The organism is Streptomyces sp. NPDC018833, from assembly GCF_044390825.1.
In the GTDB taxonomy this organism is placed as follows: domain Bacteria; phylum Actinomycetota; class Actinomycetes; order Streptomycetales; family Streptomycetaceae; genus Streptomyces.
Map to the genome: position 1 here is coordinate 224,755 of NZ_JBIRZM010000001.1, position 56,723 is coordinate 281,477.

Here is a 56,723-nt window from a genome sequence, read left to right on the forward strand (position 1 = left end):
TCTCCTCGTACATCACGGCCTCGAACTTGTACGAGTTGATGCCGGCGCCGCCGTACTCCTCGTCGACGCGGATGCCGAAGACGCCGAGCTCGGCGAGCTTGTAGTAGAAGTCGCGGGGCGCCTGGCCCGCCGCGAACCACTCGTCGTAGACGGGGACGACCTCGGCCTCGATGAAGGCGCGGATGGTGTCCCGGAACGCCTCGTGGTCCTCGTTGAATACGGTCCGGCGCACGGACGCCTCCTCGTGACTGGGTACGACAATGTCTAAGCGCTTGCTCAGAGCCACAAGTTACCCGGCGGTTGTTGAAACTGTCCAGAGTGATGCTGCGCACGCAGAGAGCCCGCCGTCGCGCCCCCGTCCGCCGAAGCGGCGCTCCGTCCCTTGTTGCTGCGCTCACCGCCCAGGTGGGACAGGACCGACGGGCTGCGGCACGCCGACTACTGGGCCGGTGTGCCGCCAGGAGACCGGCCCCGACACCGAGATGGCCCCCGTGCGCTTCAGGCTCCCGCCGGGTGACCGGGACCGTCTTCGCGGCTCGCTCAGGCCGACGGCTCGTCGCCGTCGTAGGCCGCCAGTGCCGCCTGGCGAAAATCGAGCAGTTCGACCAGGTCCTGTGGGGTCAGGTGTTCCTGGGCCAGCTTCACCGTCGCCCGGCCCTCCGTCGCCGCTCACCCGTGGCGGGCCCGCTTGTTTGCTCTGCGGCGGCGCCCATGGCCGGTCAACGTCTCCAGAGGAGGCGCGGACCAGTGGGCGGCCCTGTCGCGGAGGGATATCGAGGAAGATCTCATGCACCGCTACAAGGGCCCAACGCAAGCCGATGTCCCCAGTGACCATTACCCTGGCCGCGGAGAGGGGGCAGCATGCTGCTGAGATTCCGCACAGCGAACGTTCGGTCACTGCGCGACGAGCAGGAGCTGACGTTCGTCGCGTCCGACGACGAGCCGAATGCGGCAGCGCGGCCGGTCGAGCTCGCCGGCAGCCGTTCGCTTGCGGTGCTGCCATTGATCGGCATCTTCGGCGCCAACGCCTCGGGCAAGTCGAACGTGCTGGCCGCCATGACCGACATGCGGTCCGCTGTCCTGAACTCGTACGCCCGCTGGGCGTCGTTCGACGGCACCGCCCGCACGCCCTTCGCGCTGGACGTCAAGGAAGGCGAGGAGCCCAGCTTCTTCGAGGCGGACCTCGTTCTCGACGATGTGCGATGGACGTACGGCTTCGAGCTGGGGACCGACCGCGTCGAGTCGGAGTGGCTTCACAGCTATCCGCGCGGCCATCGCCAGGTGTGGCTCGACCGTGAGGCCTCGCGCGACAAGGTCTACGACTGGCCGGGCAGTCGTGTGAAGGACCGAGCTCAGTTGGAGCGGAGGACGCGCCCCAACGCACTGCTGCTGTCCACGGCCGGTACGGACAACCACCCACAGCTGTCGCCTCTCTTCCACTGGTTCCGCCGCAATCTGTGGTTGATCAATCCGGAGGACGAGCGCACACAGCGAGAGGCGTTCACGACGAGGGAACTGTCGGGCAGCCGCGCGCGCCGCATCAACGAGCTGCTGCGGGTCGCCGATCTCGGCATCACGGGGGCGGAAGTTGTTCAGGAGGGCAAAGACCGCCCCACGGTCAGACTGACCCATCGTTCCGCCGCCGGAGAAGTCGCGTTCGACTGGCGGCACGAATCCTTCGGCACCCGCTCCTGGTTTGCCCTCCTCGGCCCGCTCCTTCTGGCCCTGGACGAGGGCGCCGTACTGCTCGTGGACGAGCTGGACTCCAGCCTCCACCCGCGTTTCGCCGCCGAGGTCGTCCGGCTCTTCCACGATCCGCAGGCCAATCCCAAGGGTGCGCAGCTCGTCTTCACCTCCCACGATCCGTCCGTGCTCACCACACCGAGCGGCGGCCGTCTGCTGGAGCCCGGCCAGGTGTGGCTGACGGAGAAGGACCAGGACGGCGCCACCGACCTTTACCCGCTGACCGCTGCGTCCCCGGGGGAGGACGAGGACCTGATGAAGTCCTACCTGGCCGGCGCTTTCGGTGCTGTTCCCTCCCTTCTGGAGGGACAGATCGCCCGTCGGCTGCTGGCAGCGAACGAACGGGAACGAGAGCACGAGGCGGAGCGGAGCGGCAGCTGATGGCGCGCACGAGGGGGAAGGACTCGCTGGGCCCTGCGAACAAGGGCAGCCGGCGACGCAAGGTCGTGCACGTCTTCACCGAGGGCAGGGTGACGGAACCCGAGTACATCAAGATCGTGAAGGAACGGGCCGGCGTGACGGGCATCGAGGTCCGCATCGCGAACGCGTCCGCTCCTGGTTCGCAACGCAAGCCGATCAAGCTGGTCGAGGCAGCGGTCCGGCTCATGCGCGAGGAGACCCGGGCAGCCAAGCGCGCCAAGTTGGCCGAGGCTTTCTGGCCCGCGGTGTGGTGTCTGTTCGACAGGGACGAGCACCAGCAGATCACGGACGCCTTCAAGCTGGCCGAGGAGGGCGGTGTCGAAGTCGCCTTCTCCCATCCCTGCTTCGAGGTGTGGCGCGTGCTCCACCACAAGGCGGTGACCGGTACCTTCGGCGGCAGCTGCGACATGGCCGCCGACCGGCTGCCGTTCGCGGGAAGCACCACGAACATCAAGACGGTGCTGCCGGAGCAGATCCCCGTGGGCAGTTTTGCCGAGGCGAAGAAGCGGGCGCTGAAGATGAACGCTGCTCACGAGGCACATGTGCCGAAGGTGCTGCGCGACCCGTACACGGACGTCTTCGAGTTCGTCGAGAAGGCGCTCGGGATCACCTCCTACTGACGGAAAACGACCGGTTCGAGGGAACGGTTATCACCTCGGCCCCGGTCGCCGTAGGGTTCCTACGTCATATCGGGTCGTAGGGAAGACGGATACGTGGCCAAGCTCACGCTCGCGCAGTTGGAGCGCCATCTCTTCGCCGCCGCGGACATCCTCCGCGGCACGATGGACGCCTCCGAGTACAAGGACTACATCTTCGGCCTGCTGTTCCTGAAGCGGGCGAACGACGAGTTCGAGGCGGCGCGGGAGCGGATCAAGGAGCAGGCGGCGAACGATCTCGGCCTGTCCGGGGAGCTGCTGGAGAGCTACCTGGAAGATGCTGCTCCGTACAGCGAGCGGGATGTGCTCTTCGTCCCGAAGAATGCCCGATGGAAGTGGATCTCCTCCGGCACCCACAACATCAACGAGGAGCGGCTGCGTCCCGCGCTCCAGGCCCTGGAAGGCCAGAACAGCAAGCTCAAGGGCCTCTTCGACCAGCTCGACTTCAACCGCATCGGCGGCTCGGGCGCGACGGCGGGTGCGGCGAAGCTCGCCGACAAGCGGCTGGAGCTGCTGATCGCCCACTTCGGGCGGGTGCGGCTGAGGACCGACGACTTCGAGTTCCCGGATCTGATCGGCGCCGCGTACGAGTACCTGATCAAGGAGTTCGCGGACTCGGCCGGCCGCAAGGGCGGCGAGTTCTACACCCCGCGTGCGGTGGTCCGCATGATGGTCGAACTCCTCGGCCCGAAGCAGGGCATGCGGATCTACGACCCGTGCGTCGGCTCGGGCGGCATGCTCATCCACGCCAAGGAGCATGTGGAGGAACACGGGGGCGACACCTCGGACATGTTCTTCGCCGGCCAGGACGCCAACAGCGGGTCCTGGATCATGTCCACGATGAACATGGTGCTGCACGGTGTCAGCACCCGGTTCGACCTGCGGACGGGTGACACGCTGTCGGAGCCGGCCCATGCGCCGAAGTCGGACGCGGACCGCTACGACGGGGTGCTGAGCAACCCGCCGTTCTCGATGGACTACGTGTTCGCCGACCTCGTGCACAAAGAGGGGCGTGCGCGCTACGGCGTGACCAGCGAACGCGGCAAGGCCGACCTGATGTTCCTCCAGCACATGCTGTGGATGACCAAGCGCGAGGGGCGCGGCGGCATGGTCATCACCGTCATGCCGCACGGTGTGCTGTTCCGAGGGGGAGGAGAACAGGAAATCCGCACGGCGCTCCTCGACGAGGACGCGATCGAGGCGGTCATCGGCCTCGCTCCGAACCTCTTCTACGGGACCGGCATCCCGGCCTGCATCCTGGTGCTCCGCCCGCCGGGCAAGAAGGACCCCGAGCGGGCGGGCAAGGTCCTGTTCATCAACGCGGACCGTGAGTACCACAAGGAGTCGGCACAGAACGTGCTGCTCCCCGAGCACGCCGAGAAGATCGTCACCACGTTCCGCGCGTACGCGGAAGTGCCCGGCTTCTCGCGCCTGGTCTCGCGAGACGAGCTGCGGGAGAACGACGACAATCTCAACATCCGCCGCTACGTGGACAACACCCCGCCGCCGGAACCGCAGGATGTGAAGGCGCACCTGGTGGGCGGGATGCCGCGCGCCGAGATCGAGGCGAAGCAGGATCTGCTGGACGCGTACGAGGTCCGACTGGAGGATCTTTTCGCCGAGCGGGAGCCGGTGGATCCGGCGTATGTGGACTTCTTCCCGGAGGGCGAGCGCCCGGATGCAGCACGGCTGGCCGAGCTCGCGCGGCCCCGCGAGGAGGCGCTGCGGGGCGCGTTCGCCAAATGGTGGGAGGAGGAGGCTCGCCACTTGGAGGCCGTGGCGGCAACCCCGGAGCGGCTTGCCGACATGACGGCCTCGGAGCGCAAGGCGGGGCTGATGGCCGTGCGCGCGTCACTGATCGAGTCGTTCGTGGAGCGGCTGGGCGGCATCGGCCTGCTCGACCGGTACGCGCTGGCGGGCGCGGTGGCCGGCTGGTGGTACGAGGCCAAGTACGACCTGCTGGCCTTGTCGGAGAACGGCTTTGCGGGAGTGCTGGACGGCTGGGTCGAGAACGTCGAGACGATGCTCGCGCCGGAGCAGGACCCGAAGACGCGGAAGCTGCGGAAGCGTACGTCGGCGGAGCGGCGTCAGGCCTACGACCACAAGGTGGTCGGGGCGATCGCCCCGGACTTCCTGGAGGAGTTGGCGGAGGCGGACGCGCGCAAGGCGGAGCTGGATGCGCGCTGGAAGGAGCTCAACGCGGAGCCGGAGTCGCCGGAGGACGGCGAGGGCGGGGACGGCGGCGACGCGCCCGCGCGGGAGGAAGCCGAGCTGAGCGTTGAGCAGCTGGCGGAGCTGGCGCACGTGAAGAAGGAGCGCACGAAGGCGGCGGCGCGGATCAAGAAGCTTGAGGCCGAGTTCTGGTTCCCGTGGCCCAGCGACCCGCCGAAGCTGGACGAGGAGCCGCCGCGCCTGAACGCGGCCCGGCGGAAGCTCGCGGAAGACCCGGAGGGGGAGCGTCGGGTGGTGCTTGAGCTGCTGCGGGACGATTTGGCCGGGAAGCTGGACGGACATGTGGTACGTCGGCGGCGGGAGTTGGTCGACGCGTATGGGGTCTGGGCGGACAAGTACGCGGTGTCGTTGAAGGAGATCCGCGCGGAGCGGGAGCGGGCGGCGGAGAAGCTGGACGGGTTTCTGGAGGAGATTGGCCATGGCGGCTGAGAGCTGGGAGCAGGTGCCTCTGGGGGCGGTCGTTACGGAAATCCGAAACGGTACTTCTCCAGTGGAAAGTCAAACGTGGACTGGCGTGCAGATGCTGGGGCTTGGCTGCCTCACGCTGAATGGGTTCCAGCCGCGCCAGCTCAAGCATGCCCCATCGGCTTCGCTCGGCCAGCACACGGCAGTACTGCGCGACGGGGATCTTCTTGTTAGCCGCGCCAACACTCGGGAACTGGTTGGGGTGGCAGGGATCTACCGGGATATCGGAACTCCCTGCATCTATCCCGACCTGATGATGCGGCTTCGGTCATCTGAGGAGTATGTGCCGGAGTTTCTTGAGATTGTGCTCCGTGCACCGAAAGCTAGAAGGCGAATTGCCGCATTGGCTCAAGGTACGTCCGACAGCATGGTCAAGATCTCTGGTGCAGCACTCAGACGCGTACCAGTTCCGGTTATTCCGATGCGTGAGCAGCAACGGATCGTCGAGTTGGTCGACGCAGTGTCGGCTCAGGAGCGTGCCATCGAAGATTCGATCACGAAACTTCGCCGCGTGCGACAGGGAGCACTGTTGGCCGCTATGGCCCCTCTGGGCGGCAATGAGTCACTCAAAGGATGGGCTCGGATGCCGCTCAAGGACATTGTGCCCACGGCTGAGTACGGCGTCTCTGAAGCACTTGACCGAGACTCCCGAGGCATTGCGGTCCTCCGCATGAACAACCTGGAGTCTGGTCGCCCGGAGCTCTCTGACTTGCGGTACAGCCCGGTGCCCCTCCCTGCAAGGCTCGAACTCAGCCACGGCGACGTGCTGTTCAACCGGACGAACAGCATTGATCACATCGGGAAGTCTGCAATGTGGCGCGGGGAGATCCCCAAGGCCTCGTTCGCTTCCTATTTGGTGCGCATCAACCCAGACGCGTCTCGACTGATCCCGGAGTATCTAGTCGAGTGGCTCATGCACCCGCTGGTCCGGCAGCGAGTGCGGTCCATCTCGACTGTCGCGGTTCAACAGGTCAACGTGAACCCCACTCGGCTCCGTGAGCTAGTAATCGATATGCCGATCGACCTTGGTGAACAGCGGCGTATCGTCGATTCGCTGTATGCGTGCGATGCGCAGATCTCCGGCGAGCAAGAGGAGTTGCGCAAGCTGCGTGCGCTGAAGACGGGGCTTGTGGACGATCTGCTGAGCGGGAAAGCCTGATCCTGCGAAACGCCGGGCGTCGATCGGTCAGGTGAGGAACTCGTTGCCCTTCGTAGCTGTGACGAACGTTGACCAGCAAGCGACTGGGAAGACCAACGCGGGACCGTGCGGGGTTTTGGAGTCGCGCACCGGGACGCCCGATGGGTAGTCGTCCAGGACCTCCACACAACTGCCCCCGTCACCGCTGCTGTACGACGACTTGCGCCAGCCGTTCAGTGCGGCTGCGTTCGGGATGGTGTGGTCAGTCATATTGCCCGTATTCCTTTGCCGTCGCTCTCAGTAGGGCGACCGATTCCTGGCGGGGGAGCGCGTCGCCCAAGGCGAGAGTGTAGGTGCGCTGCAACGTCTCAACCAGGGCAGGGGAGTCGTGCAACCTGCCCATGAGGACACCCTCGCCGTAGGCGACCGGGGGCTGGTCGTTGAACATCATCAGCGACAGCATCCCCTGGAGCAGCTGGTGGTAGCCGACTCCGAAGGGAAGGACGTGCACGCGAACGCGCTCGTTCTCCGCCAGGCGGACGATGTGGGTCAGTTGCTCCGCCATGATCTCGGGGCTTCCGACACGGCGGCGCAGCACCGCCTCGTCCAGGAGGACACAGACTAGCGGCGTAACTGGGTTGGAGAGGACCTTTCCTCGCTCCAGCCGTGTGACAAGGAGCCTGTCACATTCCTCTTCACTCCGGGGTGGGAACCCAGGCCGCAGAACCGCACGGGCGTACGCCTCGGTCTGCAGGATGCCTGGCACGAGGGACAGTGCGAACTCCAGGATCACCGTCGCCTGTTGTTCGAGCTGACGCGCCGCCTCGAAGTAGTCCGCGACCGCCACGTCCTCTTCCGGCAGGAAGCTGCTCAGTACGTTTCCCGTGTTCAGCGCCCTGTCCAGCCTCCGCGCGTCCTCCTTCGACGGGATGCGCCGGCCCGCCTCGATGTGGGCGATGTGCGAACGCGTCATGATCGCCGACTCGGCCAGCTCCTGTTGCGTGAGGCCGACTGCCTCACGTTGGGCCTTCAACCATTCCCCATACATGTTGCTCATCGTCAACTCCCTTGTGACAAACGCTCTGTCACACCGAACCCCCTGGTCAGGGTAGCCCGAGCGGTCTCACGCTGTGAGTGAATCGCTACAGAGCGAAGCACCGGCCCAACGGCTCGGTGGAGATGCATGCGCAAGACCCCCGCGACCGTGGCGACGGTCCGGGGGCGTGGCCCTCAACTGACACAGGAGTTGACGATGTGTTGCACCGTATCGCCCGCCTGCTCGATCCGCTGCTGCGGCTCCTCTGGCCGGCCCCGCCCGGACGCCACCGGGCGCATGGCACCCCGCCCGAGTGCGGCCGTAACGCCGCAACCGTCCCGCCATATCCCACCTGCGCCCCACGCCCGTACTACCGGGGCGAGGACAGTCCGCTCGTCCGCCCCTACCTCGTTGCCCACGAACAGCAACGCGCCGAGGCCCGCCGACAAAGGGCCCGCCGCCGTGCCCTGTGGCTCGCCGTGCACGGCATCGACATCGGCCCGCGCGTCATCCACGGAATGGAGGTGACGGCATGACCCGTCACATCAGCGAAGTCGTCCGCCTGCTCCCGTGGGGCGGCCCAGAAGGCAAACCCTGCTATCTCCTCGGAGACGGCAACGGCTATGTCTCCCGAGTCGCTGACAATGTCGAGAGCGTCCAGCTCGGCATGGCGACCGACCTCCTCGACCATGTCGACGACCTGCTGCGTGACCGCCAGGCCACGCCTGAACAACTTCGCTACGTCGTGGCCCGCATGGCCGAGTCGCTGCGCGATGTGCACCGCATCGCCCGGAGCCGAGGTGCGCGGCTGGCTCATGTCCCGGGAGGCGCTGAAGGACCCGCATAGTGCTCTGCCGCCTGAACTCGCCCCCGCCTGCCACCCATTGGCGCAGAATGGATCACCTGAGCGGGCGCGGCGGTGGCGACGGCAAGGCAGAGGGGCGCGGGGCATGGCGGCGATGCAGGTCGAGCGGGACGAGGTGGAGCGGCCGATCGTCGCGCAGCTCAAGGCGATGGGATGGGAGCACGTCCGCGGCAAGGAGATCGGCACGCTGGACGCCACGCTGCCCCTGCTCGCCGACAAAGCGGGCGCGGCCCTGCGCCGTATCAACAGGCGTGCGACAGACGGCAAGCCGTGGATGGACGACACAGACGTCAAACGGTCCCTCACCGAGCTGGCCTCCGTCTCCCTCGGGGAGGGTGTCGACAAGGCGAACTTCGCCGCCACCGACCTGCTTCTCAGCGGTCTGCTCCTCGCCGGCCCGTCGTCCGCGCACGGCGGGCCCTCGGCGACCGTGCAGTACATCGAGTGGCACGAAGAGCGGCTCGGCCTCAACGAGTTCACCGTCGTCGACCAGCTCCGCGTAAGGAACCGTTCCGGCGAGGAGTCGATCCTCGACATCGTCCTGTTCGTGAACGGCATCCCGCTCGTCGCCGTCGAGTGCAAGAGCCCCGACCTCGCCGACCCGATCCGCAGTGCCGTCCTCGATCTGCGGCACTACGCGGGCGCCCCGCTCGCGGACGACGAGCGTGACGGCTCCGACCTGCCGCAGCCCGCCGGTGTACCCGAACTGTTCCGCACCGTGCAGCTACTGGTGGCGGCCACCGCCGAGACGGCGTACCTCGGTACCGTCACTTCCACACCTGAGCACTTCCACCCATGGCGCAGCGTCGAACCGGAAGACAAGGCGACGCTCAGCGCCGAACTGCCCGACGGCATCGGCAAGCTCAACGAGCGGCACAAGCTCGTCGGCGTCGTGCTGCGGCCCGCCGCGCTGCTCACCGTCGTACGGCACTACATCATCCCCCTGCCGGTCGAGACGGACTCCGGCGGGACCCGAATGGTCAAGGCGGTCGCCCGGCACCAGCAGTACCGGGCCGCGGAGAAGGCCGTCCGCAAACTGCTCAACGGCAGGACGCGGGGCGGATCCGTCCCGGAGGACGAGCGCGGCGGAGTCATCTGGCATACGCAGGGCTCCGGCAAGAGCCTGACCATGACGTTCCTCGTACGCCGGATGCATCTGCACCACCGGCTCAGTGAGTTCACCGTGGTCGTGGTCACCGACCGCAGACAGCTGCAGGACCAGCTCTCCCGCACGCTCAAGCTGAGCGAGTCCGACGTCGAGACGGCCGAGACGGCGACCCAGATGGAAGGACTGCTCCGCGACGGCGGCCGACGCGTCGTCTTCGCGATGATCCAGAAGTACGGGGCGGGCGGTTTCACCTTCGCCGGGGAGACCGAAGGGGGCGGGGACGACCGGAACCTGGCCCAGGAGTACGAGGACGCCGAACGCGCCCGGCGTGAGCGCCGGGCCGCCAAGCTGCCGCCGGTGCCGAACTTCCCCGAGTGCAACACGTCGCCCGACATCCTCGTCCTCGTCGACGAGGCCCACCGCTCGCACACCAGCCTGCTGCACGCGGCCCTGCGCAAGGCGATCCCCAACGCGGCGAAGATCGGTTTCACCGGCACTCCGATCATGACCGGCCAGACCGAGGACACCCGCCGCATCTTCAGCGGTGGACCCGACCGGAGGTTCCTCGACACCTACCGGATGGCGGACGCCGAGCGCGACGGCGTCGTCGTGCGCATCCGCTACGAGGGGCGCACGGGCGAGGGGAAGATCTTCGAAAAGGACGGGCTGGACCAGGGCTTCGAGGACCTGATCCGGGACCGTACGCCGGAGGAACGCGCCGAACTGCTGCGGCGCTGGCCCACCGAACGGGACGTCGCCGAGTCCCGGCCGATGATCCGGGCCAAGGCCGAGGACATGCTGGAGCACTGGGTGACCTGGGTGCTGCCTGGTGGCGGTTTCAAGGCGCAGGTCGCTGCCCTCAGTCGCAAGGCGGCCGTCGAGTACCACCACGCGCTGCGCGCGGCTCGCGACAACCTCATGGCCGAACTGGCCGCCTTCCGGCCGGAGTCGGTCGCCGGTATCCCGGTCGAGGAACTGCCCAGGCGAACGCGGTACCTGTTCCAGGCGCATCAGTACCGCTCCCTGCTGCGCCGGATCGACTTCGTACCGGTCATCTCCCCGGACGCGGAGCGCAAGCGCCGCCGCTGGCTCCACTGGACGGATCCGGTGCGGCAGGCGGCCTACATCGAGCGCTTCCACAAGGTGTTCCCCGCTGTGCCGCCGGAGCCCGACTGGGTCCTGACCACCCCGTTCCACGTGCCCGCACCGGACATGCCGGGGCCGGACGGGATGGGAGACCATCCGTGGTCGCAGGAAGAGGCCGGGCAACAGGAGGTGAAGGCGGGCACCGTGCCCGACCCCGTGCACCCCGAGAGCCCCATAGCGTTCCTCATCGTCAAGTCCATGCTGCTCACCGGGTTCGATGCGCCCCGCGAACAGGTCCTCTACCTGGACCGGCCCATCCGGGACGCCGAGCTGCTCCAGGCCGTGGCCCGGGTGAACCGGCCCATGCCGGGCAAGGAGATCGGCTATGTCGTCGACTACTACGGCGTCTTCGAGCATCTGACCGGGGCCCTCGCCGACTACCAGCAGGCCGACGTCGACGACACGATGCGCAGCATGTCCGACGAGATCGACGGCCTTGAGCCGGCCGCGGAGTCCGTGCGCCGGTATCTCGCCGCACACGGCATCGACGACGCGGACCTCACGGACTTCGACGCCGTCCGCTCCGCCGCCCTGTCCTTCGACGACGAGGCGGTGCGTTTCGGCTACGACGAGGTGCTGCACAAGTTCCTCACCGCACTGGAGCGTGTGCTGCCGCACGAGCATGGTCTGAAGTACGTGGGCGAGGCGCGGCGCTGGGGCATCCTGCAGAAGCGCATCCGCACCCTCCACCGTGACGGTCCGGGCGGCAGGTTCACCATGCGCACCTACGGCCGTAAGGTCCGCGCGATGATCGCCGACCATCTGGAGGGGCCGGAGATCGACGAGGTCATCGCGCCCGTCTCGCTGTCGTCCCCGCTCTTCGACGAGAAGGTGTGCGCGATGCCCCCGCGTGAGGCGGCGGCCGAAATGGGGCACGCTCTCCGCTTCCACTTGGAGGAACGGGTCAAGCGCGAGGACCCGGAGAAGTACGACCGGCTCTCCGAGCGGCTGGAGGAGATCCTGCGCGAGATGCCCGGACGCTTCGAGGAGCAGATCGAGGAGTTCGGTCCGCTCTTCGAAGAGGCACGCCGCCAGGAAGAAGAGGACCCGAGGCTGGCCGGGCTCAGTTCGCTGGAGCAACGGGTGTACCGGCTGCTGGACAAGGAACTGGACGAGACACCAGGAGTCGCACGTGGCGACGGGGACATCCGGCCTCTCGTCGGCGCTGTCTGCGATGTCGCTGCCCAGACCATGGGCAAGGCGTCCTACCAGGGGCAGCACCAGGACCTCAGCGCCCTGGCTCTGGACATCCAGCAGCAGCTCATCAAGGGTGGTCTGAGGCCCGCCGCCACGGACTGGGCACCGCTGAAGGCGGTCGCGGAAAGGCTTGCCGCCTACGCCGCGCGGAACCAAGCGCAGTTTCTGGCCAGGTCCCGGGGAGAATAGGCCGGGTGACCGTCATCACCGCCGACCGCAATTCGCCGGCCCTCACCGAGGGGGACCGGCTCGCCGTGGACGGTTTGGCACTGAACGTCCGGGTCAGTCCTCGCCGCAAACGGTTCGCGCTGACCGTGGAGATGGACGCAGTGCTGACGCTGCATGCGCCGGAAGGCTGCCCCGCGGCCGACGCGGAGCGGTTCGTGCGCGCTCACAGGTCCTGGCTGATGACCAAGCTTGCTCTGCGAGAGCGGACCCGCCCGCTCAATCCTGCCAAGCGCCTTGTCGAGGGCGAGATCTTTCGGTACCTCGGGCGGACATACCGTCTCACCATCGATCCGGACCGCCCGGCAGACACCGAGGTCCGTCTGGTCGCCGGACGCCTCATAGTGAGCGAGGAGCAGGCAGCGGAGCCGGACCGCGGCAGGGCGGCTCTCGTCGACTGGTACTGCCGGGTGGGCAGCGCCTGGGCTGCGGGGCGACTTCAGCCGTGGGCGGCCAGAATGGCGGTCGCCGAGCCGGAACTGCATGTGAGCGACCTCGGCGGGCGCTGGGGCAGCTACCGGCCGGGTGAAGGGGAGCGCGGCGCAGGTCGGATGAGCCTCGGGTGGCCCCTCTTCCAGCTTCCGATGCACCTCGTGGACTATGTGGTCGCACACGAGCTGGCGCATGTGCGGGTGCCTGGGCACCGTGCGGACTTCTGGCGGCTGGTCGGCCAGGCGCTGCCTGAGTACGAGGAGCGGCGAGCCGAGCTGGACGAACTGGGGCGGCGGATGTGGATGGGCGAGATCGCGTAGCCCGAACTGGTACACCGCCCGGCAGTTCCGCTCAGGCCGACGGGGGATCGTCGCCGTCGTAGGCGGCGAGTGCCGCCTGGCGGAAATCGAGCAGTTCGACCAGGTCCTGGGGCGTCAGGTGTTCCTGGGCCAGCTTCACCGTCGCCCTGCCCTCCGTCGCCGCCCATGCGTGCCGGGCGCGCTTGTTGGCCCTGCGGCGGGTGTCGCTGCGGAGGAAGCCCGCGCCCGCCGCGAAACCGGCCGAGGCGAGGGCGAGCAGCGCCGCGGGGACGCGGGCGTCCGCCGTGGCCAGGCCCGCCGCTCCGGCCGTGCCGGCGAGGAGGGCCGCGGGGAAGCCGAGGGCGATGTCGGCCTTCGTCCAGAACTCCGCCCGGCGATGGGCGAGTTCCTTCTGGCGTGTCGCTTCGTCGCGCAGTCGCACGATCTCTTCGCGCAGGCGCCGTGCGGGCTCGTCCGGGTCCAGCAGCACGGTTCCGTCATCGGGAGTGGCCATGCAGGAATTCCAACACACCTGAGGGCGAAGGGAGTTGGGTTTGTTTCCACAGTCCTCCGGCAGGAGAGTCGTGGGCTTCCCACGGAACCCCTGTCGCCGAAGAGCCGTGGGCTCCCCGCGAAACCTGGACCTCCGGTACTCACCCGTGCCGCAGCGCGAACCACAGCTCCATCCGGACGTCCACGTCGTCCAGGTCCTCCTCCAGCAGCCTCGCGGCGCGTGCGATGCGCTGGCGCACCGTGTTGCGGTGGATGTCCATCGCCGCCGCCGTGCGGTCCCAGCTGCCGTGCAGCGACAGCCAGGTGCGCAGCGTCTCGACGAGCACGGGGGAGTCGGTCAGCGGCGCGAGGCGCAGGCGTGCCTCGCCGGGTGAGAGGGGGGCCGTCTCCCGGTGCCGGACCAGATCCCTGCGCGTCGCGACGGCGTGCCGTACGGCACGTGCGGCCTGGGTGTCGGCAGCGGGCAGGGCGGCCGGGTCGGACGGGGCGCTGATGCCGAGCGTCCAGCCGGGCTGCGCGGTGACCTCGCGGGCGGCGGGGAGAAGGATCCGTACGGAGCCGTCCGCGTCGGGGTCGACCAGCGCGCTGCCGAGTGCCGCGCCGAGCGCCGTGGCGGCGAAGGCGGTGCGGTCGCCGCCGCGTGCGTGGACCACGGTCCACGGGCCGGGGCCGAGGAGCGGGGCCGTGGCGGCGGGGCTCGCGCCGAGCAGCAGCCGTACGAGCGCGGCGCTGCGGCTGCCCGCGTCCGTGCCCTGCTGGGGAGCGGTGAGCAGGGAGAGCAGGACGACGGCGACTCCGGCGACGGTGTGGTCCCCGGCCTCCCTGGCCGGCGTGGCCAGGCCCAGGACCAGGCCCTCGCCTCCGCCGAGCGCGTATGCGGACAGGTGGCCGGCGTCCACGAGGTCCGTCGCGGAGGCCGGGGCCGGACGCGGGGAGGCGCCGGGGCTGACCACCCGTGCCAGGCGGGCCACCCCCGCCACCGCGTCCGGCCCCGGTTCGCGGCCCGCCGCGTACAGCCGGGTGCCGTCGGCGTCCAGCAGGACCGCCCACCCCTCCAGCCGCACCGCCAGTTGGTGCAGCACCGCGGGGACCGGGTCGGGGCGGGCGGCCGCCGCGGCCAGACCCTGCTGCGCCTGCGTCACCCGGCGCAGCTCGCGGTGGCGTGCCTCTGCCATCAGCCGCCACATGGCACGTGCGACGGCCGTGAACGTGGTGCGTGGCGGCACCTCCAGAAGGGGCAGTCCGCGCCGGTCGCACGCGTCGACCAGCTCGGCCGGAACCGTGTCGTACACGGGCGCGAGCCCGAATCCGAGCGCCGCGGCCCCCGCTTCGACGATCCGCGCCACGTACCGGTCGGCGTCCTTCAGCAGTACGCCCGCGCTCAGCAGCAGCTCGCCGCCCAGCAGATACGGATACGGGTCCGCCATCTCGGAGGTGTGGACCATGTGCACGGCCGTGCCCTCGGCCGCCGGCGGGCCCGCGACCTGCCGTAGCCCCAGATCCGCGTCGGCGAGCAGCGAGGCCAGGGGGATCGGCGGGGTGGGCGGGGCAGCTGCGGGCTCAGGCATGGACAATCCATCCACTCGGGGCGGAGAGGGTGGATAAAAAGTACACTTCTGCGACTCTTTCCGGCCACCTACCGTCGACTCTCACAAGCGCGCGTCAGGACCGTTCCGGGGGACGAGACGGAAGGAAAGCCGATGGCTGTCGACTACGCAGTGATCGTCGTCTATCTGGCCGGCATGCTCGGCATGGGCTGGTGGGGCATGCGCCGTGCCAAGTCCAAGAGCGAGTTCCTGGTCGCGGGCCGCCGCCTCGGCCCGTGGATGTACTCCGGGACCATGGCCGCCATCGTCCTCGGCGGCGCGTCCACCATCGGCGGCGTCGGCCTCGGCTACAAGTACGGACTCTCGGGCGCCTGGATGGTCTTCACCATCGGACTCGGACTGCTCGCCCTGTCCGTCCTCTTCTCCGCGCGCATCGCCCGGCTGAAGGTCTACACCGTCTCCGAGATGCTCGACCTGCGCTACGGCGGCACGGCGGGCGTCATCTCCGGCGTCGTGATGTGGGCGTACACGCTGATGCTCGCCGTCACCTCGACCATCGCGTACGCCACGATCTTCGACGTGCTCTTCGACATCAACCGCGCCGCCTCGATCGTCCTCGGCGGCGCGATCGTCGTCGCCTACTCGACCCTCGGCGGCATGTGGTCGATCACCCTCACCGACATGGTGCAGTTCGTCGTCAAGACGATCGGTGTGCTGCTGCTCCTGCTGCCCATCGCGGTCGTCAAGGCGGGCGGCTTCAGCGAGATGAAGGCCGCGCTGCCCACCGACTACTTCGCCCCGCTCGGCATCGGCGGCGAGACGATCTTCACCTACGTCCTGATCTACACCTTCGGCATGCTGATCGGGCAGGACATCTGGCAGCGGGTGTTCACCGCGCGCAGCGACAAGGTCGCCCGCTACGGCGGCACCGTGGCCGGCACGTACTGCCTGGTGTACGCCCTCGCCGGCGCCGTCATCGGTACGGCCGCCAAGGTCCTCTACCCCGATCTCGCCAACGCCGACGACGCCTTCGCCACCATCGTCAAGGACGAACTGCCCATGGGCGTGCGCGGCCTGGTGCTCGCGGCGGCCCTCGCCGCCGTCATGTCGACCTCGTCCGGCGCACTGATCGCCTGCGCCACCGTCGCCAACAACGACATCTGGTCGCGGCTGCGCGGCCTCGCGCACAGGGAACGCGCGCACGACGAGGTGAAGGGCAACCGCGCCTTCATCCTCCTCATGGGCATCGCCGTCATCTGCGTCGCCATCGCGCTCAACAACGTCGTCGAAGCGCTGACCGTGGCCTACAACCTGCTCGTCGGCGGCCTGCTCGTGCCCATCCTCGGCGGCCTGCTGTGGAAGCGCGGCACCGTGCAGGGCGCGCTCGCCTCCGTGGTCGTCGGCGGCCTCTCGGTCATCGGCCTGATGGCGGTGTACGGCATCCTCGCCAACCAGCCCGTCTACTACGGCCTGCTCTCCTCGCTCGCCGCCTACGTGATCATCAGCCTGCTGACCCGCCCGACGGACGCCGCGGTGCTCGCGAACTGGCGCGAGCGCCTCGCGGGCCGCGGCGGCGACGAGACGGAGGCGGGGACCCCGGCGGCCGAGCCCGCCACCGCGAACAGTTAAAGTCGTACAAACGCACCAAAAATATCTGTAAGCGCAACGAAGCGCGAGAAGGAAGGCATCCCTATGAGCAGCAACGAGCAGCCGCGCGGTCCGATCGACTCGTCCCGCATCCCGCGGTACGCCGGACCCGCCACGTTCGCCCGGCTGCCCCGGCTCGACGAGGTCGGCACCGCCGACGTCGCCGTCGTCGGCGTCCCCTTCGACTCCGGGGTCTCCTACCGACCCGGTGCGCGCTTCGGCGGCAACGCCATCCGTGAGGCGTCGAGGCTCCTGCGCCCCTACAACCCGGCGCAGGACGCCTCGCCCTTCGCGCTCGCCCAGGTCGCCGACGCCGGCGACATCGCGGCCAACCCGTTCAACATCCACGAGGCCGTCGAGACCGTCGAGGCCGCGGCGGACGACCTGCTCGGCACCGGCGCGCGGATGATGACGCTCGGCGGTGACCACACCATCGCCCTGCCGCTGCTGCGCGCCGTCGCCAAGAAGCACGGCCCGGTCGCCCTGCTCCACTTCGACGCGCACCTGGACACCTGGGACACGTACTTCGGCGCGGAGTACACGCACGGCACCCCGTTCCGCCGGGCCGTCGAGGAGGGCATCCTCGACACCGAGGCGCTGTCCCACGTCGGCACCCGCGGCCCCCTGTACGGCAAGCAGGACCTGACCGACGACGAGAAGATGGGCTTCGGCATCGTCACCTCCGCCGACATCTACCGCCGCGGTGCCGACGAGGTCGCCGACCAGCTGCGCCAGCGCATCGGCGACCGCCCGCTCTACATCTCCATCGACATCGACTGCCTCGACCCCGCGCACGCGCCCGGCACCGGCACCCCGGAGGCGGGCGGCATGACCTCCCGCGAGCTCCTGGAGATCCTGCGCGGCCTCGCCTCCTGCAACCTGGTCTCGGCGGACGTGGTGGAGGTGGCCCCGGCGTACGACCACGCCGAGATCACCGCCGTCGCCGCCTCGCACACGGCCTACGAGCTGACGACGATCATGTCCCGCCAGATCGCGGAGGCCAGGAACACGGAGGCCGGGAACACGGAGGCCGGGAACACGGAGGCCAGGAACACGGAGGCCGGGACCAAGTGACCCACGACCACGACCTGGTGCTGCGGCCCACCGCCGCCCAGATTGAGGCCGCGCTGAACCCGCCCGCCGGGCGCAACGGCGGTGACCTCGTCGTCGAGACCCTCCAAGGACTCGGCGCGACAACCGTCTTCGGCCTGCCCGGCCAGCACGCGCTCGGCATGTTCGACGCGCTGCGCCGCTCGTCGCTGAGCTACGTCGGGCTGCGCGTAGAGAACAACGCGGGCTTCGCCGCCGACGCCTACGGCCGCATCACCGGCGAGGCGGCACCGTTGCTGCTGTCCACCGGCCCTGGCGCCCTGATGTCGCTCGCCGCGCTCCAGGAGTCCGCCGCAGCGTCGGCGCCCGTGCTCGCGATCGGCAGTCAGGTCCCCACGGCCGGACTCGGCGGCGGGCGCCACGGCTACCTGCACGAACTGCGCGACCAGCAGGCGTCGTTCCGCGACATCGTCAAGTCCGTGCACACCGTGCGCACCGCCTCGCAGATCCCGTCGGCGATCGCGGCGGCGTGGGAGTCGGCGCTGACCGCGCCGCACGGACCGGTCTGGGTCGAGATCCCGCAGGACGTGCTGCTCGCCGAGACCACCCTGCCGGTCGTCACGGCGATGGACGCCGGGCCCGAGGACGTCGTACCGCGCCCCGAACTGACCGCCGTCGCCGCGCACCTGCTGTCCACCGCCACCCGCCCGGTGATCGTCGCGGGCGGCGGAGTCGTACGCTCCGACGCGTCCGGCAAGCTGCGCGCGCTCGCCGAGAGGATCGACGCACCGGTCGTCACCACCTTCGGCGGCAAGGGCGCGTTCCCCTGGGAGCACCCGCTGTCCCTCCAGTCCTGGCTGGAGGACCGCCATACGACCGACTTCCTGGAGTCGGCCGACGTGCTGCTCGTCGTCGGCTCCGGCCTCGGCGAACTGTCGTCGAACTACCACACGTTCGCCCCGCGCGGCCGCGTGATCCAGATCGATGCCGACCTCGGCAAGCTGGAGTCCAACCACGCCGGCCTCGGCATCCACGCGGACGCCCGCCTCGCGCTGTCCGCTCTGCTGGAGACGGTGGAGGAGCGCCGCGACCCGTCGGCCGCCGACGCCGTACGCGAGGTCCTCGCCAAGGTCGGCGACCGGATCGCCGCCCAGGAACTGACCCTGGAGCAGCAGATCCTCGCCTCCGTGCGCGAGGCACTGCCGGACGACTCGCCCAGCTTCTGGGACATGACGATCCTCGCGTACTGGGCCTGGTCCGCCTTCGACGCCCGCCGCCCGAACACGATGCACTCCGCCCAGGGCGCCGGCGGCCTCGGCTACGGCTTCCCGGCCGCGCTCGGCGCGGCAGCCGCCGACCCCACGCGTCCCGTCCTCGCCGTCTCGGGCGACGGCGGCGCGATGTACTCGATCGCGGAGCTCGCCACGGCCCGCCAGTACGACCTGCCGGTCACCTGGCTGATCGTGGACGACGGCGGCTACGGCATCCTGCGCGAGTACATGACGGACGCGTTCGGCAGGGCGACGGCGACGGAACTGGCGCGTCCGGACTTCGTGGCGCTCGCCGAGTCCTTCGGCGTGCCGGCGACCCGTACGACCCCGGAGACGCTGTCCGAGGACCTGGCCAAGGCCCTGGCCCAGCCCGGCCCCTCGGTGGTGGTGCTCCCGGCCCTGCTGCGGATGTTCGCGCCGACGCACCTCTGACCGACCCGCCCGCCGGCCCCGCCCCGGCGACCCGGTCCGCCGACCCCGCCGCCCGACTCCCCCGGGGCGGCGGGGTCCGGCTCGTGGGGCAGGCCGCGGTCCGTCAGGTCGTGGCGGCGAACGAATGGTGCTCGTGCGCGACCACCCAGCGGCCCCGCTCCCTGCGGAGTCCCATGGTCAGCCGCAGCCGAGTCTCCGGGTGCTCGGCCAGCTCCTTCGGGGTCCCGCAGCGCAGCAGCGCGTGCGCGAAGGCGACGTCGTCGCCGGCGGTGACGTCGAGGGACAGGATCTCGAACGACGCGTCCTGCGTCGCCTGCCACCCGAAGAACGGCGGCCATGTCTCGCGGTAGGCGTCGATGCCGCGGATGCCCTCGTGGGGCGGCGGCACGTCGAACATGACGATGTCGTCGGCGTGGTCCACCAGCACGCCTTCCAGATCGCCCTGGTGGACGGCCCGGGCCCACTGCTCGATCAGGGTCCGGATCTGCTGTTCGTCGCTGCCCATGGCACTGCTCCCCTCGACGGCCCCCCGCAGAGGGGACTCGGCCGCGCCGTGGAACTCATCGCTCACGCCGGAGTGACGAACCCCGACTCGTACGCCGCGATGACCGCCTGCGTCCGGTCCCTCGCCCCCAGTTTGGCCAGCACGGCGCTCACGTGCGTCTTGACGGTCTCCGTGCCGACGACCAGCTGCGCGGCGATCTCCGCGTTGGACATGCCCCGTGCCATCAGCCGCAGCACCGCCGCCTCGCGGTCCGTCAGGGCGGCCCGCTCCATCGCCGAGCGTGCCGCCGTGGTCCCGTACTCGGCGGCCAGCGAGCGGACCGCCGCGGGGAAGAGCAGCGACTCGCCCTCCGCGACCAGCCGCACCGCGTGCACGATCTCGGCCGGGCGGGCCCGCTTGAGCAGGAAGCCGTCGGCGCCCGCACGCAGCGCCTCGTACACGTACTCGTCGTTCTCGAACGTCGTGACCACCAGGATCTTGGGCGGGTCGTCGACGGTCCGCAGGACCGCGCGGGTCGCCTCGATACCGTCGAGCAGCGGCATCCGGACGTCCATCGCCACGACGTCCGGCCGCAGTTGCCGTACCAGCGGGATGACGGCCGCGCCGTCCGCGGCCTCGCCGGCCACCTCGATGTCCGGCTGCGCCTCCAGCACGGCACGCAGGCCCGCCCGTACGAGTGGTTCGTCGTCGACAAGCAGTACGGTGATCGGCACCCGCTCAGCGTAGGCCGTCCAGCGGCAGCCCCACCCGCACCCTCCACCGGCCCTCGTGCGGACCCGTCGTCGCCTCCCCACCGAGCAGCGCCGCCCGCTCCCGGATGCCGCGCAGCCCACTGCCGCGGGAGCCCGCCGCGACAGGGGCGACGGGCCCGGCGAGCGCGCTCTGCACCTCCAGCTCGAGCCGGCCGTCCGCGACGGCTATCCGCACGCGCGTCGGCACCGGACCCGCGTGCCGCAGGACATTGGTCAGGGCCTCCTGGACGATGCGGTAGCCCTCCCGGGACACCGGCCCCGGCACCTGCGTCAGCGGGCCGGTCACCTCGGCGTCCACCTCGGCGCCGGACGCGCGCGCCGACTCCAGCAGCCGGTCGGCGTCGGCGAGCGTGGGGCGGCTGCCGACGGGCTGCCCGGACTCGCGCAGCACGAGCAGCACGCGTTCCAGGTCCTCCAGCGCACTGCGCCCGGTCTCCTCGATCGCGGACAGCGCGCGCTCGGTGAACTCCGCGTTCCCCGCCGCCCGTGCCGCACCCGCCTGCACCACCGCCACGGTCAGCGCGTGCCCGATCGAGTCGTGCAGCTCACGGGCGATGCGGTTGCGTTCGAGGAGTTGCTCGGTGCGCTCCTCCAGGGCGGCGAGACGTTCCGCCGCCGAGGGGCCCAGCAGCCGGCGGGCGAGGAAGGCGATCAGCTCGCCGAGCCCGACGACGAAGGCGAGGAGGAGTGCGATCGGTACGGGGACGAGCAGTGCGTACCACCAGTGGCCGTCGCCGGCCGGCAGGGGGACGAGTGAACCCGAGTCGGCGCTGCCGCCGCGCGCCTGCAGCGCGAGGTCGAACGAGAGCCCGAGCAGGTGGACCGTTGCGCGGCCGGTCAGCACCCCGAGGCCGAGCCGGAGTTCCAGCCACAGCACGGTCCGCCACCGGTCCGCCCAGGTCGTCGACGAGGACACGGCGATGCCCGAGGCGTCGTCCTTGTACCCGTACGGCGACAGCAGCAGCCTTGCCTGGAGGCCCTCGACCAGCCGCATCGCCGGAAGGAAACCCAGCAGCGCGAGCGCCATCACCGGCACGTAGAGGGCGTCCTCCGTGATGAAGAGCCACACGCCGATCACGAGGGTGCCGATCAGCAGATGCAGCCAGCGGGTGTAGGTGACCCGCCGGGTCAGCGGGCGGAGGAAGCGGAGCATTCCGTCATCGTGCCAGCGGCTCCGGGGTCCGAGGCTCCCCCGCACGGGGGAGAGGATCTCCACGGACGAGGGAGGCCCGGGCACCCGCCACCCGGCCAGGCTTGCAGCCATGACCAGCATCGACATCACAGACCTCACCAAGGAGTACGGCAGGCGGCGCGCGCTGGACCGCGTGACGTTCACAGTCCGGCCGGGCCGTGTCACCGGCTTCCTCGGGCCCAACGGCGCCGGGAAGTCGACCACCATGCGCCTGGTCCTCGGCCTGGACCGGCCCACCTCGGGAACGGCCACGATCGGCGGGCGTCCCTACGTGGCGCTCGACGAGCCGATGCGGCACGTCGGCGCGCTGCTCGACGCGCAGGCCGCGCACGCGGCGCGGACCGCCCGCGACCATCTGCGCATCCTCGCCGCGGCGGGCCGCATTCCGGCGGCGCGGGTGGACGACGTCCTGGAGCGGACCGGGATCGCGTCCGTCGCCCGGCGCAGGATCCGGACGTTCTCCCTCGGCATGCGCCAGCGGCTCGGGATCGCCGCGGCGCTGCTCGGCGACCCGGCGGTGATCGTGCTGGACGAACCGTCCAACGGCCTCGACCCCCAGGGCATCATCTGGATCCGCGAGCTGATGGGGGACATGGCCCGGGAGGGCAGGACCGTCCTGGTGTCGAGCCATCTGATGGGGGAGACGGCGTCGTTCGCGGACCATCTCGTCGTGCTGGGCCGGGGGCGGCTGCTGGCGGACACCGGGATGCGGGAGTTCGTCGACGCCTGGACCACCCCGCGGGTGCGGCTGCGCACGACGGACGGCGCGCGGCTGCGGGCCGTCCTCACCGGCAGGGGGCTCGCCCCCGTCGAAGGGGAGGACGGCCGGTGGACCGTCGACGGCGCGCGGGTCGAGGACATCGGGCCGCTCGCCGCATGGGAAGGCATCCCGATCCTCGAACTCGCCGCAGAGGAGCCCTCGTTGGAGGACGCATACCTCGCGCTCACCGCCGACGAGGCCGAGTACACCGCCACCCGCCCCGCCCCGGCCGTACAGGAGGCATGAACCATGTCCGTCGTTCCCGCCGCGACCCCGACCCCGACCACCCCGAGCGCCTCGGCCACCCTGTCCGTCCGGCCCGTCCTGCGCTCCGAATGGCTGAAGATCCGCACCGTGCGCTCCCAGTGCCTCACGCTCGCCTCCGTGTTCGCGGCGACCGTCGGGTTCTCGGCCCTGATGTGCGCGACGCTCAGCGCCGAAGAGCTGTCCGAGCCCGGGTTCGACCCCGTCCACATGTCGTTCTTCGGTCTCAACTTCGGCCAGATCGCGGCCGTCTGCTTCGGCTCGATCGCCGTCGCGGGTGAGTACCGCGACGGTGGCATCCGCGTCTCGCTGGCCGCCGTTCCGCGCAGAGGAGTCTTCTGGGCGGCCAAGATCGCGGTGGTCGGACTGCTGGCGCTCGCGGTCGGTCTGGCCACGAGCGCGGCCTGCTTCGCGCTGGGTCAGACGCTCCTGGGCGACGACGGCGTGGGCATCGGCGCACCCGGGGCGCTGCGGGCGGTCGTGGGGTGCGGGCTCTACCTGGCGCTGATCACCCTGTTCGCCGCCGGGCTCGCCGCCCTGCTGCGCAGTGCCCCGGCGGTCATGGGCATCCTCATCCCGTTCCTGTTGATGCTGTCGTTCGTCCTCGGCGACGTGTCGCAGGGCGGCAGCTGGGTCGACTTCCTGCCCGACAGGGCCGGGCAGCAGATCCTCCTCCAGGAGCCGGACGGCCCGCTGGGCTCCTGGACCGGTACCGGCGTCCTGGTGCTGTGGGTGGCGGCGGCCCTGTGGGCGGGCGGCCGGCGGCTGATGCGCCGGGACGCGTGAGGCGCTGCCCGATCACTCCAGCAGTGCGCCGTGAGCGGCCGTGTACGCGGCCATCCGCAGGCGGTACCCCTCGTCGAACCTCTCCGGCTCCTCGTCCCGGAGGAAGCCGGGCAGGTTCCCCTTGGGCGGGAGGCAGTCCGGTATGGCCCGGAACAGCTCGTCGGCCGCCGCGCCGTATGCGCGTCCCCGGCGCCGGGCCCGCACCAGGTGGTCACCCGCCTCGCCGAGCATGCCCGGCAGCCACTTCAGCGGGCTGGTCCTGACCTTGTCGTTCGGGCGCAGGCCCGCCAGCTTCCGATGGGCGGCGCCGAGGGCCTCCAGCGCCCGAAGGGTCGCGTACAGCTGGCCGCAGAGATGACCACGGCTCGGCGGAGCGTCGGGCATGTCCCCTCCCTTCCCTCGCAAGGGTCCGGGCGAATGCCCGCCCGGGCGCCGTCAGTGACTACCCACGGCCGTGTCCGGCGAACCGGCGCCTGCCTGCGGGCCCAGTCCCTCCGGCAGACGCGGCGGAGTCCCCCGCGTCCACACGACACGCAGGGCCGTCGCCGAGATGCGCCAGCCGTCCGCCGTCCTGACCAGCTCCGTCTCCGAGAGGCCGGCGGAGACGAAGACGTCCTTCGAGCCGTCCGCCAGGACGTGGGTGCTCAACTGCGGGCCGCGCGCCGTGGCCCGGTCGCCGTCGATCTCGATCACGGGGCTGCCGCCCAGGTGCACCGTCCGGTCGAACAGGCCCATGGCACGGCCGACCGTCGCCAGCACGGCGTCGCGTCCGTGGACCGTGCCCACGGGCATCTCGGCGGTGACGTCCTCGGTGTGGAAGGCGCCGGCCCACTCCTCGTCGAGGACGTCCTCGTCCAGGGAGCGGAGGTAGCGGGCGAGGAGGTCGGTGATCTCGGCCCGGTCGGTCAGCGCGCGCAGCTCGAGCCGCATCTGGGTGATGTCCATGACCGCGATCCTGGTACCTCGAGCATGATTGAGGTCAAGGGTGGCGCCGGCGCCCTTCGTGGCGTGGGCGCGCCCGTCCCGCATCCCGTCGGACCTAGGACCAGAGACGGGGATTTGTTGCGGAGGGATGAAATCCGTTCCGGTCCGCGTTGGTGCCTTCCGGAAGATCAGATCGTCGGGATCAGCGGGATCCGAGTGCGGACGGGGAGGCCCAGGTGGCTGCGGCGGCTCGAAAAGAGGACGGCTGGGCGCGGCGTCTGGCCGGTTACGCCTGGCGTTACCGGCGCAACGTGGTGCTCGCGCTCGGGTCCTCGCTCGGCGGCATGGCCGTCATGGCGCTCGTACCGCTCATCACCAAGGTCGTCATCGACGACGTCATCGGGGCGAAGAACCGGTCGCTCGCCGTGTGGACCGGTCTGCTGATCGCCGCGGCCGTCGCCGTGTACGTCCTCACCTACATCCGCCGCTACTACGGCGGCCGGCTCGCGCTCGACGTCCAGCACGACCTGCGCACCGAGATGTACGGCACGATCACCCGGCTCGACGGGCGGCGCCAGGACGAGCTGTCGACCGGCCAGGTCGTCGGACGGGCGACCAGCGACCTCCAGCTCATCCAGGGCCTGCTCTTCATGCTGCCGATGACCATCGGCAACTTCCTGCTGTTCGCGATCTCCCTGGCCATCATGGCGTGGCTGTCCCTGCCGCTCACCCTGATCGCCCTCGCCGTCGCCCCCGCCCTGTGGATCATCGCCAGGCGCAGCCGTACGCGGCTCCATCCGGCCACCTGGTACGCGCAGAGCCAGGCCGGGTCCGTCGCCGGAGTCGTCGACGGGGCGGTGTCGGGCGTGCGGGTCGTGAAGGGGTTCGGGCAGGAGGACCAGGAGACCGGGAAGCTGCGCGAGGCGAGCCGGAAGCTGTTCGCGGGCAGGCTGCGGACGATCCGGCTCAACGCGCGGTACACGCCGGCCCTGCAGGCCGTCCCGGCGCTCGGCCAGGTGGCCATCCTCGCGGTCGGCGGGTGGCTGGCGACGAAGGGCGAGATCACGCTCGGCACGTTCGTCGCCTTCTCGACGTACCTCGCGCAGCTCGTCGGACCGGTCCGGATGCTGGCCATGGTGCTCACCGTCGGTCAGCAGGCGCGGGCCGGTGTGGAGCGGGTGCTGGAGCTCATCGACACCCGGCCGTCCCTGAGCGAGGGCACGAAGGAGCTGCCGGCGGACGCCGGGGCGAGCGTCGAGTTCGACGACGTGAGCTTCGCCTACACGGACGGCAGGCCGGTCCTGGACGGCTTCTCGCTGGAGATCCGGCCCGGCGAGACCGTCGCGGTCGTCGGGGCGTCCGGCAGCGGCAAGTCCACCGTCTCGCTCCTGCTGCCGCGCTTCTACGACGTCACGCGCGGCGCCGTCCTCGTCGGCGGCCACGACGTGCGCGAGCTGACCTTGGACTCGCTGCGGGCCGCCATCGGAATCGTGCCCGAGGACAGCTTCCTGTTCTCCGACACCGTCCGCGCGAACATCGCGTACGGGAAGCCGGACGCGACGCAGGACGAGATCGACCGGGCCGCCCGCGCCGCCCAGGCCGACCGGTTCATCGCCGAGCTGCCCGACGGCTACGACACCAAGGTCGGCGAGCACGGACTGACCCTCTCGGGCGGCCAGCGCCAGCGCATCGCGCTGGCCCGCGCGATCCTCACCGACCCGCGCCTGCTCCTCCTCGACGACGCCACCTCCGCCGTCGACGCCCGCGTGGAGCACGAGATCCACGAAGCGCTGCGGCAGGTCATGGCGGGCCGGACGACCCTGCTCATCGCCCACCGCCGCTCCACTCTGGGCCTCGCCGACCGGATCGCCGTCCTGGACGGCGGCCGGCTCGCCGACATCGGCACGCACGAGGAGCTCCAGGGGCGCTCCGCGCTCTACCGCCGGCTGCTGACCGACCCCGACGAGCTCGGCGGCGTCTCGCCCGGCCACGTGCTTCCGCAAGCCCTGCCCGAGCCGGACGAGGACCGCACTGTGCGGGACGAACTGGACGCGGAGTTCGACGCCGAGCGGGGCATCACCCGCAGGCTGTGGGTGCGCGACGAACGGGCCGAGGAAGCCAGGGAGGCCAGGGAGGACGCAAGCGCCACTCCCGAACTGCTCGCCCAGGTCGAGGCACTGCCCCCGGCCACGGACACACCCGACATCGACGAGGCACGGGCGGTGCGGTCCGAACCGGCCGACGCCCGCTCCGGGGAGGGTGGCCGGCTCCGCGCCATCCTGCGCGGCTTCGGCCGGCCCCTGCTGGTCAGCCTGCTGCTCGTCGCCGTCGACGCGGGCATGGGCCTGCTGCTGCCCGTGCTGATCCGGCACGGCATCGACGAGGGCGTCGAACAGGTCGCGCTCGGCGCGGTGTGGACGGCATCCCTCCTCGCGCTCGGCACCGTCGTCGTGCAGTGGGCCGCCCAGACCGGCGAGATCCGCATGACCGGCCGCACCGGCGAGCGGGTCCTGTACGCCCTGCGCCTGAAGATCTTCGCGCAGCTCCAGCGGCTCGGCCTGGACTACTACGAGCGTGAGCTGACCGGCCGGATCATGACCCGGATGACGACGGACGTGGACGCCTTGTCCACGTTCCTCCAGACGGGACTGGTCACCGCGTTCGTCTCGGTGGTCACCTTCTTCGGCATCATGGTCGCGCTCGTCGTCATCGACGTGCAGCTGGCGCTGGTCGTCTTCGCCACCCTGCCGGTCCTGATCGTCGGCACGTACTTCTTCCGCCGGAAGAGCGTGCAGGCGTACGAGCTGGCCCGCGAGCGCATCAGCGTCGTCAACGCCGACCTCCAGGAGTCCGTGTCCGGGCTGCGGATCGTGCAGGCGTTCCGGCGGGAGCGCGACGGCGTGGCGGACTTCACGGCCCGCAGCGACAGTTACCGCCAGGCCCGTGTCCGCGGCCAGTGGCTGATCTCGGTCTATTTCCCCTTCGTCCAGCTGCTGGCCTCCGTGGCGGCCGCGGCCGTGCTGATCGTCGGCGCGGGGCGGGTGGAGGCCGGGACCCTCACCACGGGTGCGCTCGTCGCCTACCTCCTGTACATCGACCTCTTCTTCGCGCCCGTACAGCAGCTCTCGCAGGTCTTCGACGGCTACCAGCAGGCCACCGTGTCGCTCGGCCGGGTACAGGAGTTGCTCCGCGAGCCCACGTCGACGGCGGCCGTGCGGCAGCCGCGCGAGGTGCGGGAACTGCGCGGCGACATCGCCTTCGAGAACGTGTCCTTCTCGTACGGGGACGAGGAGGAGGCACTCACCGGCATCGACCTGCGCATCCCGGCCGGGCAGACCGTCGCCTTCGTCGGCGAGACCGGCGCGGGCAAGTCCACGCTGGTCAAGCTGGTGGCCCGGTTCTACGACCCGACCGACGGCCGGATCACCGTCACTCTCAAGGGCTCCTCCCACGAAGGGGGGCCCGCCCGGGCCGACGGTTCTTCGGGAGGCGTGGACCTGCGCGAGCTGGACCTGACCGGCTACCGGCACCGGCTCGGCGTCGTCCCCCAGGAGGCGTACCTCTTCTCCGGCACGGTCCGCGACGCCATCGCCTACGGCCGCCCAGGCGCGAGCGACGCCGAGGTGGAGGCCGCGGCCCGGGCCGTCGGCGCGCACGACATGATCGCCACTCTCGAGGGCGGCTACCTCCACGAGGTCTCCGAGCGCGGGCGCAACCTCTCGGCCGGACAGCGCCAGCTGATCGCCCTCGCCCGCGCCGAGCTCGTCGACCCCGATGTGCTGCTGCTCGACGAGGCGACCGCCGCCCTGGACCTGGCGACCGAGGCGCAGGTCAACCAGGCCACCGACCGGTTGACCGGCCGGCGCACCACGCTGGTGGTCGCGCACCGGCTCACCACCGCGGCCCGCGCGGACCGTGTCGTGGTGATGGACCACGGACGGGTCGCCGAGGACGGCACCCATGACGAACTCCTGGCGCGCGACGGCCACTACGCCGCCCTGTGGCGCACGTTCATAGGGGAGGACGAGCCGGCGGCCGTGTGACGGAGGGCGCGGGGTGCGTACCTTTCGGGTGCGGGCGGCTGTCTGGCGTACGGGGAACGCGTTCAGCAACGCGTTCGTTTCCGTTCACCCTCTTGTGCAGAGGGGGCCACATGCCCACCTCCCATGCCCGCCGCCGTGCCGCGGCGCGGTGAACGCCGTCGCCCTGATCGCCCTCGATTCCGTGCCCGCCGCCGCGGAGGAAGGCAAGGGACTCGTCCTGGGGCCGATCGCACCCGTCGAGGGGTGAAGCCCGGCAGCGGCTTCGAGCTTCCTGCCACCTTCCGGAACGAGGGCACCGAGGCGCTGGACAAGGTCTGGCTCTCGTACACCGTCACTCAGGGCCTCTCGCACGCCGAGCTGCCCTCCAACTGCGTGCGCTACGACATGTCCGCGGCCGACGAGTCGCCGAGTCACTCCAAGTCGGAGTGCGAGTACACCGAGATCGTCGTCGAGGCGGCGGACGGGACATCGGGCGGTGGCTCGTCCACGGGCGGATCCGGCGGCTCCGGTGGCAGCGGCGGCTCCGCGACGGGCGGCGGCTCCGCGACGGCCGGCTCCAGCGGCGCGGGCGGTTCCTCCACGGGTGGCAGCACCGGCTCCACCTCGACCGGCGGTTCCACCTCGTCGACGGGCGGCAGCACCGGATCGGCCACAACCGGCGGCACCCCGGCCTCCACCGGCTCCGGCTCCGCCCTACCCGTCGCCGTCGGCGCGGCAGCGGCAGCGGCTGTGGTCGCGGGCGTCGGCGTCGTCGTCACGATGCGCCGCCGGGCGGCCCGCACGCAGTAGTCCACGCGGCGTGGGATCGGCGGCCCGCGCGGGCGCCTCGCAACCAATTCCGCCGTGCGTGCGTCGTACGCCTGTACGGAGCAGGGGCAGTGGGGAGCGGACGTGGGCGACGGGGTGGGGAACAAGCGCAGGAATCGCGTGGGCCGGGCACTCGCCCGTGCGCTCGCCGTGCTGACGGCCGCGTCCGCCCTCGCGCTGGCGGGCCCCGGCCTGGAGCGCGCGGAGGCGGCGGCGCCGTGCGCCGGGCGGCTGGCGAAGTCCGTCTCCTTTGTCACCGGGCAGCTGAGGGTCTACCAGAGCGGGCAGCAGGTCTGCGCCGTCACCCTCGCGAGGAGCCCCGGCCCCCGGCGGTCCATGTCCGTCTCGCTCCAGGTGCGCGGCCGCCATCCGGAGACGGACAGCGGGCTGTTCACCCGCCAGGCGGGGCCGGTCACCGTGCGGCCGCGCGGCCGCTGCGTGAAGGCCACCGGTTCGGTCGCCGGCACCTCCCGCTCGACCGGCTGGATCCTGTGCTGAGCACCCCCGCGAAAACTGACGCCTTGCCAACTGGGGGTGGCGGCCCTGCCGTTGGCCCGGCTAGGTTCACGGCGACCGTTTGATCTCAAGGGGAGATCTTCAGGGGAGGGTCAATGCACAAGGCGCTCAGATGGCTGCTGTCGCTCGTGGTGCTCATAGGCACCGTGAGCGCGGCCGGAGCGACGGCCGGTGCGGCAACCGCCGCCGAGCCGACGGCCGGCACGGACATCAAGGACCGGATCCTGGCGATTCCGGGCATGAGTCTCATCGAGGAGAAGCCGTACCCGGGTTACCGGTTCCTCGTCCTCAACTACACACAGCCGGTCGACCACCGGCACCCCGACAAGGGCACCTTCAAGCAGCGGATCACGCTGCTGCACAAGGACACCAGCCGCCCCACCGTCTTCTTCACCTCCGGCTACAACGTGTCCACCACGCCGCGCCGCAGTGAGCCGACGACCATCATCGACGGAAACCAGGTCTCCCTGGAATACCGCTTCTTCACGCCGTCGCGGCCCGCTCCGGCGGACTGGTCGAAGCTGGACATCTGGCAGGCCGCCAGCGACCAGCACCGGGTCTTCGCCGAGCTGAAGAAGATCTACACCAAGAAGTGGCTGTCCACCGGCGCCTCCAAGGGCGGCATGACCGCCACGTACTACGAGCGCCACTACCCGCGCGACATGGATGGTGTCGTCGCCTACGTCGCCCCCAACGACGTGGTCAACAACGAGGACAGCGCGTACGACCGCTTCTTCGAGAACGTCGGCACCAAGGAGTGCCGCGACAGGCTGAACGCGGTGCAGCGCGAGGCACTGGTGCGCCGTGAGCCGCTGGAAGCGATGTACGAGCAGCTCGCGGCGGACAAGGGCTACACCTTCGACACCGTCGGCGGCCTGGACCGCGCCTTCGAGGCCGTGGTGCTCGACTACGTGTGGGTTTTCTGGCAGTACAGCACGCTCTCTGACTGCGGCTCGATCCCGGACGCTGAGACCGTGACCGACCAGGAGCTCTTTGAGAGTCTCGACAAGATCGTCGAGTTCAAGTCCCCCACGGACCAGGGGCTCGCCCGGTACACGCCGTACTACTACCAGGCGGGTACAGAGCTCGGTTCGCCCGACATCGAGCAGCCGCACCTGGACGGCCTGAGCCGCTACGGCTACCAGCCGCCGCGGAACTTCGTGCCGCGGGACATCCTGATGCGGTTCAAGCCGTGGGTGATGAGTGACATCGACTCCTGGGTGCGTCACAACGCGCAGCGGATGATGTTCGTCAACGGCCAGAACGACCCGTGGAGCGCGGAGCCGTTCCGTCTCGGCAAGGGCGTGCGGGACGCCTACGTCTACACCGCGCCGGATGCCAACCACGGCGCGGATGTCGAAGCGCTGCCCGCCGGCCAGAAGACAGATGCCACCGCCACCATCCTGAGGTGGGCAGGCGTCGCCCCGGCCGCCGTCCAGGAGGACCCGGCGAAGGCCAGGCCGCTCGCGAAGCCGGACGCTGGGCTCGACAAGCGGGACGCGGAGCGCACTCTGCTCCCGGAAGTCCCGTAACGCCCCGAACGCACGGGGCTGTGTTCGCGGACCGCGGCGGACACAGCCCCGCTCCTTCCCCTCGGCCGCCGATCGACTACTCGTGGCCTGTAAGGGGAAACAGGCGCTGGCGGTCCGGGTATTCGCCCGGCTAGTTTCACCCGCGACCGCTTGATCTCAAGGGGAGATCTCCAGGGGAGGGTGAATGCACAAGGCCCAGCCCATCTCGCTGCGGTGGTCGCGTTGGCCGTGCCGCCGCCGCTCCGGCATCGTGGCCCGAGATGTTGGGGATGTGGCGAGCGGCCTCGTACGGGCCCACGTTGGTGCCCTGGTGGCCCTTCACGAAGGTGGTGATGATGTAGCGGCCGAACGGATCTTTCAGCTTGGGCTCGTTGCCGGATGCCGGGCCGAAGCGGCGTACCACTTCCCCCAGTACGCGGTCCGGGATGGAATCCCGATCAGCGTGCCTGCTACGCCGCCGGCTCCTACGGCCGCCGACGGGCCTCCGCCGGGACTGCTCAGGTCCCGACGGAGGATCCTCATGTGTTGTCAGGGGACGGTGATAGTGTCGTCACCGACATCTATGATCTCCTCGGTGTTCCCCTCCTCGTCGGTTGCGACGCTGTGTTGGTCGCCATCATCGGGGCTGGGAGGCGGCTCGGCGGGGCACCGCGGGCAGCGCGGGTCGGGATAGTAATCAGGCTCCACAGTGCGGGGATCGACCATGACCGGGTTGCCGCTGGAGTCCACGAGAGCTTCGCCGTCCGGTCCGATGACTGGCATCTGGCTGGGCAGCATGGTCTCGTCAACCGTTCCGTCGGTGGTGACCCACTCGGGTTGCGGCGGAGGCGGAGGGGTGTCGGTTGCCGTGGCGGTCAGCGTTCCTGTCGTCAACAGCGCTGCTGCCACTGCTGCGACGACGATAATGTGGGCTCTCTTCATGGCGTGCTTCCTCCCCGGCTATGATTACGGCTCGATGTAGTGGGATCCGGACCAGACGCTGTCTGTGCCGCGCCATTCTCCGGAGTAGTAGACAGAGCCCCACGCCCTGGTGGCGTAGTAACCTCCGCCGCACGGTGGATAGACGCCGAAATCCCTGGAGGCCCTGAGCACGTTTGACGTGGAGGTGTTGTACTTCCAGCCGATTGAGCGACACAGGCTCCAGCCTGATGACGTCTTCTTGTAGTAGGAGTACCTCGTGGCGAGGTAGCCAGCAGGGCGCTCCCACGGCCAGATGCATGTGAGTGTGGGACCCCAGTCGTCGGCGGCAAGCACCCTCGATTGCGTATAGCCTCCGCGGCTTCCGTGGGAGACCTCGGACCGCACGTACACACACTTAGAGCTGTCAGTGTTCGACCACGTCTCTACGTGTTCGTAGACGTAGTGAGCGTTCGCACTGGTGGCGGTGACAAGCGTGAACATAAGCGCTGAGGCCAGTGCCAGGAGTCCACGAAGGCCTCCTCGTATTCGTCTTGTCCGTCTTGCTGTGTCTGTCATCAAAGTGAAGTCCCCACCCTGGTCGCGTGATCGCGGACGACACAGCATGGCATGTCTCGATCAATGAATCGACAACTTGAGCGAAAGGGATTCAGTTAGCACAGGTGTTCGCGTGCAGCCTCCTGGCGGACGAACGTGAACGTCCCTTCGTCTCGCCCCATTTGTGCGATTAGGGAGTCTTGATCGCGTCGCGGGGCGCCTTTGCAAAAGGTCAGTCGCTCGCCGTCGAACGTCATGTCAAGATCGGCCTTCGTCCCTGAGATGACCTCTGCCCTCCATCCCGCACCGGACTTGCTACCCGGGGCCTTCTCCAGGACGTCGTCCAGGTAGCGGCGCTCCCCTTCACTCAGAGACTCGCCATCGATACCGGCGGCCACGTGCGGCCGAGGAATCGAAGTCCCCTCGGTTTCTGAAGGGGCACACGCTGCGAGCGTCGCAACAACAGCTATGAGCACGGCTGTGACTGTGTGTCTCATGCGCGGACATTAGCAGCGGCACACGCATGCGGTCACCGGCCCGGGCGTAGCCCCCAGCATCCTGAATCCTTGATCCAGTCGTAGATGTCGGATCGAGATACTGGACGGAGTGCGGATGCCCCCTGAGCCGCTGAAGGCCGTGTACGAGAAGTACGCAGCGGACAACAAGCTCACGTTCGACACCGTCGGCGGCCTTGACCGCGCCTTCGAGGCTGTCGTCCTCGACTACATGTGGGCGTTCTGGCAGTACAGCGTCTCTGATCAGCTAAGTGATCCCATGCAAGACGTGGTGTCTGGCGCGGGTTCTGCCCATCGTGGCGGGGCGGCGTGGGCGTGCAGGTGGAAACCTGCGCCCAGTGCTGCTCCTTGCGGCCGGTGCCGGCCAGTGGTGGGTGTGCTGATCGTCGTCACGCCCTGGTGCCGGTGGGCTGCGCGGGGCAGTCGGTTGCGGCCCGTTGGTACGTGTCCCTCCGGACGCTTGCCCGCCGGGCCTTGCGGCCCAAGGGGGGAGGGTGCCCTGCGTCGCCTGGGCGCGGGGCGTTTGGTTCGTGGCCGGGTGGGTCCGGTCTTTGACCGGTCTTTCCGGCTGGTCTTCGGCGCGGGCGGTGTCGGGGTGATGACCGCGCCTGCTTCGAGTCTGTTCACCACACTGCGGATGACCGCGGAGCCGGTGCCGCGGTCGGTCATGGTCTTCGCCTGGTGGGCCAGGCCGCGTGCGGCAATGCGTTTCCACGCCCCGCTGTCGCGGTCGCCCTGCCATCGGCAGGACGGGCAGAGTGCCCATTTCCAGCCCGGTGTGGCGGGCCGGTCGGGTGCCTTGCGGTGTCGCAGCGGAGTGAGGCACTGGGGGCAGAGTCTGGACGTGTTGCGGGCCGGAACGGTGACGACGGCGATACCCACCTCGGTGGCGAGGTGCCGTATCCGGTCGACGATCTGCCCACGTACCTGCTGAGACATGCGTGTGTTGTGGGTGCGGCCCATGCCCCGCGCTTCCATGGAGCGCAGGTCTTCAACGTAGATGACAGTCGCCCCGGCGGCGACGGCCTGGTCGACGGCCCAGCGTGCGGCGGACCACGCCAGGGCGTCGTTGAGGTTCGAGCGGCGCGCGGAGATGCGGCGCATCTCGTCGGCCAGCACCTGGTGCTTGGCGAGCAGCGGACGCCGATCGTTGCCGCCGGTGAGCCGGTGGTAGTGGTCGGTCTTCACGTGCAGGTGCTCGAACAGGCGGCGCAGCCGGTGCTGCTTGGCCAGCACACCGGCAGCACGGAACATGCCCCCGGCGCCGAGGGCGGTGATTCGCCCGTCGCCGTGGAGCCGGACTGCCCCGGCGGCTAGGAGGGTATTGAGTCCCCAGTCCACACCGAGCGCGACCGTGTGCCCCGTGCGCTGCGTCTTCGGGACGGCGTGGGTGTAGGCCAGATCGGCCCGCACCCGGCCATGACGCAGACGCAGGGTGGGCAGGTGCAGCACCGCACATCCGGGGATGGTGGGCGGCAACATAATGGGGCAGGCCACCCACGTCCAGTCTTTGTACGACTGCGGGTCGCGGCGGGTGGGGAGTTGCAAGCGCAGCAGCGCCCGGCGCGGATCGCTCTCGTGCCGTTCGATGACGGCCTGCTGCCCGTCGCAGGCCGCCAGCAGCAGCATCCGCGCTGCGCCGGGCGCGGTCTCCAGTTCGAACACATCGACTGGCAGCCGTCCATGCTTCCTGGCGAACGCGGTGATCTGCCGGGTGCGGGACGTGATGACGCTGGACGGCAGATGCTGCCCGCCGGGCACCGCTGCGCGTACCGCGTCCCACTCCTGTGCAGTGCGCTTTGCCGGATCAGTGGGCCACGTCGCGAGGACTCCAGCGGTCAGGCAGACACGCCATTGCGCGGAGCGCAGTACGCGACCGACGTGTTCCTGGGCCATGCGAACAATGCGGTCGTTGACGCGGACCCCCTCGGCCGGGGCGGCGGCCCAGCCCAGGCGGCGCAGCGCCATCCACGCGTTCGCTGGCAGCTTCCGACCCCCTCCGTCCTCGCCCGAGGCCAGTACATCCACATCGGCGGCGTTCCAGTGCGCGGCCAGCAGATCAGCGACCATGCCGGACACCAGAGTGGCAGCCCAGCCCACACGCTCCGCCAGTACAGACGCGGTGAGGACTTCGCCGGTCCTCTCATCCATACCGGTACGCAGGACACCACGGGCGCACGCGGTGCGAGACGTCTCGCCCTCGGCGAGCGGCACCTTCCGGCTCAATGCCCACCCCCGTCGCCCCGGCACTGTCATCCGACCAACGACACCCCTGATGAAAGGTCACGCATTCGATCCCCGCACTCACATCCGACGCCCGCACCGGACAAGACCCGGGACGGCCCCGGCCGCGGCCACCGCCACGGACCAGCAGATCTGGGACAGCATCGACTCGATCTCGGGCTTCGCCGCCTACGCGGACCAGGGGCTTTCGACCTACACGCCGTACTACTACCAGGCGGGTACAGAGCTCGGTTCGCCCGACATCGAGCAGCCGCACCTGGACGGCCTGAGCCGCTACGGCTACCAGCCGCCGCGGAACTTCGTGCCGCGGGACATCCTGATGCGGTTCAAGCCGTGGGTGATGAGTGACATCGACTCCTGGGTGCGTCACAACGCGCAGCGGATGATGTTCGTCAACGGCCAGAACGACCCGTGGAGCGCGGAGCCGTTCCGTCTCGGCAAGGGCGTGCGGGACGCCTACGTCTACACCGCGCCGGATGCCAACCACGGCGCGGATGTCGAAGCGCTGCCCGCCGGCCAGAAGACAGATGCCACCGCCACCATCCTGAGGTGGGCAGGCGTCGCCCCGGCCGCCGTCCAGGAGGACCCGGCGAAGGCCAGGCCGCTCGCGAAGCCGGACGCTGGGCTCGACAAGCGGGACATGGAGCGGACGCTTCGTCCGTGACATGAGCCAGCCCCTGGGGCTGTGTCCGCGGTACGGCGGACACAGCCCCTTCGCGCGTCAGCCGTACGACAGCCCGTGCCCGATCGGGAAGAGCACCCGCGCCGGGTCGTCGGCGCGCTGCACCGGGACCGGCAGCCTGCCCCGCGGTTCGGCCGCGCCGGCGATCACCCGGACGGCGGCGCGCAGTTCGACGTCGGTCCACGAGTAGCTCGCGAGCGCCGCCCGCACCCCGCTCAGCCGGGCGATGTCGTACGGATTGCGAATGGCGAGCGTGACGACGGGCAGGCCGGTCGCGACCAGCCGGTCCACGAGCGTGCGCTGCGAACTGGTCGCCACCACGTTGTACGTGCCCACGACGACGACGTCCTTGCCCTGCGCCGCGGCCACCGCCTCGGCGATCTTCGCGCTGCTGGGGGCCGTGCCGGTGGACAGCACGCTCGTGACGAAACCCAGCTCGGTGAGGGCTTTCCCCAGCACGGACGTCGGCGGGCCCGTCGTGCCGCTGGGGGAGGCCGGGTCGGCGCCGACGACCAGCACGTTCGGGGTGCTGCGGCGGCTGAGCGGCAGCAGCCCGTCGGGATTGGTCAGCAGGGTGATGGTGCCCTCGGCGATCCGGTCGGCGGCGGACAGGTGCGGACCGGTGCCGACCGTGCGGTCCACACCCGCGTGGGAGACGAACGGGTCGCGGAAGAGCCCGAGTTTCTCCTTCAGCAGCAGAATTCGCAGGATCGATTCCTCGATGCGGGCGACGCTGAGCTCACCGCTTCTTACCGCGCTCAGCACCCCGTGCCAGGCAACCGCCAGGTCCGGCGGGTTGAGCAGCTGGTCCACACCGGCGAGCAGGGCGAGCACCGGCACCCGGTGGTCGCCGTACTTGTCCCGTACGCCCTGCATGTTGAGCGCGTCCGTGACCACGACGCCGTCGTAGCCGAGTTCCTCGCGCAGGATGCCGGTGAGGATCGGACGGGAGAGCGTGGCCGGGTCGTTGCTCGGGTCCAGCGCGGGGAACTGGATGTGCGCCGTCATGATCGAGTCGATCCCGGCGTCGATCGCCGCCCGGAAGGGCGGCGCGTCGATCCGCTCCCACTCCTCGCGGGTGTGGGTGATGACCGGGATGCCGGTGTGGCTGTCGACCGTGGTGTCCCCGTGGCCGGGGAAATGCTTGGACGTCGCCGCGATGCCCGCCGCCTGGTAGCCCGTGACCTGGGCCGCGACCATACGGGCGACCGCGGCCGGGGCGGCGCCGAAGGACCGTACGCCGATGACCGGGTTGGCCGGATTCACGTTGACGTCGGCGACGGGCGCGTAGTTCTGCATGATGCCCATCGCGGCGAGTTCGGCGCCCGCGATGTGCGCGGCGGTGCGGGCCGCGGAACGTGAGCCGCCCGCCCCGAGCGCCATCGCGCCGGGCATGAGCGTGGCGGGCCTGCCGACGCGGGCCACGATGCCGTGCTCCTGGTCCGTGGAGATCAGCAGCGGCACGGGTGTGGGCTGGGCGAGGCCGGCACGCTGGATCCCGTTGGACAGGTCCGCGATCTGGTGCGGCTCACGGGTGTTGTGCGCCCAGGCGAAGTAGATGATGCCGCCGACGTGGTACTGGGCGACGAGTTCGGCGGCCGTGCGGACGCCGATCTCCTTGAGGTTGGCATCGATGTCGGCCTGATCGGGCGCGGAGGCGGAGTGCCCGTAGACCCGCATCACGAAGAGCTGGCCGACCTTCTCCTCCAGGCTCATCCGGGAGATGAGGCGCTTGAGGCGGTCGCGGGTACCGGCGGCAGCGGATGACGCGGCGGCGGGCGATGTGGTGGCGACCGCCCCGGCGGCGACCGCGGTCGCGGTCGCGGTGAGAAGGGTGCGTCTGGAGAGGCTCCGGTTGTGCACTGGTGCTCCTTCCGGCCTTGCAGAGCGGGGGAGTTGCACAAGGGGGGTTGAAGGAAACTGCCAAGATGCCACGGATATCTGGAAAGTAACTGCCAGGTCAAGGCCCCGCGCAGAAACACCACGATTGGCCGCCCGCCGAGGGCCCGTCGCGGCGGGTAGTCACGTCTGCTGCGGCGGCGTCAGCCGTACGCGCTCGGTGCCGTCCGCGTCGAACACCACCGCGTAGTCGGTTGCCGTGAAGGCCGATCCACCCGGTGAGGACGGCGACCGGCCGCGCGTGATCACCGTGCTGAACTCCCGCCCGGCCGACGCGCGACGCGACAGATGCCATGGGCATCGTCGTGCATGCCGGTTCCCGCGCCGTCCGCGCGGCAGGATCAGGTGCGCCGCTGGACCGTGCGGCCCGCAGCGGTCAGGTTCCGGCCCTTCAGCCGCCCGGCTCGTCGAAGTCGTCGGCGAGGACGAGCCCGTCGAGCCCGTCGCCGGTGTGGGGAGTCGCGGACGAGGGCGATCAACCCGGTGTGCACGGGCCGCCGGCGAAGGCCATCACCCGATGACTTCGCGACCGTCCTCGGTGACCTGTTCACCCTGGTCGGCGACCTGCGGCCACAACCGCTTCAGCGTGCGGACCGTCTCCGTGATCGCGGGCCGCCTGGCCGCCCCCGTACGCCACAGCGCCCGCAGCCGCCGGCTCGGCGCCGGATCCAGCCCTACGATCGTGACCCGCGGCGGCAGCGGACCGCGCCCCAGCCGGGGGACCAGTGCGATGCCGAGCCCGGCGGCGACCAGGGCCGCCTGGGTGTGGTACTCCTCGGCCTGGTGGGCGATCAGCGGCTCGTGGCCTGCCGCCCGCAGCGTGCGCATCAGCCAGTCGTGGCAGACCGTGCCGGGCGGCTGTGTGATCCACCGTTCGCCGCCGAGCTGCTCCCGCCGCAGGGACTTCTCGCCGGCCATCCGATGGTCCGCCGGAACCAGCACGTCGCACAGGTCGTCGCCGATGACGGCCTGCTCGACACCGGGCGGCGTCGGCATCGGCGCGATGTCCCAGTCGTGCGCCACGGCCAGGTCGATCGCGCCGCGGGCGACGAGGTCGATCGACAGATGCGGATCGATCTCCTGGAGGCGGGCGTCCAGGGAGGGGTGGCGGCGGGCGAGATCGGCGAGCACGAGCGGCATCAGACCGCGGGCGGCGGTGGCGAAACACGCGACGGCGAGCCGGCCGGACGGCTCACCGCGCCGCTCCTCGAGGCGCACCTCCGCCTCCTCGACGATGGACAGCAACTGCTGGGCCGCCTCGGCCAGTTGCTGCGCCTCGTCGGTGAGGCGAACGCCGCGGCCCTGCCGCTCCAGCAGCGTCGTACCAGTCTCCCGCTCCAGCTTGGCGATCTGCTGGGAGATCGCGGACGGCGTGTAGCCGAGCGCGGCGGCAGCGGCGCCGACCGAGCCGTGGACGGAGACGGCGTGCAGGGCGCGAAGCCGGCCGAGATCGAGCACGATGCCCTCCCCTTCGCATCCCATTGCGCGTCTTGTGCCTCGCCGGCCCGCGTTTCCGCACGCTTTCGTAAGCAGCGCTTCATCCAACTATGAAGGAATCCGTGCTGGTGCTACACGGTAGCGCGGCTCGATGCTCGATGCCATGCGCCCTGTCCGTGTCATGCCTCCCGCCCACATCGCCTTGGCGGCACTCGTCGCCGCTGTCTGGGGCGTCAACTTCGTCGTCATCGAGATCGGCCTCGGCCACTTCCCGCCCTTGTTCTTCTCCGCCCTGCGTTTCCTCGCGGCGGCACTGCCCGCGGTCTTCTTCGTCGGCCGCCCCAAGGTCGCCTGGAAGTGGATCGTCGGGGTGGGACTGGTGCTGGGCGTCGCCAAGTTCGGCCTGCTCTTCACGGGCATGGACCAGGGCGCGCCCGCCGGACTGTCCTCGCTGATCCTCCAGATCCAGGCCGTCTTCACCGCCCTGTTCGCCTTCGTCGCGCTCGGCGAACGGCCTGGCCCGGTACGGGTCCTGGGCATGGCCGTCGCCCTGGCCGGCATCGCGGTCGCGGCCGTCGACGAAGGCACGTCCGGCCCCATGGTGGGCTTCGTCCTGCTCGTCGCCGCGGCGGCCTGCTGGGGCGTCTCCAACGTCCTCACCCGCAAGGCGTCGCCGCCGGACGCGCTCAATTTCATGGTGTGGGTCAGCACCGTCCCGGTCCTCCCGCTGTTGGCACTCTCCCTGCTCACGGAGGGCGTGGACCGGGATGTCGAGGCGCTGCGCTCGCTGGACTGGACGGGCGCGGGCGTCGTGATCTACGTCGCCTGGATCACCACGATCTTCGGCTTCGGTGCGTGGGGCTTCCTGATGCGCCATCACCCGGCCTCCTCGGTGGCCCCGTTCTCCCTGCTGGTCCCGGTGTTCGGCATGTCGTCGGCGGCTCTGTTCCTCGGCGAGCCGATCAGCCCCCTGCGCTGGTGCGCGGCATCGCTGCTGGTGGGCGGCGTGGCGCTGACGTCGCTGCCGGGCGGGCGGCAGGCCGGGCCGGTGAGCCCGCCGGCGGACGCGGAGCCGGTCGCGGCCGGGCGGAAGTGAAGGTATTTCCTCCGGCTGATCAACGGGGGAGTGCATCGTGTCCACGCCGCCGCCCTCTCACCAGGGCTTCGCCCAACAGAGCACCGCCGCCCAGTGACAGGCCGCGGCGCACGTCATGCGGCGTAACCGGGAACCGGAGCCGGTGCCCGAATCCGCCGTCAACGGCGTGCAGCAGCTGATAGGCCGCATCACCCGCTAGAGGCCCGCTTCCGTGCGGACGGCCTGCTGCCGGACGGCCGCCATGTCCGCTCCGTTCTGGCCTGGGACTACGGCCGGGCGGTCAGCATGGCCCGGTGGGGGGTGGCCGCCCGCTTCGGCGACGTGCCGGAGCCGGAACGGTCTGTCCTCCGCGCCGGCGAGGCTACCCGCGTCACGTACCGCTCCTGGGCGGACTGCGGCGCCGGTTCGTGCTGGACAGGCGCCTCCACTTCGACGAGGAGGAGTTGGACCCGTGACACACCGAGATCGCCGAGGCCCACGATTCCTGACCACCAACCCCGAAAGCCCCTGGCTCACGATCCCGTGGCGATAGCCGCGCCGCGCGGATAGCGCGCCCGCATCGCGTCGACGCACACGTCACGCGATGTCGGGCCGCCGAAGCGGAGGCGGTCGTAGGTGCTGAACGCCGGCTCCAGCGCGTCCAGTTCGTCGATCAGCGCATGCAGCCGGGCCGTCCACCCCGCCGAGCCCGCGTCCGGCTCCGACGGTGCCGCCGTGATGGCCGCCGTCAACCGCTCCTTGCGCTGGATCATGGCCGGGCTCACCGAGTGCAGGCACACGTACTGTCCGCTCAGATACGCCTCCCACTCCCGCCGTCCCACCGACCGATCCGCCCAGTGCGCCGTGAACCATGCTTCCAGCCGCTCCGGCCCGCCCGCCCGTTCCGTCAGCGCGAACAGGTCCCGTGGGACCATCTCCGCGCCGTCGGAGCGCAGGTATCCGGGCAGCGGAAGCAGCCCCGCCAGCATCGTCAGGCGTACGGCCCCGGGATCGTGTCCCTCGGCCGCGCACAGCTCCTCCAGCTCGGTGAACTGCGCGGTGACGTAAGCGTCGTCCGCGGGCGTCATCGGGTGGTCGCCGTTGATCCGGCGGAAGCGCTCGGCCAGTTCGTCCTCGTACATGGGACCTCGTTCCTCGTGGGACACCGTCGTTCCCATGCTGGACGCGCAGCGCTTCGGTCCCGGCCGAACCGTCCCCGCCGCCTCCTCAGACCAGTCCCGCCAGATGCTCCCGCCCCGCAGCCAGCAGCCCCGGCAACTCCGCCGCCTCTTCGTACCAGCGCTTCTCGTACTCCCAGCACACCCAGCCGTCCGGGTCAGCCAACGACAGGCACTCGGCGAGCGGCAGCAGGCCCGCGCCGAGCGGGACCGGGGTCAGGTCGTCCCGCGAGGCCACGTCCTTGACCTGGACGTACCCGAGGAACGGACTCAGGCTGGCATGGGTCGCCCGGGGGGACTCGCCGCCGAGCCACGGGTGCATCACGTCCCACAGCGCCCCCGCGTGCTTGTGGCCGACGGTGCCGAGGACGCGGGAGACATCGGCGCCCGTGCGGTGGGAGTCGTGCGTCTCCAGCAGGATGCGCACGCCCGCGCTCGCCGCGGTCTCCGCGGCCGCGCCCAGCCGCCGGGCCGCGATTCCGTCTGCCTCGGACGGGTCCTGTTCACCGCCACCGGGGAAGACACGGACGAACGGCGCCCCCAGGTCCCCGGCCAGGCGGACCAACTGGTCGAGCTCCAGCAGGACGGGACCGTCGTCACCCGCGGCCGCGACCCGCGCATATCCGGCGACTCCCAGGATCTCGACGCCCGCTTCCTCGAACTCCCGCAGCACCGCCTGCCGTTCGGGCGTGCTCAGGTCCAGATGCACCGGCTCCTCCGGGTGTGTGCGCAGCTCCACACCCTGGTATCCGGTCCCGGCGGCGAGCGCTGCCACATCCGCTATCGGCATTCCCGGCACGCCGAGGGTCGAGAAGGCGAACTTCATGAGGACTGTCCTTCCTGCAGGGGCGCTTCTTGCAGAGGCAGTCGCCAGTCCTGGCCGACCAGATCCGCCCCGTACGAGTGATGCGGCTTCTCCGCGACGAGCGTGAATCCGGTCCGCTGGTATATCCGGCGGGCGCCGTCCAGCACATCGTTGGTCCACAACACCATCTCCCGGTACCCCGCAGCGCGCGCGAAATCCACGGCCGTGCGCACCAGCCGGTCACCCAGGCCGTGTCCGCGGGCCTCCGGCTCGACGAGCAGCAGGCGCAGTCGCGCGGCGGCCGGGGCATCGTCCCGTACGCACATCACGGACCCCACCGGACGGCCGTCCGACTCGGCGATCCACACCCGCTCCCGCTGCGGGTCGTGATCCTGCGCGAAATCGGCGACGATCCTCGCGACGAGACCTTCGAACTCGGTGGTCCACCCGTACTCCGCCGCATACAGCGCGCCGTGACGCTGCACTATCCACCCCAGCTCACCGGGGCCGGGGTCGCGGAGGACGGGCTCCGCGACACGGTCGGTCCGGGGACCGGCCAGCACCTCGCGGACGGTGCGCATCGCCTCGGCGAGCCGCTCCCGCTCCCGCTCCGGCACCCCCTCCAGCAGCGCCCCGACGGCCCGCCGCGACCGCTCGTCCAGCACGGCCGCGGCCTCACGCCCGCGCGGGGTGAGCGTGATCCGCTGCCGCCGCGGATCGGCCTCGGACGGCGCCCGCTCCACCAGCTCGTCCCGCTCGAACTTGCCGAGGAGCCGGCTCAGATACCCCGCGTCGAGCGACAGCTCCGTCCGCAGGTCGGCGGCGTCGGTACGGGGGCTGTGGGCCAGCTCGTACAGCACACGCGACTCGGTGAGCGTGTACGGCGTGTAGAGGTGCTTGCCGTAGTCGAGCGCGCCGATGACGTTGGTGTAGAAGCGGTTGAAGGCACGGACTTCGTGGACGGACATGGCGGCCTCCAGAGGACTTACCTTTGACTGAGTCAAAGGTAAGTCGTGCGGTCTCGCTCCCACAAGGTTCATCACCCCATCGTGTGTCCCTCACCGTCGCGGCCGTCCGCGCCAGGTCGTGAACACACCTCCGCCGACTCACCTTCGCCGACTCCCGTCACGGGCGCGAAGGCCTCCGGACCGGCCGTGGCGTAGACGACGGTGGCGAGCATGATCAGGCAGAGGAGCGCGATGAGTTCCGCTGTTGTCGGTACCACCGCCGGTAACCACCGCCGGCCTCGACGCCGACGCACTGGAACGGGCCCTGGCCTGCTACCAGCGGGCGAGCCGTCTCAGCGGGAACAGCACCTACCCGCTGATGAACGCGGCCAGCGTCGAACTCCTGCTGACCGGTCTGCGCGGCGGGGACACCGGCCAGGTCGTCGAGCGTTTCGCACCACTGCACCACTGCACCACTGCACCACTGCACCACTGCACCACTGCACCACTGCACCACTGCACCACTGCACCACTGCACCACCTGGCGCCGTTCACCGTGCACGACTTCGGCGAGAGCGACCCTGGGCGCTGTTCGACCCCGCGGACTCGCTGCTGCTCACCGGCAGGGGACCGGAGGGCCTGGCGGCGCTGCGCGAGGGAATCGCGCTGGTTCCCCCTGAGGAACGGGCAGCGGTCCTGACGTCGGTGGCCCAGCCGCTGCGGGACATGCCGTCGGTCGAGGGCCTGCTCGCGCCGGAGACGGCGGCCGGGGTACGCGAGGCGACGGAGGAGTGCCTGCGGACGGCGACCGCGTAGCCGGTGCGGATGCCCTCGGTGTGCCGAGCGCGCAGCGCTCAACCGGACGCCGCCCGCGTAGCCGTGAGCGCTGCGGACCGCGAGGCGCCCCTCAGTGTGCCGGGGCGCCCAGCGCTCACCTGCGTCACTGCCGCTCCCGCGCCGCCGTCCTCGTGCCGCCGTTCCCGCGTCACCGCCGCTCCCGCGCCACCGTCCTCGTGCCGCCGTTCCCGCGTCACCGCCGCTCCCGCGCCACCGTCCTCGTGCCGCCGTCCCGCGCCACAGCCACTCCCGCGCCGCCGTCCCCGCGTCACCGCCGCTCCCGCGCCGCAGCCTCGTCTCACCGCCCCGGCGCCGCCGTCGAGTCGCGCACCATCAGCTCCGCCGCGATCGTCGCGATACCTCCCGGCGGCGGCGCCTCTTTGCCCATCGCCAGCCGCCCCGCTCGCGACCCCGCCTCGAACAGCGGCAGCCGCACCGTCGTCAGCGCCGGCACCGCGTCGATCGAGAACGGCAGGTCGTCGAAGCCCGCCACCGAGATGTCGTCGGGGATGCGCAGCCCCTGGTCGCGCAGCGCCGCGCAGGCGCCCAGCGCCACCGTGTCATTCGCGGCCACGACGGCTGTCAGCGACGGCTCCCGCCGCAGCAGTTCGAGCGTGGCCTCGTAGCCCGAGCGCCGGTCGTACGGTCCGTGCACCGTCAGCCGGTCCTCGTCCGCGTCGCCGCCGACCGGCCCGCCTGCCGATCCGCCCGCCGCCCCGCCGAGCGATCCGCCCGCCGACCCGTACCCCGCCCCGCCCGCCAGGCCCGCCGCAGCCATCGCCGCCCGGTGGCCCTCCAGCCGGTGGCGCGTCGTCGTGCGCTCGACGGGCCCGGCGACGTATCCGATCCGCCGGTGTCCGAGCGAGATCAGGTGCTCGGTCAGGCGCCGCGCTCCACCGCGGTTGTCGAAGGCGAGCGACGCCAGGATCGCGTCGCTGCCGGGCAGCGGCGGCCGCCCGCAGAGCACCACCCGCGTCCCCGCGTCCGCGAGCTTCGTCAGCCTGGTGCTCATCGCCGCGATGTGTTCGGGGTCCTCGATCGCGCCGCCGGTCAGTACCACGGCCGCGGCCCTCTGGCGCTGGAGCAGCGTCAGGTAGGTGAGCTCACGCTCCGGGGAGCCGCCGGTGTTGCACACCACGGCCAGCTTCTGGCCACCGGCCCGCCCCGAGCCCTCCTGCCCGCCGATCTCGGTCTGGGCGGCCCCGGCCATGATCCCGAAGAAGGGGTCGGCGATGTCGTTGACCAGGATGCCGACCAGGTCGGAGGTCGCGGCGGCGAGCGAGCTCGCGGGGCCGTTCAGTACGTAGTCGAGTTCGTCGACCGCCCGCAGCACCCGCTCGCGGGTGGACGCCGCGACCGGGTAATTGCCGTTCAACACGCGGGACACGGTCGCCGGGGACACCCGGGCGCGCGCCGCCACATCCGCCAGGGTGACTGTCATCGCTTCCTCCGCAGGAGACGGACCGGCCCCCTTGTCCGGGCCGCTGTCGGCAGGCTAGCTTCATACGGGGTAGAAAGCGCTTGCTACGCCCATATCGAGGGATCTCGGGAAAATCGAGGGGAACATGGAGGTACCTTCATGCCACGCAGGACAGTGCGGATCGCGATGAACGGCGTCACCGGGCGGATGGGCTACCGCCAGCACCTGGTCCGCTCCCTCCTCGCCATCCGCGAGCAGGGCGGTCTCGACCTCGGGGACGGCGACGTCCTGTGGCCCGAGCTCGTCCTCGTCGGCCGCCGCGAGCACGCGCTGCACGCCCTCGCCGACCGGCACGGACTGACGGAGACCTCAACCGACCTGGACGCGGTCCTCGCGGACGACACGATCGACGTCTACTTCGACGCCCAGGTCACCTCCGCCCGCGTCGAGGCGCTGAAGAGGGCCATCACCGCGGGCAAGCACGTCTACACCGAGAAGCCCACTGCCACCGATCTCGCGGGCGCCCTCGGACTGGCCCGCCTCGCCGCCGCCGCGGGCATCAAGCACGGCGTCGTCCAGGACAAGATCTTCCTGCCGGGCCTGCTGAAGCTGAAGCGCCTGGTCGACGGCGGCTTCTTCGGCGAGATCCTCTCCGTGCGCGGCGAGTTCGGCTACTGGGTCTTCGAGGGTGACTGGCAGGAGGCACAGCGGCCGTCGTGGAACTACCGCGCCGAGGACGGCGGCGGCATCGTCGTCGACATGTTCCCGCACTGGGAGTACGTGCTCCACGAGCTGTTCGGCCGCGTCACCTCCGTCACCGCGCAGGTCGCCACGCACATCCCACGCCGCTGGGACGAGGACGGCAAGCCGTACGAGGCGACCGCCGACGACGCCGCGTACGGCATCTTCCAGCTGGAGGGCGGCGCGATCGCCCAGATCAACTCCTCCTGGGCCGTACGCGTCCACCGCGACGAGCTGGTGGAGTTCCAGGTCGACGGCACCCACGGCTCTGCGGTCGCGGGCTTGCGCAACTGCCGTGCCCAGCACCGCTCCGCCACACCCAAGCCGGTGTGGAACCCTGACCTCCCCGTCACCGAGTCCTTCCGCGACCAGTGGCAGGAGGTCCCGGACAACGCGGAGTTCGACAACGGCTTCAAGGCCCAGTGGGAGCTGTTCCTGCGCCATGTCGCGCTGGACGAGCCGTACCACTGGGACCTGCTGGGCGGCGCGCGCGGCGTGCAGCTCGCCGAACTCGGCCTGCGCTCCTCCGCGGAAGGCCGTCGCCTCGACGTACCGGAGCTGGCGCTGTGACGATCCGACTCCCTGCCGGTGACGGCACACTCCGCGCGTACGCCCCTCGCACGGAGCCGCTCCACTTCACGCCCGGCGCGCCGCTCACCTCCCGTACGGTCTTCTCCGCCGCCCACGTGGTGGCCGACCCGTACGCCGACACCACGCCCGACTCTCCCCCTGGCTCCGCCGGCGGGACACCCAGCGCCGTCGACTGGGACGCCACCCTCGCCTTCCGTCGGCACCTGTGGTCGCACGGCCTGGGCGTCGCGGAGGCGATGGACACCGCGCAGCGCGGGATGGGCCTGGACTGGGCGGGCGCGGCGGAGTTGATCCGCCGCTCGGCGGCCGAGGCGAAGGCGGTCGGCGGCGCGATCGCGTGTGGCGTGGGCACGGACCAGCTGACCGGACCCGTGTCCCTGGACTCTGTCCGGGCGGCCTACGAGGAGCAGCTCGCGCTCGTCGAGTCCACCGGCGCGCAGGCGATCCTGATGGCCTCCCGCGCCCTCGCGGCGACGGCCCGCAGCTGCGACGACTACCACTCCGTCTACTCCCACCTGTTGCGCCAGGCATCGGAGCCGGTGATCCTGCACTGGCTGGGCCCGATGTTCGACCCGGCGCTGGAGGGCTACTGGGGTTCCACCGACCTCGACGAGGCCACCTCGGTCTTCCTCGACCTGATCGCGGCCAACCCCGACAAGATCGACGGCATCAAGGTCTCGCTCCTCGACGCGCAGCGGGAGGTCGACCTGCGTCGGCGTCTGCCGCAGGGCGTGCGCTGCTACACGGGCGACGACTTCAACTACCCGGAGCTGATCGCGGGCGAGGAGCCGTCGGCGGGAGGACGCTTCAGCCACGCGCTGCTCGGCATCTTCGACCCACTGGGCCCGCTGGCGGCGGAAGCGGTACGGGTCCTGGACACGGGGGACGCGGACGGTTTCCGCACGCTCCTCGATCCCACGGTCGACCTGTCCCGCCACCTTTTCCAGCCCCCGACCCGCTTCTACAAGACGGGTGTCGTGTTCCTCGCCTGGCTGTCCGGCCACCAGTCGCACTTCTCGATGGTCGGTGGCCTGCAGTCCGCGCGCTCGCTGCCTCATCTGGCCCGGGCGTACGAATTGGCTGACGGCCTCGGCCTGTTCCCGGACCCCGCGTTGGCCGAGTCCCGCATGAAGTCCCTGCTGACGGTCTACGGAGTCCCTCGGTGAATCCCCTCTCGCGCCTCAGCATCAACCAGATGACGGTCAAGCAACTGTCCCTGCCGGCCCTCGCCGACGCCTGCGCCCGCCTGGGCGTCCCGGCGGTGGGCCTGTGGCGTGAACCGGTCGCGGAATACGGCCTGGACGCGGTGGCCAAGCTCGTACGGGACGCGGGCCTGACGGTCACGTCCCTGTGCCGCGGCGGTTTCCTGACAGCCCTCGACCCGGCCGACCGCGCCCGCGCGCTGGACGACAACCGCGCGGCGGTCGACGAGGCGGCCACCCTCGGCACGGACACCCTGGTCCTGGTCTCGGGCGGCCTCCCGGGGGGCAGCCGCGACCTGGCGGCTGCACGCGAACGGATCGCGGACGCGCTGACGGTGCTGGGCCCTTACGCGGGCGAACGGGGCGTCCGTCTCGCGATCGAACCGCTGCACCCGATGTTCGCCTCCGACCGCTGTGTGGTCTCGACCCTGGACCAGGCCCTCGACCTGGCGGAACGCTTCCCGGCGCCCCAGGTGGGCGTGGTCGTGGACACCTACCACGTCTGGTGGGACGACCGGGCCCCGGCGGCGGTGGCTCGTGCGGGCGCTGCCGGCCGCATCCACTCGTTCCAGCTGGCGGACTGGGTCACGCCTTTGCCGGCGGGCGTCCTGACCGGCCGCGGCCAACTCGGCGACGGATCGATCGACATGCGGGAGTGGCGCGAACGGATGGAGGCGGCGGGCTGGACGGGCTTCGTCGAGGTGGAGCTGTTCAACGACGGGCTGTGGGCGCGGGACGGAGGGGAGGCGCTGGGGGAGACGGTGAGGAGGTTTGTGTCGGAAGTGTTCTGAAGAAGTGCACGTCGAGGCCTGACTCAGCGTGGGAGGAAGTCATCGGCGAACGGGCCTACGGTACCCCAGTCGAATTTCACCGAGTCGGCCGCCTTGTCGAATTCAGCAGAGATTCCGACATCGGGCAGGCCGAGCTCCTGGCGCAGCCATCCATCCATGGCGAGGGCGGCGACTTCTGACCTGTAGTCGCTCAAGTCTCGACATGGTCGTCACCGTTCGCTTGTGCTGGGTGCGAGGACCAAAGGGATGCCCAGCCGAGCCACGCGGCGCATCACTTCGGGAGTAAGGATGGTCTGAGAGTCGCTGGCCACGTGTCCCCTGATGGTGAGGGTCACGGAGATGTCGTTCGCCAGGAGTTCCATCAGATCTTTACTACCTGGAGATGCGCGACGAACTCGATTGGCATCCCGGCAGTAAGAAGCACAACAGTCCTTTGCGCCGTGAATTCGACGGAGCGAAGGCGGATGCCAACCGCGGGGTTGTCTGCCCCAAGAGCGGGGCGTACCAGCTCGTAGCGCACCCGCCGGCCACTCCCGATCCGGCGAACAAGAACGAGGCTGTTCAGTGTGACGAGTACGCCTTCGCAAGTGCAAAGGAAAGTGGTGGAGCGACCGGGGTCGCCATGGAGGCGAATGCCTTCAGGCGTACGCACGCAAGGGTGGTGACGGCAAGTGGCGTGTGTACGACGATGAGCGCCCGCCCTTCGGCGGCACTCCCACGTACAAGGAGAAGTGCGCCCGAGCGTCGATGCACGGTGGCCAGAACGAAACGGCAGGTCGCCGTCTCAACGGGTTCTATTCCAAGCAAGGGATGCGGACGGAGATCCCTATTTCATTGCCGCCCCAGGCCTGGTCAGGCCGTAGCACGCACGATGAAGGAGCCCCGCCCATCTATTGGGCGGGGCCTCTTCATGACGGATTCTATCGCTCGATCCGCCAGTCAAGGCGATTCACCAGGTCTCCGTCGATCACCACCGGCGCCCCGGACAGTGCGGGGTCGGTGACGGTCGGTGGGGCCTGGATCACTTGAGAGACGTATCGGTACGTTCGCCCGCTGCCCTGGACACCCGAGCCGGATTCAAGGCCGTCCGCGATCTCGTCGAGCATTTCCCCCAGGTTCGCCCACCGGATCACGCCCCACGGATCCGAACCTTCATAATCGATCTCCCGGACGCTTCCGTAGGTGTCGCCAGGACGGTGGTCGACCGCGAGGTACTCACCGGTATTGGTGACTGCAATGGGCACCCAGAACTCGTATGCATTCTGCGGATCCCACGGCCCTTCCGGACCTTCGGGATCCAACCCGTCATCCGTGAATTCACTGCGGAAGTCATCAAAAGCCTCCCTGAAATACTGCGGACCACCCTCCATGCCCTCAGCCTTGATGGGGGAGTACCGGAACGGCCAGAGGGAGCTCCCTGGCAGAGCACCGTCGTGAATCCGAAGCCATGTCACAAGGTGGGCATGAAGCCGATATGGGAGGACGTCCTGGAGGGACTGGATGGCCTCCTCAGGGGCCGGGGGGCGCAGGGCTTGGAGGCTGGCAGTGCACTGGTGCTGGTGAAGCCAGTTCTCGATGCGGGACCAAGCCTGTATGACATCGCTCATAGTGCCCACCATATGAGTGACTGAGCCTCTTTCATCCTGTGCTGGAGGGTGAAATGAGCTGTCAGCGGGAGTGGTGACGAGGCAGGGCCCCACGTCGTTGGCGTGGTGATTCCACTCAGCACACCGGCGACCGAAGAGGCCCTGTTGGTTAGCGTGCGGCTCGGCGTCGCCGGCGGCCGGACGACCCGTAACGAACCGCACTACCTCGCGTGCTGCCCGAGCGAGTCCCTTCGCGATGTGAAACGTGTCGCGGAGAGCCGGTGCGGGGCTGAGCCCGACTTCTGGATCCGTCCCGAAGTGACTGCTCGGTGCGTCCCGAAGTGCTCGACGTTGTCCACAGGCCCTCCACTGTGTCCGACCCCGGCGATACCGTCGGAGCATGTCCCAACAGGTCATGCCTCGCCTCGCCGTTCTCGAAGGCGTCCTTGAGCGGATCACGTACGCCAACGAGGAGAACGGCTACACCGTCGCCCGTGTCGACACCGGCCGCGGAGGCGGTGAGCTGCTCACCGTCGTCGGGTCGCTGCTCGGCGCGCAGGTCGGCGAGTCGCTGCGGATGGAGGGCCGTTGGGGGTCCCATCCGCAGTACGGCAAGCAGTTCACCGTGGAGAACTACACCACCGTCCTTCCGGCGACCGTCCAGGGCATACGGCGCTACCTCGGCTCCGGGCTGATCAAGGGGATCGGGCCGCGCATCGCCGAGCGGATCGTCGACCACTTCGGTGTGGACACGCTGGACGTCATCGAGCAGGAGCCGAAGCGGCTCGTAGAGGTGCCCGGTCTCGGCCCGAAGCGGACGAAGCTGATCGGGGCCGCCTGGGAGGAGCAGAAGGCCATCAAGGAGGTCATGGTCTTCCTCCAGGGTGTCGGCGTCTCCACGTCCATCGCCGTGCGCATCTACAAGAAGTACGAGGACGCCTCGATCTCGGTCGTGAAGAACCAGCCGTACCGGCTGGCGGCCGATGTGTGGGGCATCGGCTTCCTGACCGCCGACAAGATCGCGCAGGCGGTCGGCATACCGCACGACAGCCCCGAGCGGGTGAAGGCCGGCCTGCAGTACGCGCTGTCCCAGTCCACCGATCAGGGGCACTGCTTCCTGCCCGAGGAGCAGCTGATCGCGGACGCGGTGAAGCTCCTCCAGGTCGACACCGGCCTGGTCATCGAGTGCCTCGCGGAGCTCGCGGCCGACGAGGAAGGGGTCGTACGGGAGCAGGTGCCCGGTCCCGGCGGCGGTGAGCCGGTCACGGCCGTGTATCTGGTGCCCTTCCACCGCGCCGAGCTGTCCCTGGCCGGTCAGCTGCGCAGGCTGCTACGGGCGGACGAGGACCGGATGCCGGCGTTCCGTGATGTCGACTGGGACAAGGCGCTGGCCTGGCTCGCACAGCGCACGGGCGCCGCCCTGGCGCCCGAGCAGCAGGCCGCGGTCAAGCTGGCGCTGACCAGCAGGGTCGCGGTGCTGACCGGCGGGCCGGGCTGCGGCAAGTCGTTCACCGTGCGCTCGATCGTGGAGCTCGCCCGCGCCAAGAAGGCGAAGGTGCTGCTCGCAGCGCCCACCGGCCGGGCCGCCAAGCGGCTTGCCGAACTGACCGGGGCAGAGGCGTCCACGGTGCACCGGCTGCTGGAGCTCAAGCCGGGTGGCGATGCGGCGTACGACAGGGACAGGCCGCTCGACGCGGACCTCGTGGTCGTCGACGAGGCGTCGATGCTCGACCTGCTGCTCGCCAACAAGCTGATCAAAGCCGTGGCGATGGGGGCGCATCTGCTGCTGGTGGGGGATGTGGACCAGTTGCCGAGCGTCGGCGCGGGTGAAGTGCTGCGCGACCTGCTGGCGGACAGCGGGCCTGTGCCGAGCGTGCGGCTGACGCGCATCTTCCGGCAGGCCCAGCAGTCGGGGGTCGTCACCAACGCCCACCGGATCAACTCGGGCGCTCAGCCGATCACTTCGGGGATGAGTGACTTCTTCCTCTTCGTGGCGGAGGAGACGGAGGACGCGGGGCGGCTCACCGTGGACGTGGCCGCGCGGCGGATCCCGGCGAAGTTCGGGCTGGATCCGCGGCGCGATGTGCAGGTGCTCGCGCCGATGCACCGCGGTCCGGCCGGCGCGGGCACGCTCAACGGACTGTTGCAGCAGGCCATCACCCCGGCCCGGCCGGATCTGCCGGAGAAGCGGGTCGGCGGCCGGGTGTTCCGCGTGGGCGACAAGGTGACCCAGATTCGTAACAACTATGACAAAGGGCGCAATGGCGTCTTCAACGGGACCGTCGGCGTCGTCACCTCGCTCAACACCGACGACCAGCGTCTGACGGTGCTCACGGACGAGGACGAGGAGGTGCCGTACGACTTCGACGAGCTGGACGAACTGGCCCACGCCTACGCGGTGACGATCCACCGCTCCCAGGGCAGCGAGTACCCGGCGGTGGTGATCCCCGTCACGACCGGCGCCTGGATGATGCTCCAGCGGAATCTGCTCTACACGGCCGTCACCCGTGCCAGGAAACTCGTCGTGCTGGTCGGTTCGCGCAAGGCGATAGGGCAGGCCGTGCGCACGGTTTCCGCAGGCAGACGCTTCACCGCACTGGATCACCGGCTGGCGGGTGGGCCACCGATCGGCTGAGCTGCGCCTACGGCGGTTGGGGGGCCCTGCGGGGCGGGAAGGGCCGAGGGTGGGTGGGAAACATCGCCCCGACCTCACCCCGGCTTTCAGAACCAGGGTGAACGGGGCAAGATGAGCAGGTTGGCGGCACTGAGTGCCGCCGATGGGCCCATTGGTCGACCCCGAGTGCACTCTCCTGAGCCAAATGGGGGATGGTAGAGACAGTCAGGGCACCTCTAAGTAGAGGCACTACGTCGGTGAGGGATGACGTGAGCGACAACTCTGTAGTACTGCGGTACGCGGACGGTGAATACACCTACCCGGTGGTCGAGAGCACCGTCGGTGACAAGGGCTTCGACATCGGGAAGCTCCGAGCCCAGACCGGTCTGGTGACCCTGGACAGCGGATACGGCAATACCGCCGCCTATAAATCCTCGATCACCTACCTCGACGGCGAGCAGGGCATCCTGCGCTACCGCGGCTACCCGATCGAGCAGCTGGCCGAGCGCTCCACCTTCCTCGAGGTGGCGTACCTGCTGATCAACGGGGAGCTTCCCACCGTCGACCAGCTCGCGGGATTCAAGGGCGAGATCACGCAGCACACGCTGCTGCACGAGGACGTCAAGCGCTTCTTCGACGGCTTCCCGCGTGACGCGCACCCGATGGCCATGCTGTCCTCCGTTGTCAGCGCGCTGTCCACGTTCTACCAGGACAGCCACAACCCGTTCGACGAGAAGCAGCGCCACCTGTCGACGATCCGGCTGCTCGCCAAGCTGCCGACGATTGCGGCCTACGCGTACAAGAAGTCGATCGGCCACCCCTTCGTCTACCCCCGTAACGATCTCGGGTACGTCGAGAACTTCCTGCGTATGACCTTCTCGGTCCCCGCCCAGGAGTACGAGCTGGACCCGGTCGTGGTCTCCGCGCTCGACAAGCTGCTGATCCTGCACGCGGACCACGAGCAGAACTGCTCGACGTCCACGGTGCGTCTGGTCGGCTCCTCGCAGGCGAACATGTTCGCCTCGATCTCCGCCGGCATCAGCGCGTTGTGGGGTCCGCTGCACGGTGGCGCCAACCAGTCGGTCCTGGAGATGCTCGAGGGCATCCGGGCGGGCGGCGGCGACGTCGACTCCTTCATCCGCAAGGTGAAGAACAGGGAGGACGGCGTCCGTCTGATGGGCTTCGGCCACCGCGTCTACAAGAGCTTCGACCCCCGGGCGAAGATCATCAAGGCGGCGGCGCACGATGTCCTCTCGGCGCTCGGCAAGTCCGACGAGCTGCTGGACATCGCCCTGAAGCTGGAGGAGCACGCGCTCTCCGACGAGTACTTCGTCTCGCGCAACCTCTACCCGAACGTGGACTTCTACACAGGCCTGATCTACCGCGCGATGGGCTTCCCGACGGAGATGTTCACCGTGCTCTTCGCCCTCGGCCGCCTGCCGGGCTGGATCGCCCAGTGGCACGAGATGATCAAGGAGCCCGGTTCCCGTATCGGCCGTCCGCGCCAGATCTACACCGGCGAGGTCCTGCGCGACTTCGTCCCCGTCGAGGCCCGCTGAGCCTGCCGGTTGCGGCGCCGGTCGTCGGCCCGGGCCCCGCTGAGCCTGCGGGCTGCGGCCGGCTCGCGGGGCGTCCCGGCTGTCGTCGGTCACCGGAGCGCCTGCCATGGCCGGTCGTCGGCCTGTGCCCCGCTGATCCCCGGCCGGGCCCGGCGTCCTTCGCCGTTTCCCGGCCGGGCCGGGGGCTCAAGGACGCGCCGACCACGGCCGGAGGTCAGCCCGTATCCCGCTGGGCTCGCGGGGCGCCCACCGCTGTGACCGGACGCCGGAGTCCGCGGCCGCAATCCGGGGCATCCCGGACTGTGCCCGGTCACCGGAGCCCGCGCCGCCACCGCCGGTCGTCGGCCCAGGCCCGCTGAGTTCCGCGCCGGCCACAGCCGGCCCTGCCGGGCCGGGGGCTCGAGGACGAGCGAAAAAGCGGAAAGCGCCCCGCTGCCGATCCCCCCACGGGTCGGCGGACGGGGCGCTTCCCATATCCCCGACAGCGGATTCCCCCCACGGGATCCGGCCGGGCGTCTGCTGGGCAGCAGAATCTCCTCGCGCGATCTGCCGGGGTACGCACGCACGGGAGGGCCGCTCAAAGCTCCCCGGGCACGTGCCCCGGCCAACGCTTGCCTGGAACGTCCCCCAAGACATTCCATGAACGTCCCCCAAGACGTTCTCGGCATCGCCACTTAGACCCACGAGGAGCCTTAATGGTTACCCCCAAATATCTGTGATCTAGGTCTCCTTGTGAAGGTCTTGTGACCTGTTTGTAGTCACGAGAAGGAGCGCAGTCGCAGGCTGTTGGTGACGACAAAAACGGACGAAAGGGCCATGGCGAAACCCGCGATCATGGGGTTGAGCAGGCCGAACGCCGCCAGAGGCAGGGCCGCGACGTTGTATCCGAACGCCCAGTAAAGATTCCCTTTGATCGTCTTCAGAGTCCGACGTGCGAGACGGATCGCGTCCCCGGCGACCCTCAGATCGCCCCGCACCAGCGTCAGGTCCCCGGCCTCGATCGCCGCGTCCGTGCCCGTACCCAACGCCAGACCGAGATCGGCGGCGGCGAGCGCGGCGGCGTCGTTCACACCGTCGCCGACCATCGCGACGGTGCGACCCTCGGCCCGCAGTCGTTCGACGACCCGCACCTTCTCCTCGGGCAGGACCTCCGCGTACACCTCGTCCACACCGACCTCGGCGGCTACGGCCTCCGCGACGGCCCGCCCGTCACCGGTCAGCAGTACCGGGGTGAGCCCGAGGGCCCGGAGCCGCCGTATCGCCTCGGCGCTGGTCTCCTTCACTGTGTCGGCGACCGTGAGCACACCGAGCGCCTTGCCGTCCCGGGCGGCGTAGACGGCGGTACGGCCCCGATCGCCGGTCGCCGCCGTCACGAGTGCCTCCGGCACCTCCACGCCCGCGCTCCGCAGCAGCTGGGCGCGTCCGACGAGGACCTCGTGACCCTCGACCGTTCCCCGGACGCCGAGCCCCGGGACGTTGGCGAAGGTCTCCGTGGCGGGCAGGGGGCCGGTGCGCTCCTCGGCACCCTCGGCGACGGCGCGCGCGATCGGGTGCTCCGACGCGTGCTCCAGTGCGCCCGCGAGGCGCAGCAGTTCCCCCGTCTCCACGGTGTCGGCCGGATGGATGCCCTGGAGGGTCATCC

The 56,723-nt window shown here is 70.1% G+C and carries 50 protein-coding genes and 2 pseudogenes (2 of these 52 only partly in view); 27 read left to right on the forward strand and 25 right to left on the reverse strand.

The window, feature by feature from the left end; translation table 11 throughout:
* Nucleotides 1-232, reverse strand: the start of a protein-coding gene (locus tag ACH5AF_RS01020) for an acyl-CoA dehydrogenase family protein (RefSeq protein ID WP_398899165.1). It extends 926 nt beyond the left edge of the window; the window shows 232 of its 1,158 coding nt (coding positions 1-232); it begins with the start codon at nt 230-232; its stop codon lies beyond the left edge, outside the window.
* 629 nt (nt 233-861) lie between these two features.
* Between ACH5AF_RS01020 and ACH5AF_RS01025 the strand changes: the two genes are divergently transcribed.
* From ACH5AF_RS01025 to ACH5AF_RS01040, 4 genes are all read left to right on the forward strand, one after another.
* Nucleotides 862-2,124, forward strand: a complete 1,263-nt coding sequence (locus ACH5AF_RS01025) for an ATP/GTP-binding protein (protein ID WP_398899166.1) — start codon at nt 862-864, stop codon at nt 2,122-2,124.
* Nucleotides 2,124-2,783 (forward strand): RloB family protein, encoded by a 660-nt coding sequence (locus tag ACH5AF_RS01030; RefSeq protein ID WP_398899167.1) that lies wholly within the window; start codon nt 2,124-2,126, stop codon nt 2,781-2,783. Before ACH5AF_RS01025 ends, ACH5AF_RS01030 begins: the two co-directional genes overlap by 1 nt.
* Nucleotides 2,784-2,876: 93 nt before the next feature.
* Nucleotides 2,877-5,480 (forward strand): N-6 DNA methylase, encoded by a 2,604-nt coding sequence (locus tag ACH5AF_RS01035; RefSeq protein ID WP_398899168.1) that lies wholly within the window; start codon nt 2,877-2,879, stop codon nt 5,478-5,480.
* Nucleotides 5,470-6,675, forward strand: coding sequence for a hypothetical protein (locus ACH5AF_RS01040; RefSeq protein WP_398899169.1), 1,206 nt, complete (start codon nt 5,470-5,472; stop codon nt 6,673-6,675). Before ACH5AF_RS01035 ends, ACH5AF_RS01040 begins: the two co-directional genes overlap by 11 nt.
* 27 nt (nt 6,676-6,702) lie before the next feature.
* On the opposite strand, the gene ACH5AF_RS01045 is transcribed toward ACH5AF_RS01040, so the two are convergent.
* Nucleotides 6,703-6,924: a DUF397 domain-containing protein gene (locus tag ACH5AF_RS01045; protein WP_398899170.1), complete on the reverse strand. Its 222-nt coding sequence runs from the start codon at nt 6,922-6,924 to the stop codon at nt 6,703-6,705.
* Nucleotides 6,917-7,711: a Scr1 family TA system antitoxin-like transcriptional regulator gene (locus tag ACH5AF_RS01050; protein ID WP_398899171.1), complete on the reverse strand. Its 795-nt coding sequence runs from the start codon at nt 7,709-7,711 to the stop codon at nt 6,917-6,919. Before ACH5AF_RS01050 ends, ACH5AF_RS01045 begins: the two co-directional genes overlap by 8 nt.
* Nucleotides 7,712-7,908: 197 nt before the next feature.
* Here ACH5AF_RS01050 and ACH5AF_RS01055 point away from each other — a divergent pair, with 197 nt between their 5' ends.
* The 4 genes from ACH5AF_RS01055 to ACH5AF_RS01070 all read left to right on the forward strand — a co-directional run bounded on the left by ACH5AF_RS01055 (nt 7,909) and on the right by ACH5AF_RS01070 (nt 12,983).
* Complete coding sequence (locus tag ACH5AF_RS01055; RefSeq protein WP_398899172.1) at nt 7,909-8,226, forward strand: hypothetical protein; 318 nt, start codon at nt 7,909-7,911, stop codon at nt 8,224-8,226.
* Nucleotides 8,223-8,537: a hypothetical protein gene (locus ACH5AF_RS01060; protein ID WP_398899173.1), complete on the forward strand. Its 315-nt coding sequence runs from the start codon at nt 8,223-8,225 to the stop codon at nt 8,535-8,537. The genes ACH5AF_RS01055 and ACH5AF_RS01060 overlap by 4 nt, the downstream gene beginning before the upstream one ends.
* 103 nt (nt 8,538-8,640) lie before the next feature.
* Nucleotides 8,641-12,195, forward strand: a complete 3,555-nt coding sequence (locus ACH5AF_RS01065; protein WP_398899174.1) for a type I restriction endonuclease subunit R — start codon at nt 8,641-8,643, stop codon at nt 12,193-12,195.
* Between the two features lie 5 nt (nt 12,196-12,200).
* Entirely contained in the window at nt 12,201-12,983 is a 783-nt protein-coding gene (locus ACH5AF_RS01070; protein WP_398899175.1) for a M48 family metallopeptidase, read from the forward strand.
* A 31-nt stretch (nt 12,984-13,014) separates the two neighbouring features.
* On the opposite strand, the gene ACH5AF_RS01075 is transcribed toward ACH5AF_RS01070, so the two are convergent.
* Together ACH5AF_RS01075 and ACH5AF_RS01080 are read right to left on the reverse strand one after the other, a co-directional pair.
* Nucleotides 13,015-13,476 carry a hypothetical protein gene (locus ACH5AF_RS01075; protein ID WP_398899176.1) on the reverse strand — a complete coding sequence of 154 codons (462 nt, stop codon included), beginning with the start codon at nt 13,474-13,476 and terminating at the stop codon, nt 13,015-13,017.
* 139 nt (nt 13,477-13,615) lie between these two features.
* Nucleotides 13,616-15,043 (reverse strand): PucR family transcriptional regulator, encoded by a 1,428-nt coding sequence (locus ACH5AF_RS01080; protein ID WP_398899177.1) that lies wholly within the window; start codon nt 15,041-15,043, stop codon nt 13,616-13,618.
* 132 nt (nt 15,044-15,175) lie between these two features.
* Here ACH5AF_RS01080 and ACH5AF_RS01085 point away from each other — a divergent pair, with 132 nt between their 5' ends.
* The 3 genes from ACH5AF_RS01085 (at nt 15,176) to ACH5AF_RS01095 (ending at nt 19,422) form a co-directional block, all read left to right on the forward strand.
* Nucleotides 15,176-16,651, forward strand: coding sequence for a sodium:solute symporter (locus ACH5AF_RS01085; RefSeq protein ID WP_398899178.1), 1,476 nt, complete (start codon nt 15,176-15,178; stop codon nt 16,649-16,651).
* A gap of 63 nt (nt 16,652-16,714) precedes the next feature.
* Entirely contained in the window at nt 16,715-17,743 is a 1,029-nt protein-coding gene (gene speB / locus ACH5AF_RS01090) for an agmatinase (RefSeq protein WP_398899179.1), read from the forward strand.
* A complete protein-coding gene (locus ACH5AF_RS01095) occupies nt 17,740-19,422 on the forward strand; it encodes a thiamine pyrophosphate-binding protein (protein ID WP_398899180.1) in 1,683 nt (560 codons plus the stop codon). Before speB ends, ACH5AF_RS01095 begins: the two co-directional genes overlap by 4 nt.
* Before the next feature lie 103 nt (nt 19,423-19,525).
* Here ACH5AF_RS01095 and ACH5AF_RS01100 read toward each other — a convergent pair whose 3' ends face one another.
* The 3 genes from ACH5AF_RS01100 to ACH5AF_RS01110 form a co-directional block, all read right to left on the reverse strand.
* Nucleotides 19,526-19,927, reverse strand: a complete 402-nt coding sequence (locus ACH5AF_RS01100) for a YybH family protein (RefSeq protein WP_398899182.1) — start codon at nt 19,925-19,927, stop codon at nt 19,526-19,528.
* Between the two features lie 62 nt (nt 19,928-19,989).
* Nucleotides 19,990-20,640 (reverse strand): response regulator, encoded by a 651-nt coding sequence (locus tag ACH5AF_RS01105; RefSeq protein ID WP_398899183.1) that lies wholly within the window; start codon nt 20,638-20,640, stop codon nt 19,990-19,992.
* 4 nt (nt 20,641-20,644) lie between these two features.
* On the reverse strand, nt 20,645-21,832 hold the full coding sequence (locus ACH5AF_RS01110) for a sensor histidine kinase (protein WP_398899184.1): 1,188 nt from the start codon (nt 21,830-21,832) through the stop codon (nt 20,645-20,647).
* Nucleotides 21,833-21,941: 109 nt separating this feature from the next.
* Between ACH5AF_RS01110 and ACH5AF_RS01115 the strand changes: the two genes are divergently transcribed.
* Nucleotides 21,942-22,877, forward strand: coding sequence for an ABC transporter ATP-binding protein (locus ACH5AF_RS01115; protein ID WP_398899185.1), 936 nt, complete (start codon nt 21,942-21,944; stop codon nt 22,875-22,877).
* 3 nt (nt 22,878-22,880) lie between these two features.
* On the forward strand, nt 22,881-23,681 hold the full coding sequence (locus ACH5AF_RS01120; RefSeq protein WP_398899186.1) for an ABC transporter permease: 801 nt from the start codon (nt 22,881-22,883) through the stop codon (nt 23,679-23,681).
* A 12-nt stretch (nt 23,682-23,693) separates the two neighbouring features.
* Here the strand turns inward: ACH5AF_RS01120 and ACH5AF_RS01125 are convergent, their stop codons facing one another.
* Both ACH5AF_RS01125 and ACH5AF_RS01130 read right to left on the reverse strand, forming a co-directional pair.
* A complete protein-coding gene (locus tag ACH5AF_RS01125) occupies nt 23,694-24,065 on the reverse strand; it encodes a hypothetical protein (protein WP_398899187.1) in 372 nt (123 codons plus the stop codon).
* Nucleotides 24,066-24,116: 51 nt separating this feature from the next.
* On the reverse strand, nt 24,117-24,626 hold the full coding sequence (locus tag ACH5AF_RS01130; protein WP_398899188.1) for a nuclear transport factor 2 family protein: 510 nt from the start codon (nt 24,624-24,626) through the stop codon (nt 24,117-24,119).
* A gap of 215 nt (nt 24,627-24,841) precedes the next feature.
* Here ACH5AF_RS01130 and ACH5AF_RS01135 point away from each other — a divergent pair, with 215 nt between their 5' ends.
* The 4 genes from ACH5AF_RS01135 to ACH5AF_RS01150 all read left to right on the forward strand — a co-directional run bounded on the left by ACH5AF_RS01135 (nt 24,842) and on the right by ACH5AF_RS01150 (nt 31,503).
* Nucleotides 24,842-28,648: an ABC transporter ATP-binding protein gene (locus tag ACH5AF_RS01135; protein WP_398899189.1), complete on the forward strand. Its 3,807-nt coding sequence runs from the start codon at nt 24,842-24,844 to the stop codon at nt 28,646-28,648.
* A 243-nt stretch (nt 28,649-28,891) separates the two neighbouring features.
* On the forward strand, nt 28,892-29,437 hold the full coding sequence (locus ACH5AF_RS01140) for a hypothetical protein (protein ID WP_398899190.1): 546 nt from the start codon (nt 28,892-28,894) through the stop codon (nt 29,435-29,437).
* Between the two features lie 54 nt (nt 29,438-29,491).
* Nucleotides 29,492-29,953: a hypothetical protein gene (locus tag ACH5AF_RS01145; RefSeq protein ID WP_398899191.1), complete on the forward strand. Its 462-nt coding sequence runs from the start codon at nt 29,492-29,494 to the stop codon at nt 29,951-29,953.
* A 113-nt stretch (nt 29,954-30,066) separates the two neighbouring features.
* A complete protein-coding gene (locus tag ACH5AF_RS01150; RefSeq protein WP_398899192.1) occupies nt 30,067-31,503 on the forward strand; it encodes a S28 family serine protease in 1,437 nt (478 codons plus the stop codon).
* A gap of 528 nt (nt 31,504-32,031) precedes the next feature.
* Here ACH5AF_RS01150 and ACH5AF_RS01155 read toward each other — a convergent pair.
* The 3 genes from ACH5AF_RS01155 to ACH5AF_RS01165 all read right to left on the reverse strand — a co-directional run bounded on the left by ACH5AF_RS01155 (nt 32,032) and on the right by ACH5AF_RS01165 (nt 33,455).
* Entirely contained in the window at nt 32,032-32,424 is a 393-nt protein-coding gene (locus ACH5AF_RS01155; RefSeq protein ID WP_398899193.1) for a hypothetical protein, read from the reverse strand.
* 24 nt (nt 32,425-32,448) lie between these two features.
* On the reverse strand, nt 32,449-32,904 hold the full coding sequence (locus ACH5AF_RS01160) for a hypothetical protein (RefSeq protein WP_398899194.1): 456 nt from the start codon (nt 32,902-32,904) through the stop codon (nt 32,449-32,451).
* Nucleotides 32,905-33,074: 170 nt separating this feature from the next.
* Entirely contained in the window at nt 33,075-33,455 is a 381-nt protein-coding gene (locus ACH5AF_RS01165; protein WP_398899195.1) for a hypothetical protein, read from the reverse strand.
* Nucleotides 33,456-33,582: 127 nt separating this feature from the next.
* On the opposite strand from ACH5AF_RS01165, the pseudogene ACH5AF_RS01170 reads away from it, so the two are divergent.
* Nucleotides 33,583-33,711, forward strand: a pseudogene (locus ACH5AF_RS01170) (hypothetical protein); the annotation flags it as partial.
* A 5-nt stretch (nt 33,712-33,716) separates the two neighbouring features.
* Here ACH5AF_RS01170 and ACH5AF_RS01175 read toward each other — a convergent pair.
* Nucleotides 33,717-35,624, reverse strand: coding sequence for a zinc ribbon domain-containing protein (locus ACH5AF_RS01175; RefSeq protein WP_398899196.1), 1,908 nt, complete (start codon nt 35,622-35,624; stop codon nt 33,717-33,719).
* 193 nt (nt 35,625-35,817) lie between these two features.
* On the opposite strand from ACH5AF_RS01175, the pseudogene ACH5AF_RS01180 reads away from it, so the two are divergent.
* A pseudogene (locus tag ACH5AF_RS01180) lies at nt 35,818-36,381 on the forward strand (aminopeptidase); the annotation flags it as partial.
* Between the two features lie 57 nt (nt 36,382-36,438).
* On the opposite strand, the gene ACH5AF_RS01185 reads toward ACH5AF_RS01180, so the two are convergent.
* The 3 genes from ACH5AF_RS01185 to ACH5AF_RS01195 form a co-directional block, all read right to left on the reverse strand.
* A complete protein-coding gene (locus ACH5AF_RS01185) occupies nt 36,439-38,262 on the reverse strand; it encodes a glycoside hydrolase family 3 protein (protein WP_398899197.1) in 1,824 nt (607 codons plus the stop codon).
* Nucleotides 38,263-38,421: 159 nt separating this feature from the next.
* Nucleotides 38,422-38,547: a hypothetical protein gene (locus ACH5AF_RS01190; protein ID WP_398899198.1), complete on the reverse strand. Its 126-nt coding sequence runs from the start codon at nt 38,545-38,547 to the stop codon at nt 38,422-38,424.
* 261 nt (nt 38,548-38,808) lie between these two features.
* Nucleotides 38,809-39,756, reverse strand: a complete 948-nt coding sequence (locus ACH5AF_RS01195; protein WP_398899757.1) for a LysR family transcriptional regulator — start codon at nt 39,754-39,756, stop codon at nt 38,809-38,811.
* 160 nt (nt 39,757-39,916) lie between these two features.
* Here ACH5AF_RS01195 and ACH5AF_RS01200 point away from each other — a divergent pair, with 160 nt between their 5' ends.
* Nucleotides 39,917-40,831 (forward strand): EamA family transporter, encoded by a 915-nt coding sequence (locus ACH5AF_RS01200; RefSeq protein ID WP_398899759.1) that lies wholly within the window; start codon nt 39,917-39,919, stop codon nt 40,829-40,831.
* 255 nt (nt 40,832-41,086) lie between these two features.
* On the forward strand, nt 41,087-41,380 hold the full coding sequence (locus ACH5AF_RS01205) for a DUF1266 domain-containing protein (RefSeq protein WP_398899760.1): 294 nt from the start codon (nt 41,087-41,089) through the stop codon (nt 41,378-41,380).
* On the opposite strand, the gene ACH5AF_RS01210 is transcribed toward ACH5AF_RS01205, so the two are convergent.
* From ACH5AF_RS01210 to ACH5AF_RS01225, 4 genes are all read right to left on the reverse strand, one after another.
* Nucleotides 41,344-41,952: a DUF6058 family natural product biosynthesis protein gene (locus tag ACH5AF_RS01210; protein ID WP_398899199.1), complete on the reverse strand. Its 609-nt coding sequence runs from the start codon at nt 41,950-41,952 to the stop codon at nt 41,344-41,346. The two genes, ACH5AF_RS01205 and ACH5AF_RS01210, sit on opposite strands and share 37 nt — an antisense overlap.
* A gap of 85 nt (nt 41,953-42,037) precedes the next feature.
* On the reverse strand, nt 42,038-42,814 hold the full coding sequence (locus ACH5AF_RS01215) for a sugar phosphate isomerase/epimerase family protein (protein ID WP_398899200.1): 777 nt from the start codon (nt 42,812-42,814) through the stop codon (nt 42,038-42,040).
* Nucleotides 42,811-43,761, reverse strand: coding sequence for a GNAT family N-acetyltransferase (locus tag ACH5AF_RS01220; RefSeq protein ID WP_398899201.1), 951 nt, complete (start codon nt 43,759-43,761; stop codon nt 42,811-42,813). The genes ACH5AF_RS01215 and ACH5AF_RS01220 overlap by 4 nt, the downstream gene beginning before the upstream one ends.
* 71 nt (nt 43,762-43,832) lie before the next feature.
* Complete coding sequence (locus ACH5AF_RS01225; RefSeq protein ID WP_398899202.1) at nt 43,833-44,018, reverse strand: hypothetical protein; 186 nt, start codon at nt 44,016-44,018, stop codon at nt 43,833-43,835.
* Here ACH5AF_RS01225 and ACH5AF_RS01230 point away from each other — a divergent pair.
* Nucleotides 44,006-44,440 (forward strand): hypothetical protein, encoded by a 435-nt coding sequence (locus ACH5AF_RS01230; protein WP_398899203.1) that lies wholly within the window; start codon nt 44,006-44,008, stop codon nt 44,438-44,440. The genes ACH5AF_RS01225 and ACH5AF_RS01230 overlap by 13 nt on opposite strands.
* 435 nt (nt 44,441-44,875) lie before the next feature.
* On the opposite strand, the gene ACH5AF_RS01235 is transcribed toward ACH5AF_RS01230, so the two are convergent.
* The gene (locus ACH5AF_RS01235; RefSeq protein WP_398899204.1) at nt 44,876-46,018 is read right to left on the reverse strand and encodes a LacI family DNA-binding transcriptional regulator; all 1,143 of its coding nucleotides are present in this window, start codon (nt 46,016-46,018) and stop codon (nt 44,876-44,878) included.
* 138 nt (nt 46,019-46,156) lie between these two features.
* Between ACH5AF_RS01235 and ACH5AF_RS01240 the strand changes: the two genes are divergently transcribed.
* From ACH5AF_RS01240 to ACH5AF_RS01250, 3 genes are read left to right on the forward strand one after another with little or no spacing between them, the layout of a single operon-like run.
* Nucleotides 46,157-47,308, forward strand: coding sequence for a Gfo/Idh/MocA family protein (locus ACH5AF_RS01240; RefSeq protein WP_398899205.1), 1,152 nt, complete (start codon nt 46,157-46,159; stop codon nt 47,306-47,308).
* Nucleotides 47,305-48,495 (forward strand): dihydrodipicolinate synthase family protein, encoded by a 1,191-nt coding sequence (locus tag ACH5AF_RS01245; RefSeq protein WP_398899206.1) that lies wholly within the window; start codon nt 47,305-47,307, stop codon nt 48,493-48,495. Before ACH5AF_RS01240 ends, ACH5AF_RS01245 begins: the two co-directional genes overlap by 4 nt.
* 29 nt (nt 48,496-48,524) lie before the next feature.
* Entirely contained in the window at nt 48,525-49,322 is a 798-nt protein-coding gene (locus ACH5AF_RS01250; RefSeq protein ID WP_398899761.1) for a sugar phosphate isomerase/epimerase family protein, read from the forward strand.
* A gap of 23 nt (nt 49,323-49,345) precedes the next feature.
* Here ACH5AF_RS01250 and ACH5AF_RS01255 read toward each other — a convergent pair whose 3' ends face one another.
* Nucleotides 49,346-49,516: a hypothetical protein gene (locus ACH5AF_RS01255; RefSeq protein ID WP_398899207.1), complete on the reverse strand. Its 171-nt coding sequence runs from the start codon at nt 49,514-49,516 to the stop codon at nt 49,346-49,348.
* Nucleotides 49,517-50,242: 726 nt separating this feature from the next.
* Nucleotides 50,243-51,325: an SMI1/KNR4 family protein gene (locus tag ACH5AF_RS01260; RefSeq protein ID WP_398899208.1), complete on the reverse strand. Its 1,083-nt coding sequence runs from the start codon at nt 51,323-51,325 to the stop codon at nt 50,243-50,245.
* On the opposite strand from ACH5AF_RS01260, the gene ACH5AF_RS01265 reads away from it, so the two are divergent.
* Complete coding sequence (locus ACH5AF_RS01265; protein WP_398899762.1) at nt 51,324-53,543, forward strand: ATP-dependent RecD-like DNA helicase; 2,220 nt, start codon at nt 51,324-51,326, stop codon at nt 53,541-53,543. The genes ACH5AF_RS01260 and ACH5AF_RS01265 overlap by 2 nt on opposite strands.
* 248 nt (nt 53,544-53,791) lie before the next feature.
* The gene (locus ACH5AF_RS01270; RefSeq protein WP_398899209.1) at nt 53,792-55,081 is read left to right on the forward strand and encodes a citrate synthase; all 1,290 of its coding nucleotides are present in this window, start codon (nt 53,792-53,794) and stop codon (nt 55,079-55,081) included.
* 758 nt (nt 55,082-55,839) lie between these two features.
* Here the strand turns inward: ACH5AF_RS01270 and ACH5AF_RS01275 are convergent.
* Nucleotides 55,840-56,723, reverse strand: the final stretch of a protein-coding gene (locus ACH5AF_RS01275; RefSeq protein WP_398899210.1) for a heavy metal translocating P-type ATPase. It continues 1,381 nt past the right edge of the window; the window shows 884 of its 2,265 coding nt (coding positions 1,382-2,265); its start codon lies beyond the right edge, outside the window — the gene reads right to left on this strand; its stop codon occupies nt 55,840-55,842.

What these genes read in the sequence shown, in the direction of transcription:
- ACH5AF_RS01155 (WP_398899193.1), bottom strand. Translation starts at nt 32,424, where the DNA reads ATGAAGAGAGCCCACATTATCGTCGTCGCAGCAGTGGCAGCAGCGCTG.
- ACH5AF_RS01200 (WP_398899759.1), top strand. Translation starts at nt 39,917, where the DNA reads ATGCCTCCCGCCCACATCGCCTTGGCGGCACTCGTCGCCGCTGTCTGG.
- ACH5AF_RS01040 (WP_398899169.1), top strand. Translation starts at nt 5,470, where the DNA reads ATGGCGGCTGAGAGCTGGGAGCAGGTGCCTCTGGGGGCGGTCGTTACG.
- ACH5AF_RS01125 (WP_398899187.1), bottom strand. Translation starts at nt 24,065, where the DNA reads ATGCCCGACGCTCCGCCGAGCCGTGGTCATCTCTGCGGCCAGCTGTAC.
- ACH5AF_RS01065 (WP_398899174.1), top strand. Translation starts at nt 8,641, where the DNA reads ATGGCGGCGATGCAGGTCGAGCGGGACGAGGTGGAGCGGCCGATCGTC.
- ACH5AF_RS01220 (WP_398899201.1), bottom strand. Translation starts at nt 43,761, where the DNA reads ATGTCCGTCCACGAAGTCCGTGCCTTCAACCGCTTCTACACCAACGTC.
- ACH5AF_RS01045 (WP_398899170.1), bottom strand. Translation starts at nt 6,924, where the DNA reads ATGACTGACCACACCATCCCGAACGCAGCCGCACTGAACGGCTGGCGC.
- ACH5AF_RS01215 (WP_398899200.1), bottom strand. Translation starts at nt 42,814, where the DNA reads ATGAAGTTCGCCTTCTCGACCCTCGGCGTGCCGGGAATGCCGATAGCG.
- ACH5AF_RS01050 (WP_398899171.1), bottom strand. Translation starts at nt 7,711, where the DNA reads ATGAGCAACATGTATGGGGAATGGTTGAAGGCCCAACGTGAGGCAGTC.
- ACH5AF_RS01060 (WP_398899173.1), top strand. Translation starts at nt 8,223, where the DNA reads ATGACCCGTCACATCAGCGAAGTCGTCCGCCTGCTCCCGTGGGGCGGC.
- ACH5AF_RS01265 (WP_398899762.1), top strand. Translation starts at nt 51,324, where the DNA reads ATGCCTCGCCTCGCCGTTCTCGAAGGCGTCCTTGAGCGGATCACGTAC.
- ACH5AF_RS01260 (WP_398899208.1), bottom strand. Translation starts at nt 51,325, where the DNA reads ATGACCTGTTGGGACATGCTCCGACGGTATCGCCGGGGTCGGACACAG.
- ACH5AF_RS01210 (WP_398899199.1), bottom strand. Translation starts at nt 41,952, where the DNA reads ATGTACGAGGACGAACTGGCCGAGCGCTTCCGCCGGATCAACGGCGAC.
- ACH5AF_RS01110 (WP_398899184.1), bottom strand. Translation starts at nt 21,832, where the DNA reads ATGCTCCGCTTCCTCCGCCCGCTGACCCGGCGGGTCACCTACACCCGC.
- ACH5AF_RS01100 (WP_398899182.1), bottom strand. Translation starts at nt 19,927, where the DNA reads ATGGGCAGCGACGAACAGCAGATCCGGACCCTGATCGAGCAGTGGGCC.
- ACH5AF_RS01150 (WP_398899192.1), top strand. Translation starts at nt 30,067, where the DNA reads ATGCACAAGGCGCTCAGATGGCTGCTGTCGCTCGTGGTGCTCATAGGC.
- ACH5AF_RS01175 (WP_398899196.1), bottom strand. Translation starts at nt 35,624, where the DNA reads ATGGATGAGAGGACCGGCGAAGTCCTCACCGCGTCTGTACTGGCGGAG.
- ACH5AF_RS01240 (WP_398899205.1), top strand. Translation starts at nt 46,157, where the DNA reads ATGCCACGCAGGACAGTGCGGATCGCGATGAACGGCGTCACCGGGCGG.
- ACH5AF_RS01160 (WP_398899194.1), bottom strand. Translation starts at nt 32,904, where the DNA reads ATGTTCACGCTTGTCACCGCCACCAGTGCGAACGCTCACTACGTCTAC.
- ACH5AF_RS01120 (WP_398899186.1), top strand. Translation starts at nt 22,881, where the DNA reads ATGTCCGTCGTTCCCGCCGCGACCCCGACCCCGACCACCCCGAGCGCC.
- ACH5AF_RS01030 (WP_398899167.1), top strand. Translation starts at nt 2,124, where the DNA reads ATGGCGCGCACGAGGGGGAAGGACTCGCTGGGCCCTGCGAACAAGGGC.
- ACH5AF_RS01250 (WP_398899761.1), top strand. Translation starts at nt 48,525, where the DNA reads ATGACGGTCAAGCAACTGTCCCTGCCGGCCCTCGCCGACGCCTGCGCC.
- ACH5AF_RS01130 (WP_398899188.1), bottom strand. Translation starts at nt 24,626, where the DNA reads ATGGACATCACCCAGATGCGGCTCGAGCTGCGCGCGCTGACCGACCGG.
- ACH5AF_RS01080 (WP_398899177.1), bottom strand. Translation starts at nt 15,043, where the DNA reads ATGCCTGAGCCCGCAGCTGCCCCGCCCACCCCGCCGATCCCCCTGGCC.
- speB (WP_398899179.1), top strand. Translation starts at nt 16,715, where the DNA reads ATGAGCAGCAACGAGCAGCCGCGCGGTCCGATCGACTCGTCCCGCATC.
- ACH5AF_RS01085 (WP_398899178.1), top strand. Translation starts at nt 15,176, where the DNA reads ATGGCTGTCGACTACGCAGTGATCGTCGTCTATCTGGCCGGCATGCTC.
- ACH5AF_RS01025 (WP_398899166.1), top strand. Translation starts at nt 862, where the DNA reads ATGCTGCTGAGATTCCGCACAGCGAACGTTCGGTCACTGCGCGACGAG.
- ACH5AF_RS01235 (WP_398899204.1), bottom strand. Translation starts at nt 46,018, where the DNA reads ATGACAGTCACCCTGGCGGATGTGGCGGCGCGCGCCCGGGTGTCCCCG.
- ACH5AF_RS01115 (WP_398899185.1), top strand. Translation starts at nt 21,942, where the DNA reads ATGACCAGCATCGACATCACAGACCTCACCAAGGAGTACGGCAGGCGG.
- ACH5AF_RS01165 (WP_398899195.1), bottom strand. Translation starts at nt 33,455, where the DNA reads ATGAGACACACAGTCACAGCCGTGCTCATAGCTGTTGTTGCGACGCTC.
- ACH5AF_RS01075 (WP_398899176.1), bottom strand. Translation starts at nt 13,476, where the DNA reads ATGGCCACTCCCGATGACGGAACCGTGCTGCTGGACCCGGACGAGCCC.